General features: G+C 43.3%; 46 protein-coding genes, 1 other RNA gene and 2 pseudogenes (1 of these 49 running past the window's edge). 12 read left to right on the top strand and 37 right to left on the bottom strand.

Translation table 11 applies throughout. The features are described 5' to 3' along the window. The 4 genes from prfB to xerD all read right to left on the bottom strand — a co-directional run. Window positions 1-411, bottom strand: a protein-coding gene (gene prfB / locus CKY02_RS04745) for a peptide chain release factor 2 (RefSeq protein ID WP_112894413.1) whose coding sequence is annotated in 2 segments (ribosomal slippage) — window positions 1-335 and window positions 337-411 — 1,098 coding nt in all; it reaches 688 nt to the left of the window's first position. Because the reading frame shifts where the segments join, the coding sequence is not laid out codon by codon here. A 157-nt stretch (window positions 412-568) separates the two neighbouring features. Further along, the gene (gene recJ, locus CKY02_RS04740; protein ID WP_112894412.1) at window positions 569-2,302 is read right to left on the bottom strand and encodes a single-stranded-DNA-specific exonuclease RecJ; all 1,734 of its coding nucleotides are present in this window, start codon (window positions 2,300-2,302) and stop codon (window positions 569-571) included. A gap of 5 nt (window positions 2,303-2,307) precedes the next feature. Beyond that, window positions 2,308-3,009, bottom strand: a complete 702-nt coding sequence (gene dsbC, locus CKY02_RS04735) for a bifunctional protein-disulfide isomerase/oxidoreductase DsbC (protein WP_112894411.1) — start codon at window positions 3,007-3,009, stop codon at window positions 2,308-2,310. 23 nt (window positions 3,010-3,032) lie between these two features. Then, window positions 3,033-3,944, bottom strand: coding sequence for a site-specific tyrosine recombinase XerD (xerD, locus tag CKY02_RS04730; protein ID WP_240001993.1), 912 nt, complete (start codon window positions 3,942-3,944; stop codon window positions 3,033-3,035). A gap of 107 nt (window positions 3,945-4,051) precedes the next feature. Between xerD and fldB the strand changes: the two genes are divergently transcribed. Beyond that, entirely contained in the window at window positions 4,052-4,570 is a 519-nt protein-coding gene (gene fldB, locus CKY02_RS04725; RefSeq protein ID WP_112894410.1) for a flavodoxin FldB, read from the top strand. Between the two features lie 21 nt (window positions 4,571-4,591). On the opposite strand, the gene CKY02_RS04720 is transcribed toward fldB, so the two are convergent. After that, the gene (locus CKY02_RS04720) at window positions 4,592-5,008 is read right to left on the bottom strand and encodes a protein YgfX (protein ID WP_112894409.1); all 417 of its coding nucleotides are present in this window, start codon (window positions 5,006-5,008) and stop codon (window positions 4,592-4,594) included. Beyond that, a complete protein-coding gene (sdhE, locus tag CKY02_RS04715; protein ID WP_112876720.1) occupies window positions 4,989-5,255 on the bottom strand; it encodes an FAD assembly factor SdhE in 267 nt (88 codons plus the stop codon). Before sdhE ends, CKY02_RS04720 begins: the two co-directional genes overlap by 20 nt. Before the next feature lie 176 nt (window positions 5,256-5,431). Between sdhE and ygfZ the strand changes: the two genes are divergently transcribed. Both ygfZ and CKY02_RS04705 read left to right on the top strand, forming a co-directional pair. Continuing rightward, the gene (gene ygfZ / locus CKY02_RS04710; RefSeq protein WP_112894408.1) at window positions 5,432-6,421 is read left to right on the top strand and encodes a tRNA-modifying protein YgfZ; all 990 of its coding nucleotides are present in this window, start codon (window positions 5,432-5,434) and stop codon (window positions 6,419-6,421) included. 14 nt (window positions 6,422-6,435) lie between these two features. Further along, the gene (locus CKY02_RS04705; RefSeq protein ID WP_112894407.1) at window positions 6,436-7,041 is read left to right on the top strand and encodes an HD domain-containing protein; all 606 of its coding nucleotides are present in this window, start codon (window positions 6,436-6,438) and stop codon (window positions 7,039-7,041) included. A 132-nt stretch (window positions 7,042-7,173) separates the two neighbouring features. On the opposite strand, the gene CKY02_RS04700 is transcribed toward CKY02_RS04705, so the two are convergent. Together CKY02_RS04700 and CKY02_RS04695 are read right to left on the bottom strand one after the other, a co-directional pair. Beyond that, window positions 7,174-7,425 (bottom strand): hypothetical protein, encoded by a 252-nt coding sequence (locus CKY02_RS04700; RefSeq protein WP_112894406.1) that lies wholly within the window; start codon window positions 7,423-7,425, stop codon window positions 7,174-7,176. A gap of 53 nt (window positions 7,426-7,478) precedes the next feature. Continuing rightward, window positions 7,479-7,715, bottom strand: a complete 237-nt coding sequence (locus tag CKY02_RS04695) for a hypothetical protein (protein WP_112894405.1) — start codon at window positions 7,713-7,715, stop codon at window positions 7,479-7,481. Window positions 7,716-7,828: 113 nt separating this feature from the next. Here CKY02_RS04695 and CKY02_RS24310 point away from each other — a divergent pair, with 113 nt between their 5' ends. Further along, window positions 7,829-7,972, top strand: coding sequence for a hypothetical protein (locus tag CKY02_RS24310; RefSeq protein ID WP_162120783.1), 144 nt, complete (start codon window positions 7,829-7,831; stop codon window positions 7,970-7,972). 702 nt (window positions 7,973-8,674) lie between these two features. Here the strand turns inward: CKY02_RS24310 and CKY02_RS04690 are convergent. From CKY02_RS04690 to CKY02_RS04650, 9 genes are all read right to left on the bottom strand, one after another. Next, window positions 8,675-9,988 (bottom strand): hypothetical protein, encoded by a 1,314-nt coding sequence (locus tag CKY02_RS04690; RefSeq protein WP_112894404.1) that lies wholly within the window; start codon window positions 9,986-9,988, stop codon window positions 8,675-8,677. 691 nt (window positions 9,989-10,679) lie between these two features. Then, a complete protein-coding gene (locus tag CKY02_RS04685; protein ID WP_112894403.1) occupies window positions 10,680-11,975 on the bottom strand; it encodes a hypothetical protein in 1,296 nt (431 codons plus the stop codon). A gap of 1,227 nt (window positions 11,976-13,202) precedes the next feature. Beyond that, the gene (locus tag CKY02_RS04680) at window positions 13,203-14,735 is read right to left on the bottom strand and encodes an MFS transporter (RefSeq protein WP_112894402.1); all 1,533 of its coding nucleotides are present in this window, start codon (window positions 14,733-14,735) and stop codon (window positions 13,203-13,205) included. Between the two features lie 20 nt (window positions 14,736-14,755). Continuing rightward, window positions 14,756-15,628 (bottom strand): prephenate dehydrogenase dimerization domain-containing protein, encoded by an 873-nt coding sequence (locus tag CKY02_RS04675; protein WP_112894401.1) that lies wholly within the window; start codon window positions 15,626-15,628, stop codon window positions 14,756-14,758. Continuing rightward, entirely contained in the window at window positions 15,621-17,696 is a 2,076-nt protein-coding gene (gene pabB / locus CKY02_RS04670) for an aminodeoxychorismate synthase component I (RefSeq protein ID WP_112894400.1), read from the bottom strand. The genes CKY02_RS04675 and pabB overlap by 8 nt, the downstream gene beginning before the upstream one ends. Next, window positions 17,677-18,018 (bottom strand): chorismate mutase, encoded by a 342-nt coding sequence (locus tag CKY02_RS04665; protein ID WP_202924706.1) that lies wholly within the window; start codon window positions 18,016-18,018, stop codon window positions 17,677-17,679. The genes pabB and CKY02_RS04665 overlap by 20 nt, the downstream gene beginning before the upstream one ends. Window positions 18,019-18,079: 61 nt before the next feature. Beyond that, a complete protein-coding gene (locus tag CKY02_RS04660) occupies window positions 18,080-19,354 on the bottom strand; it encodes an 8-amino-7-oxononanoate synthase family protein (RefSeq protein ID WP_112894398.1) in 1,275 nt (424 codons plus the stop codon). A 24-nt stretch (window positions 19,355-19,378) separates the two neighbouring features. Further along, the gene (locus CKY02_RS04655; protein WP_112894397.1) at window positions 19,379-20,230 is read right to left on the bottom strand and encodes a HemK/PrmC family methyltransferase; all 852 of its coding nucleotides are present in this window, start codon (window positions 20,228-20,230) and stop codon (window positions 19,379-19,381) included. Beyond that, entirely contained in the window at window positions 20,227-21,660 is a 1,434-nt protein-coding gene (locus CKY02_RS04650) for an NAD(P)/FAD-dependent oxidoreductase (RefSeq protein ID WP_112894396.1), read from the bottom strand. Before CKY02_RS04650 ends, CKY02_RS04655 begins: the two co-directional genes overlap by 4 nt. 806 nt (window positions 21,661-22,466) lie before the next feature. On the opposite strand from CKY02_RS04650, the gene CKY02_RS04645 reads away from it, so the two are divergent. Together CKY02_RS04645 and CKY02_RS26190 are read left to right on the top strand one after the other, a co-directional pair. Continuing rightward, a complete protein-coding gene (locus CKY02_RS04645; RefSeq protein ID WP_112894395.1) occupies window positions 22,467-22,835 on the top strand; it encodes a hypothetical protein in 369 nt (122 codons plus the stop codon). 42 nt (window positions 22,836-22,877) lie between these two features. Continuing rightward, on the top strand, window positions 22,878-23,009 hold the full coding sequence (locus CKY02_RS26190; RefSeq protein WP_275658202.1) for a hypothetical protein: 132 nt from the start codon (window positions 22,878-22,880) through the stop codon (window positions 23,007-23,009). Window positions 23,010-23,879: 870 nt separating this feature from the next. On the opposite strand, the gene CKY02_RS04635 is transcribed toward CKY02_RS26190, so the two are convergent. From CKY02_RS04635 to CKY02_RS04590, 11 genes and pseudogenes are all read right to left on the bottom strand, one after another. Continuing rightward, window positions 23,880-24,278, bottom strand: a complete 399-nt coding sequence (locus CKY02_RS04635) for a DUF6960 family protein (RefSeq protein ID WP_112894394.1) — start codon at window positions 24,276-24,278, stop codon at window positions 23,880-23,882. Further along, window positions 24,268-25,624: pseudogene (locus tag CKY02_RS26515) on the bottom strand (DUF637 domain-containing protein); the annotation flags it as partial. The gene CKY02_RS04635 and the pseudogene CKY02_RS26515, both read right to left, overlap by 11 nt. Continuing rightward, window positions 25,625-26,062 (bottom strand): hypothetical protein, encoded by a 438-nt coding sequence (locus CKY02_RS26505; RefSeq protein ID WP_238399300.1) that lies wholly within the window; start codon window positions 26,060-26,062, stop codon window positions 25,625-25,627. It lies immediately after the preceding pseudogene. An 8-nt stretch (window positions 26,063-26,070) separates the two neighbouring features. After that, complete coding sequence (locus tag CKY02_RS04625) at window positions 26,071-34,998, bottom strand: two-partner secretion domain-containing protein (RefSeq protein WP_240001991.1); 8,928 nt, start codon at window positions 34,996-34,998, stop codon at window positions 26,071-26,073. Between the two features lie 787 nt (window positions 34,999-35,785). After that, complete coding sequence (gene gcvP, locus CKY02_RS04620; RefSeq protein WP_112894393.1) at window positions 35,786-38,662, bottom strand: aminomethyl-transferring glycine dehydrogenase; 2,877 nt, start codon at window positions 38,660-38,662, stop codon at window positions 35,786-35,788. Between the two features lie 87 nt (window positions 38,663-38,749). After that, window positions 38,750-39,142: a glycine cleavage system protein GcvH gene (gene gcvH, locus CKY02_RS04615; RefSeq protein ID WP_112894392.1), complete on the bottom strand. Its 393-nt coding sequence runs from the start codon at window positions 39,140-39,142 to the stop codon at window positions 38,750-38,752. Between the two features lie 121 nt (window positions 39,143-39,263). Further along, window positions 39,264-40,358, bottom strand: coding sequence for a glycine cleavage system aminomethyltransferase GcvT (gene gcvT / locus CKY02_RS04610; RefSeq protein WP_112894391.1), 1,095 nt, complete (start codon window positions 40,356-40,358; stop codon window positions 39,264-39,266). 358 nt (window positions 40,359-40,716) lie between these two features. Continuing rightward, window positions 40,717-41,949 carry an FAD-dependent 2-octaprenylphenol hydroxylase gene (ubiI, locus tag CKY02_RS04605; RefSeq protein WP_112894390.1) on the bottom strand — a complete coding sequence of 411 codons (1,233 nt, stop codon included), beginning with the start codon at window positions 41,947-41,949 and terminating at the stop codon, window positions 40,717-40,719. 38 nt (window positions 41,950-41,987) lie between these two features. Next, complete coding sequence (gene ubiH, locus CKY02_RS04600) at window positions 41,988-43,166, bottom strand: 2-octaprenyl-6-methoxyphenyl hydroxylase (RefSeq protein ID WP_112894389.1); 1,179 nt, start codon at window positions 43,164-43,166, stop codon at window positions 41,988-41,990. 7 nt (window positions 43,167-43,173) lie between these two features. After that, a complete protein-coding gene (pepP, locus tag CKY02_RS04595; RefSeq protein WP_112894388.1) occupies window positions 43,174-44,490 on the bottom strand; it encodes a Xaa-Pro aminopeptidase in 1,317 nt (438 codons plus the stop codon). A 173-nt stretch (window positions 44,491-44,663) separates the two neighbouring features. Continuing rightward, on the bottom strand, window positions 44,664-45,239 hold the full coding sequence (locus tag CKY02_RS04590) for a YecA/YgfB family protein (RefSeq protein ID WP_112894387.1): 576 nt from the start codon (window positions 45,237-45,239) through the stop codon (window positions 44,664-44,666). 186 nt (window positions 45,240-45,425) lie between these two features. Here CKY02_RS04590 and zapA point away from each other — a divergent pair, with 186 nt between their 5' ends. From zapA to CKY02_RS04575, 3 genes are all read left to right on the top strand, one after another. After that, entirely contained in the window at window positions 45,426-45,755 is a 330-nt protein-coding gene (gene zapA / locus CKY02_RS04585; RefSeq protein WP_112876745.1) for a cell division protein ZapA, read from the top strand. Window positions 45,756-45,866: 111 nt separating this feature from the next. Further along, window positions 45,867-46,053: non-coding RNA, 6S RNA (gene ssrS / locus CKY02_RS04580), on the top strand. Between the two features lie 37 nt (window positions 46,054-46,090). Then, window positions 46,091-46,687: a 5-formyltetrahydrofolate cyclo-ligase gene (locus CKY02_RS04575; protein ID WP_112894386.1), complete on the top strand. Its 597-nt coding sequence runs from the start codon at window positions 46,091-46,093 to the stop codon at window positions 46,685-46,687. 48 nt (window positions 46,688-46,735) lie between these two features. On the opposite strand, the gene serA is transcribed toward CKY02_RS04575, so the two are convergent. The 4 genes from serA to CKY02_RS04560 form a co-directional block, all read right to left on the bottom strand. Next, window positions 46,736-47,977, bottom strand: coding sequence for a phosphoglycerate dehydrogenase (gene serA / locus CKY02_RS04570; protein ID WP_112876747.1), 1,242 nt, complete (start codon window positions 47,975-47,977; stop codon window positions 46,736-46,738). Window positions 47,978-48,249: 272 nt separating this feature from the next. After that, on the bottom strand, window positions 48,250-48,909 hold the full coding sequence (gene rpiA, locus CKY02_RS04565; RefSeq protein ID WP_109791769.1) for a ribose-5-phosphate isomerase RpiA: 660 nt from the start codon (window positions 48,907-48,909) through the stop codon (window positions 48,250-48,252). Window positions 48,910-49,074: 165 nt separating this feature from the next. Next, window positions 49,075-49,236, bottom strand: a complete 162-nt coding sequence (locus tag CKY02_RS24300; RefSeq protein WP_011147774.1) for a hypothetical protein — start codon at window positions 49,234-49,236, stop codon at window positions 49,075-49,077. Between the two features lie 196 nt (window positions 49,237-49,432). Then, window positions 49,433-49,987: a hypothetical protein gene (locus tag CKY02_RS04560; protein WP_112894385.1), complete on the bottom strand. Its 555-nt coding sequence runs from the start codon at window positions 49,985-49,987 to the stop codon at window positions 49,433-49,435. A gap of 379 nt (window positions 49,988-50,366) precedes the next feature. Between CKY02_RS04560 and CKY02_RS04555 the strand changes: the two genes are divergently transcribed. After that, on the top strand, window positions 50,367-51,269 hold the full coding sequence (locus CKY02_RS04555; RefSeq protein ID WP_112876750.1) for a LysR family transcriptional regulator ArgP: 903 nt from the start codon (window positions 50,367-50,369) through the stop codon (window positions 51,267-51,269). Here CKY02_RS04555 and CKY02_RS04550 read toward each other — a convergent pair. Both CKY02_RS04550 and argO read right to left on the bottom strand, forming a co-directional pair. Beyond that, window positions 51,266-51,988, bottom strand: a complete 723-nt coding sequence (locus tag CKY02_RS04550; protein ID WP_112876751.1) for an oxidative stress defense protein — start codon at window positions 51,986-51,988, stop codon at window positions 51,266-51,268. The genes CKY02_RS04555 and CKY02_RS04550 overlap by 4 nt on opposite strands. A gap of 113 nt (window positions 51,989-52,101) precedes the next feature. Next, complete coding sequence (gene argO / locus CKY02_RS04545; RefSeq protein WP_112876752.1) at window positions 52,102-52,725, bottom strand: arginine exporter ArgO; 624 nt, start codon at window positions 52,723-52,725, stop codon at window positions 52,102-52,104. Between the two features lie 236 nt (window positions 52,726-52,961). Between argO and CKY02_RS04540 the strand changes: the two genes are divergently transcribed. Then, the gene (locus CKY02_RS04540) at window positions 52,962-53,342 is read left to right on the top strand and encodes a hypothetical protein (RefSeq protein ID WP_112876753.1); all 381 of its coding nucleotides are present in this window, start codon (window positions 52,962-52,964) and stop codon (window positions 53,340-53,342) included. Between the two features lie 110 nt (window positions 53,343-53,452). On the opposite strand, the gene mscS is transcribed toward CKY02_RS04540, so the two are convergent. Together mscS and CKY02_RS04530 are read right to left on the bottom strand one after the other, a co-directional pair. Beyond that, the gene (mscS, locus tag CKY02_RS04535) at window positions 53,453-54,325 is read right to left on the bottom strand and encodes a small-conductance mechanosensitive channel MscS (protein WP_112894384.1); all 873 of its coding nucleotides are present in this window, start codon (window positions 54,323-54,325) and stop codon (window positions 53,453-53,455) included. 135 nt (window positions 54,326-54,460) lie between these two features. Next, the gene (locus CKY02_RS04530) at window positions 54,461-54,832 is read right to left on the bottom strand and encodes a YacL family protein (protein ID WP_112876755.1); all 372 of its coding nucleotides are present in this window, start codon (window positions 54,830-54,832) and stop codon (window positions 54,461-54,463) included. 434 nt (window positions 54,833-55,266) lie between these two features. On the opposite strand from CKY02_RS04530, the pseudogene CKY02_RS26610 reads away from it, so the two are divergent. After that, window positions 55,267-55,401 (top strand): annotated as a pseudogene (locus CKY02_RS26610) (Dabb family protein); the annotation flags it as partial. 521 nt (window positions 55,402-55,922) lie between these two features. Here the strand turns inward: CKY02_RS26610 and CKY02_RS04520 are convergent. Continuing rightward, the gene (locus CKY02_RS04520) at window positions 55,923-57,539 is read right to left on the bottom strand and encodes an IS1634 family transposase (RefSeq protein WP_023046791.1); all 1,617 of its coding nucleotides are present in this window, start codon (window positions 57,537-57,539) and stop codon (window positions 55,923-55,925) included. Between the last annotated feature and the right edge of the window lie 132 nt (window positions 57,540-57,671).

The raw sequence follows: 57,671 nt of genomic DNA, 5'->3' as shown, positions 1-57,671 counted from the left end.
CCAGAGCCTGCCTGCAAGTCAAGATAACAGTCAGCACTGTCGTACTCACCAGAAAACATGCGGCGAAATTCTAACTGACCTAGCTTTTCTTCGAGCTGTTCCAGCTCTACCACGGCTTCATTAAAAGTCTCTTCATCGTCTGCTTCTATTGCCAGTTCCAGTAAACCTTGTACATCTTCCAGACCCTGCTCAAGCTGATCGATAGTTTCGACAATCTCTTCTAATGAGGAACGCTCTTTACCCAAAGCCTGTGCCCGCTCCGGTTCATTCCAAACATCAGGCTGTTCCAATTCAGCATTAACTTCTTCTAAACGCTCTTTTTTGACATCGTAGTCAAAGATACCCCCTCAGAACCATTGTCCGTTCAGACAAGTCCTGAATGTGGTTTTTTACCGGATTAATTTCAAACATATTTTAGTGTCTTACGTTGTGTAGTCGGAGATAAATGGATAATTTTCGAACCGCGTATTGTAGCGGATTCGGCACAGGGTTTATAGCACTTCAACAGATTTGTCACGTATTCATACGAGAGTACGTGACAATGACTGACTACCTGCTGATCAAACGGTTAATAAGGCCAGAGATGTTGGATCAAAAGCTGTACATTACGGTTGCCACGAAATTCATTAACATCTAGTTTATAGGCAAGTTCTACTTCGCGAACACTGTTATCTGGCCAGCGGGTAGGATCGATATTGAACGCAATACCATCCAGCATCGGCCCACCGTTTAATGGCTCCACTATCACTTTTAAATGACGCTCTCCAACAATGCGCTGTTGCAGTAGTTTGAATTTACCGTCAAAAATAGGCTCCGGAAATGCCTGCCCCCAAGGGCCGCCATCACGCAACATTTCTGCAATGTCCAATGACAGTTCATTAATTGCTAATTCACCATCACTCCAGATAACACCTTCAAGTTGCGAAATATCTAACCAATCCGCCATTAGCGTAGAAAAGTGATACTGAAATTGTTCGAATTTATCCTGTTCAAGTGACAAACCGGCCGCCATTGCATGACCACCAAATTTAAGTATCAACCCCGGATGCAAAGTATCAAGCCGCTCAAGCGCATCACGCATATGCAATCCCTGCACTGAACGACCAGAACCTTTCAAAATACCGTCACCGGCCGGTGCAAAAGCGATAACAGGCCGATGAAAACGCTCTTTAATCCGGGAAGCCAAAATTCCAACTACCCCTTGATGCCATTCTGGATGATAGAGCGCTAGCCCATAAGGCAGTTCAGTGCTGGTACGTTCAAGTTTGTCACAAATTTGCAGTGCTTCCTGCTGCATTCCCTGCTCTATTTCACGCCGAGTCTGGTTAAGACCGTCCAGTTCACAAGCTATCTGACGCGCCTTTGCCATGTCGTCAGTTAGCAATAAAGTGACACCAATGGACATATCATCAAGGCGACCAGCGGCATTCAGTCTTGGCCCCAGAAAAAAACCCAAATCGCTGGCTGTCAGCTTATAAGCATCACGGCTGGAAATTTCCAATAATGCACGTATCCCCACACAACAACGTCCCGCACGAATCCGGTTCAAGCCCTGATAAACCAGAATCCGGTTATTGGTATCTAAAGGTACAACATCGGCAACAGTTCCTAGCGCAACCAAATCCAACATCTCGGCCAGATTCGGCAGCGCAATTCCTTGCTTTTCAAACCACTGATCTTTCCTCAGCGCCGCCCTTAAGGCAGACATCAGATAAAATGTGACACCCACTCCGGCCAATGATTTAGACGGGAACGAACAATCGGCAAGATTAGGATTAATAATGGCATCAGCCGCTGGCAAAACGTCACCCGGCAAGTGATGATCCGTGACAATCACTTTCATACGGTGCTGATGGGCAGCCGCAACCCCTTCATGGGAAGAGATACCATTATCCACGGTAATAATCAGGTCAGCGCCTTTTTTGACGACCTCTTCTACCACCCGCGAGCTTAAACCATAACCATCGTCAAAACGATTTGGTACCAGATAATCCAGATGGCGATATCCCATCGAGCGTAATGATCGGATCGCCAATGCCGTGCTAGTTGCCCCATCAGCATCAAAATCACCGACAATAACGATACGCCAGTGTTCATGAAGTGCAGTCAACAAGAGTGCCACCGCCTGTTCCACACCACTCAGATGCTGATAATTCAATAACCCTTGAACACCACGCTCCAATTCATTAGCTTGCTGGATACCACGAATGGCATATAAGCGACGCAGTAATGGATGAATCTGTTGTGGAAGGTGACTGTCATTCACCGCCGGACGGCGGCGAAGCTGTGTTTCAATATTCACTAAACTTATTTACCACGTTGCGCCAGTGCCGCTGCCAAAGCCTCTGGTGGCATATATCCACCTAACAGACTGCCATCCTTAAGGACAATCGCCGGCGTTCCTTGGACGCCAAACTGGAGACCCAATTTGTAATGGTTAGCAATATCCACTTTACAGCTCTTAATTGGCGAAACATCTTCATTTTTAAACGCCGCATCTAATGATTTCTGCGGTGTTGCGCTACACCAGATAGATTGCATATCTTTAGCAGATTGGTGCTGCATACCCTGACGGGGAAACGCCAGATAGCGCACAGTAATACCCAGTTTATTGTACTCTTGCATGTTTTCATGCAATTTATGGCAGTAACCACAGGTAATATCCGTGAAAACGGTAACGACATGCTTCTCTTTTGGCGCTTTGTAGATAATCATTTGATCTGTCATTGCTTCCAGCTTTTTCATCAACAATTGATTACTGACATTCACAGGAGCGCTACCACTGACATCATAAATTGGCCCTTGCAATAAATATTTCCCGTCATCAGATAGATAAATGATCCCTTGCTCGGTCACTACCGTATTTAAACCAACAATAGGTGATGGCTGGATGTTTTCTGCTTTTATCCCTAGTTTCTGCATTGTTCTATGGACAGCACCATCATCAGCAAGCGCATTTCCATTAAACCAGGCCAGCAAAAGAGGGAAACATAACACGCTTTTTTTCATTTTCGGTTCCTTTAAATCCGTGCTCACCCACGCGGATGATGTTGTTGATGTAGCAATTTGAGCCGTTCTGTTGCTACATGAGTATATATTTGTGTTGTGGATAGATCACTATGCCCCAATAACATCTGCACAACTCGCAAATCAGCGCCATGATTAAGCAAATGCGTGGCAAATGCATGACGTAAAACATGGGGAGATAACCGTTCAGTATCGATTCCAGCCAGCAGCGCATAATGTTTAATACGATACCAGAATGTCTGTCGGGTCATTTGTCGCCCTCGGTTGCTAGGAAAAAGGACATCCAACGTTGCACCATTTAGCAGCCCAACTCTCCCATATTCCAGATAATTCTCTAGCCAATAAATTGCTTCTTCCCCTAAAGGCACTAACCGTTCTTTATTCCCTTTACCAATCACTCTCACCACGCCTTGACGCAAACTGACATCGGAAAGTGTCAATCCCACTAACTCAGATACCCGCAAACCACAGGCATAAAGCACTTCAAGCATGGCTTTATCCCTTAACTCTACCGGCTGATCTGTACAGGGCGCATTAAGTAGATCTTCTACCTGCTTTTCACTTAAATCTTTAGGCAATCGCTTTGGTAATTTCGGTGCAGACAAAAGTGCTGTCGGATCATCTTCCCGCATTTTTTCCCGATAAAAATAGAGAAACAATTGGCGCATGGCACTGAGTAAACGCGCCGAACTACTGGCTTTATATCCTCCATCCACGCGTTCTGCCAGAAAAGAGTGCAAATCTATCGTCTGGACAGATAATAAATTATGACCATGATGTATCAACCAGTTATCCAATGCCTGCAAATCCAACCGGTAAGAAACAAGCGTATTTTCCGCAAGATCATGTTCTAACCAGATAGCATCAAGAAATTGTTCTATCAGTGGATTAGTCAACTGAATTGGTTGTTTTGACACGAAATACTTTCCTTAAATCTGTACATCTCTGCTGGCTATTATGCCTGAAAAAGCAATTATTCTGTTACAATGCCAATCCAGATATTCAAAAACCATAATGATTAATGATGAAGATTGGTCTTTTTTACGGCTCCAGCACCTGCTACACCGAGATGGTAGCAGAGAAAATCCGCGATATCCTCGGTGAAGATTTAGTTGATCTCCACAATATCAAAGAGACAGCACCTGAATTAATGGAAGAGTACTCTGTGCTGATTCTCGGTATCCCAACATGGGATTTTGGTGAATTACAGGAAGATTGGCTGGTTATTTGGGATCAAATTCCTTCCCTCGATTTACAGGGGAAAATTGTCGCCATGTATGGTATGGGGGATCAAATTGATTATAGCGATTGGTTTCTTGACGCTCTCGGTATGCTATATCACCATTTACGCCCTTCAGGTGTACATTTCATTGGCTTCTGGCCGACCGAAGGTTATGAATTTACCAGCCCGAAACCATTAACGGATAATGGCTCACAATTTGTCGGGCTGGCATTAGATGACGTAAGCCAGTATGAACAAACTGATGATCGTTTATCGCAATGGTGTATGCAAATCCTGCAAGAAATGGAGCCTCTGCTTTAAGTCAGGAAAATTTCAGCTCAATCAGATATCAGGATATTGCAACAATAGTTGATTAATATGCCTCCATTCATCCTGTGACATACCATCGGATGCGACCCATAAACGGATTTTTTTCTGGTTATAAAAAGATTGAGCCGTAATTAATACGCCATAACGACACAGCCATGGTCGTCGGATAATTCGCCACTCATGCTTCTTCCATTGCAACTTATTATCACTGAGCAGAACTAAAAGCCCTTGTGATTTACGGATATTTTTCTGGCTACGCCCCCAACTGGCAATAATCAACAGTACTAAAGGGAGCCAGAAAATCCAGAAAATAGCGTCATCCGCAGGCCACGGGGCAAGTAGTACGATAAGCGCTATTGCACCATGAACACAGGTAGAAATTAGCTGGGTATGCCAAGATACCCTGAGATCACATTTCCACAGGACCACGATCTTTATTTCTATTCTGAATAAGTTTAATCATGCGAAATAACTCTTCATCTTCTGGACGCCCATGATTCATTAGCCAGTTGAACAGATCAGGATCAGCACATTCAAGTAAGTGAATAAAAAGTCGTTTATCATCATCGCTGAGCGAGTCATATTCATACTTAAAAAACGGCATAATTGAAATATCCAGCTCACGCATTCCACGCCGGCATGCCCAATGAATACGTGCTTTATTATCAATATCCATGTTCAAAAGATCCCCTTTTAATTCTCATTGTTTGTTTTAACACCATTAGCCATATAAGTCGCCCGGCAAACTGATGCATCATGCCAGCTAATAGCAATAATAACTACTTGCATTGTGCTTCAACTCTTTTACCATTATGCATCATTAGCTCAAATATCTGACTGGCAGGATGTGTCATGGCTTATAAAACTCCATTTTCTTCACAATCTCCATTGTCTTCATCAATCCTTCCCCTGACGTTAATATCTCTAGATGACTGGGGACTGGTAGCAGCAACTGGACCGGATGCAGAAAAATATCTACAAGGTCAGGTTACAGCAGATATTTCCACACTTGCAACGAATCAGCATGTGCTTAGTGCGCATTGTGACGCAAAGGGTAAAATGTGGAGTAATCTGCGCCTCTTCCATCGTGGTGAAAGCCTTGCTTATATTGAGCGTCGCAGTGTGCTGGAAAATCAGCTTACAGAACTGAAAAAATATGCCGTATTCTCTAAAATTACACTAGTTCAGGATGAAAACGCGGTACTGCTCGGTGTTGCGGGTAAAAACTGCCGGGAAGCATTAAGCAGCTTCTTCCCAACTCTGCCGGATGCTGATAACGCTGTCGTTGCACATGAAACTACGACTTTGCTCCACTTTACCTTGCCGTCTGAACGTTTCCTCTTGGTAACAAACACCGCAACCGCTGAGCAGTTAACAGAAAAACTTCAAGCTCAACTTAATAACAGCGAACAGTGGTTAGCTCTGGATATTGAAGCAGGCTTCCCTGTCATTGATGCCGCAAATAGTGCACAGTTTATTCCCCAAGCAACTAACCTTCAGGCATTGGCAGGAGGGATATGCTTTAAAAAAGGGTGTTATACCGGTCAGGAAATGGTAGCCCGTGCTAAATACCGCGGAGCAAATAAACGTGCCATGTACTGGCTGGCTGGCAATGCCGCCAAAACTCCTATGGCTGGAGATGATTTGGAATGGCAATTAGGAGATAAGTGGCGGAGAACGGGCACCGTTTTGGCTGCCGTTAAGCTGAATGATAATAGTGTCTGGGTACAAGTCGTCATGAATAATGATATGGAAAGTCATAATGTATTCCGTGTCCGTGACGATGAAGGGCATTCACTCACCATTCAGCCTCTGCCTTATTCTCTCGATGAAGAAAAATAATTAATGAGGTTTATATGTCGTTAGCAGTACCTACCGTTGATTTTGGCCCTTTTACGAATGTCATCGGTTTTTTGATGGAGTTGGATAAGCTGAAAAAAGTTCAGCGGAGAACTAAGTTATTGGATAACCATCGCCAGGAAAATTCAGCCGAACATAGTTGGCATTTTGCTATCGCCGCAATGAGTTTTGCTCCCTATGTAAAAGGGGTGGATATCCAGAGGGTTATTCAAATGGCATTAATTCACGATATTGTAGAAATTGATGCGGGTGATGTAATGGTTTACGATTTAGCAGCCCGTGAAGCCATTCATGAACAGGAAATCAAAGCCGCCGACCGTCTTTTTGGTTTACTCCCTGAACCACAGAAAAAGCATTTTATGTCACTTTGGCAAGAGTATGAAGCAGAAGAAAGTCAAGACGCCCGCTTTGCTCTTACACTGGATAGACTAATGCCGATGCTGATGAATCTGTATAATAAAGGGCAGAGTTGGGTAGAAGATGGTATTCGTTTCGAGCAAGTAATTAACCGCAATAAATTTATTGCCGATGTCTATCCTGAATTATGGCAATATCTGCTGCCGCAATTGGAAACCGCACAGAAGAAAGGTTGGTTGAAATAACTCTTCTCGAAAATTTTACACTATAAGTTCAGTGCACATATTAACCATACGGTGCACTGAGTTAACTACAGACTACAGTTGTTTTGATGAAAAACCTTAGATTTCACCTCGATGATCTCACTATCCCTAATCTTACTTGTTTCCAAACAGTTCTTTCTCAGAAAGCGGCAATGCATTTGGATTCATCTCTCTCAATTTGCCGTTGACATATACCCGCCCATCCTTTCCTTCCCCACCTAACAATCCATTCTTACCCTTTTTACCCGCCTTTCTGGAACAAGCTACATTTTGACTGATGTCTCCACCCTTACTCTGTCTGATATTACCGATACCACCATCACCGCCTTTCCCTGCATATCCTCCCTTACCGCCAGGTGCTCCCACGCCTGATACTGACCAACTAATAATGTGTGGTTTACCAGTAGAATAGCTAAAATCTATGTCACCCCCATCTCCACTACAACCACCATTACCGCCACGACCACCATCCCCCCCATGCCACCATCACTACCCGCCGACCACAACTCTACCTGCCCATCCACATTATCACATACGACAGTTATTCTCGGCCCCTCTCCACCTGGTGCGCCACCCGATCCCTGCGCTCCCGAAAACGGATGATGATTCTGATGTAATATTGCCAAAGTTTCAGCAACTGTTCTTATTTTATCCATGAAAATTCTCCTAAGTTTAAATTTATACATTTAGAATAACTTCATATACCTTATGGATTTCAAGATGCATCGCGGCGGCAAGGGAGCGAATCCCCGGGAGCATAGATAACGATGTGACCGGGGTGAGTGAGTGCAGCCAACAAAGAGGCAACTTGAAGGATGACAGGTATATATCAATTATCCATCTGACCAAGTTCCAGAATCTCTGTTGCTATCATTACTGGTATGTCACCAAATTGAATTTTACCCCTGGCTAATCACCAGATTAGCCATAGCAAAAACATCGACTTTTTCTGGCAAGAAAATATAGGTTCTTCAACAATAGGCAGGCCAGAAAAATAATTCCGATGAGAATTAAGTAAGTATTTATTCACTTTACAGAAAAAAATTAGATGCAACATTTAAATTACGCAATTTAAATTGCTAATGTAAATTCTCACTTTTTCCATTAATTATGGAGAGTTTTTCTGTGATACATCACTACTTTTTCATATGTGATAGTTAAAAATTTCAATTTTATATTTATCGCACCGGGTATTATCAGGAAATAAAAATAATAAATAGGATTGTATTTTTCAAAAATTACCACAAGATAGAAACCTATAGATAATATTGAATAATAAAATTATGAATATAATTTAAATCAAAAGTAGAAAATAATTCTCTTTACAAGAAGAGGATTTTTCCACGAATAAACTCAACCTTTAAATACACTACATTCTTGACCATCACGAGTTGTGTCGTGAAGACATTCGAGTTTGATTTTTTGTTCTGATGTAATAAATATTTTCATGGCGAGAATAATTATCTCCATTTCGGATAAAATCAAGCATCTTCAATGATTACGGGTATACAATTAAATATTGCTGGTACAGAAAAATAAGACCGCCAATTATGCAGGCTGGATTCAACTAATAAGTGAATTTTTCAGGAGAGGCGGTCAGTTGCTATATTTCAGCTTATTTATAGTCTTCAAGCCAGTCTAAAGTCTGATTATCACTATGCTGCCGTGCATTACCGTTAACATATATCTTGCCAGAAGTCCCAGCGTTGCCGGATATCCCATCAGTACCTGCTTCACCAGATACTCCGGGATGACCATTAGTATTTAATCCTCTACTACCAACGCCACCTACCCCACCTGCTCCGCCTATTCCTCCCTTACCACCTACCCCTCCATTACCGCCATCTCCTCTATATGACAGAGCATTAATTACTGGCTGACCCTGAGTGAAATTAATATATATGTTACCACTGTCCCCACCGTTACCCCCATTACCGCCATCCCCTCCATTACCGCCATCTCCTCCCCTTCCTCCATATCCAGCACTACATTTGGTTGTTGCAGCTCCTCCATTTCCACCATTCCCACCATTCCCTCCATTACCGCCATATCCACCCTTTCCACCCTTACCACCTATCGATGCCGCATTGACTACTCCAGTAAAAATGTCAACATTAATAATTACGTCATTTGCACCGCCAGCTCTTTTGCCATCCATCCCTTGTACTCCCGAAGAACCGCCAGTTGCATCAGTACCTGGTGTGGATTTAACAGAGCAACCATGTTTATCCTCTGAACCAATATTACCATTGCTGCCATTAACCCCATTACTTCCCTGTTCACCCTCAAAACCATCGTCTCCATCAGAGCCTTTACTGATAATGCTCTGCTTTTTATCATTATTGCCGTTCCCTACAACAGTATTAGCTTCGATCTTACCATTAGTGCGGTAAATAATTTGACCTCCCGGTTCAATGATTATCTGGTCATATACCAAGACAACGGGTTCGCCATAATCATCTTTATCTTCAACAAGCAATGGTGCATCTGCGGTAACAGTGATTCTTTCGCCAACGTATAACGCAACCTTTATCGGGAAACGCTTAGCATTAAGCATTTCCTCATAATCTTTGACTAAAGCAGAATTACTATACATATAGGCCCTAAAAGCTTTACACAAATCAATATGATAACCCGTGACATTTGCCAGTCGTTCAGCAGAAAACGGTTCAGGTAACGGATGATGGGGTTCCATTTTGCCAGGGCCATACTCACTGTCAGGTACACCGCCGAGTGCCTTCAACTCTTGTATGGTTTGTACCGTAAAAAACGCAGGTGGCACAGTCGCGGTCTTCGGATCGTTAGAAAATATGACCTTGCCGTCAAAATCCGAGGTCTTAAGTTGCTTTGGCTGCCGTTCCAGACCAATCAGATGATAATTCTGATGTAATATTGCCAAAGTTTCAGCAACCGTTCTTATTTTATCCATAGATATTCTCCAAAGTTCAAATTTATACCCGTTATCTTTCAAGTTGCCTCTTTGTTGGCTGCACTCACTCACCCCGGTCACATAGTTACCTATGCTCCCGGGGATTCGCTCCCTTGCCGTCGCGATGCATCTTGAAATCCATAGGGTATATACGCATTTCAACAACGGGTATGCCAGAAAAATAATTTCTATAAGAATCAATTAGGCAAGTATTTATCCACGTTACAGAAAGCGATTGAATGCGATATTTAAATGACACAATTTAAAATATTAATGTAATTTCCCACTTTTTTCATTAATTAAAGAGAATATTTCCGTGATACATCACGACCTTTTAATACGTGCTGACTAAATGATTCAATTTTATATTTTTCTCATTAGGTATTATTAGGAAATACAAATAAAAGATAATAATCATGATTATATTCTTCAAAAATCACATTGAGCAACAGGCACTATTGCCATGCCGATAACAATCGCCATTAATTTACCCAGGAACCAATGCAAAATCGGCTTCATACTCAGCACACTTGTAAAACCTGAGTGGCGAAAAACGAAGCCAACCAGCAAGGCCAGCTCCAATAAGTATTCAGTAATTCATAATGTAAACCACTTGAACATAAGCAAAACCAAGATCTGACCCTATTTCCCCTTATTTATCGCCGTTCAAACCCGTCTGATTGCGGCACCACTAGCGATTAAGTTTCCGATCAGATTCCCGTTCATGACCGTTGACGTATATCTTGCCGGTGTTACCGTCATCTCCAAATTCTCCGTTAAGACCATCTTTACCATAGGCTCCCTGCAAACCATGCACACCGAGTACTCTGGTACTATTTCCAGGTTCACCCCCTATTCCTCCCCAACCGCCCTTCCCACCTTCCCCACCAAGACCATTAATTGACACAACCTGAAGTACTGGACTACCGTCAGAGTAATTAATATATATGTTACCACTGTCCCCACCTTTACCCCCCCTGCCTCCATTCCCTCCATTTCCTCCAGTGCCCCCATTTCCTGCCTCCCCAGCAGGACACCACTTGATTGTTCCATTGCCCCAATTACCCCCATTACCCCCATTACCCCCACGCCCCCCAAGACCGCCTCTTCCACCGTTACCACCATTACCACCTATCGTTGCCGCATTTACTGTTCCAGTAAGAGATTGACTAGTAGTAATAGTCAGGTCATTCGCATTTCCAGCCGCTGCACCATCCCCCCCTAATCCTCCGACAGAACCGCTGGCTCCATCAGTACCTGATGTGGCGCTAATTAAGCAGCCATTTTTACTATCTGTACCATCTTTACCATCACTGCCATTAGCCCCTTGATTTCCTGGCGCGCCATCAAGACCATCGGTGCCATTATTGCCTCTATTGACAACATTCTCCTTTCCAGTATTTTCATTCCCTACAATAGTGTTAGCTTCGATTCGACCATTAGTGCGGTAAATAATTTGACCTCCCGGTTCAATGATTATCTGCTCATACACCAAGACAACCGGTTCACCATAATCATCTTTATCTTCAACAACCAATGGATTATCGGAGGAGATAGTCATTTTCTCGCCACTGTATAACGCAACCTTCATCGGGAAGCGCTTAGCATTAAGCATTTCTTCATAATCTTTGACTAAAGCAGAATCACTATAGATATAGGCCCTAAAAGCTTTGCACAGATCAATATGATTACCAGAAACATTTGCCAGTCGTTCAGCAGAAAACGGCTCCGGTAACGGATGATGGGGTTTCATTTTGCCAGGACCGTACTCACTGTCAGGTACACCGCCGAGCGCCTTCAACTCTTGTATGGTTTGTACCGTAAAAAATGCCGGTGGCACAGTCGCTGTTTCTGGATCGTTGGAGAATATTACCTTGCCGTCAAAATCCAAGGTCTTAAGTTGTTTTGGCTGTCGTTCTACACCAATCAGATGATGATTCTGATGTAATATTGCCAAAGTTTCAGCAACCGTTCTTATTTTATCCATGAGAATTCTCCTGAGTTTAAATTTATACATTTAGAATAACTTCATATATCAATTATCCATCTAACCAAGTTCCAAAGTCTCTATTACTATCCCTACCGGTTATGTCACTATACCTGTTATCCTTCAAGTTGCCTCTTTGTTGGCTGCACTCGCTCACCCCGGTCATATAGTTACCTATGCTCCCGGGGATTCACTCCCTTGCCGTCGCGATCCATCTTGAAATCCATAGGGTATAAATTGCTAATAGTCAAAATTTTGCCTCTGGCTAATCACCAAATTAGCCATAACGAAAGCACCGATTTTTTCTGGCAAAATATACAGCTACTTCAACAACAGGTAGGCCAGAAAGATAATTCCAACGAGAATTAATTAGGTAAATATTTATTCACTTTACAGAAATCAATTAAATACAACATTGAAATTACACAATTTAAAATATTAATGTAAATTCTTATTTTCTCCATTAATTATGGAGAATATTTCTGTTATATATCACTACCTTTTAATAGATACTAATTAAAATTTCAATTTTATACCCGTCATCTTTCAAGTTGCCTCTTTGTTGGCTGCACTCACTCACCCCGGTCACATAGTTATCTATGCTCCCGGGGATTCGCTCCCTTGCCGTCGCGATGCATCTTGAAATCCATAGGGTATATACTTATCTCATGAGGTATTATTAGAAAATACAAATAAAAACAACAAGTATAATTGTATTTTCAAAAATCACCATAAGATATAAATCCATAGATATTATTGAATAATGAAATTATGAAATTATGAAATTATGAAATTATGAAATTATGAAATTATGAAATTATGAAATTATGAAATTATGAAATTATGAAATTATGAAATTATGAAATTATGAAATTATGAAATTATGAAATTATGAATATAATTTAAATTAAAAGTAGAAAATAACTCTCTTTACAATAAGAAGATTTCTTACAAATAAACGCTTAAATGACCGATAAAAAAGTAAATAAAAAACCCCTAATGAAATAGGCAATAAATCAAAATAACTGAATTAAACAATATACCCGTCATCTTTCAAGTTGCTTCTTTGTTGGCTGCACTCACTCACCCCGGTCACATAGTTATCTATGCTCCCGGGGATTCGCTCCCTTGCCGCCGCGATTCATCTTGAAATCCATAGGGTATAGAACTAGATCAATAATTATCACGATGCAGTGCAGCCATTTCCAATGGCTGCACATTAACCTATCAATACTCAAGCACCTGTTCTTTCCGCGGAGCTTTCAGCAAACGCCAAGCGAGCAATACCACTCCCGCGGTCAATACCACTGTCATCCAGCTCATCATATGAATAGCGCTGGTGAATGATTCCGCCGCCGCTGTCATCAGCTTCTGCCCCTCTGATTCAGCTAATGAATTCGCTACAACGTAAGCTCCCGCTAAAGTCTCTAAAGCTAATCCCGTCTGTTCCTGAGAGATCTCATTTGGTAATTGCAATGTTATACGATAGAAAGCCGTGACCAATCCCCCCAGAATAGTCGTGCCAAGTACAACACCCACTTCATAAGCCGTTTCGCTTATTGATGATGCCGCTCCTGCTTTAGAGGAGGGTACTGACGAAAGCACCAAATCGTTAGACACCGAAGCAATTGCCCCCACACTAATATCTAATAATGCGAAAGCAACAATCAGAGTGACTAAATCACTACCGATACTCGCTACCAGAAGAAATGCAATACCTGCGACACTCAGCAAAATTGGCACCAGATAATGAGCAGGCACCCGTTGAGCAATAGGCACTATCGCCATACCCATAGCAATTGCCATTATTTGTCCAGGAACCAATGCCAGGCTAGCCAAAATCGGCTTCATACCGAGTACAATTTGCAAGACCTGTGTGGCAAAAAAGACAAAACCAACCAGCAATGCCAAACTCAGTAAGTTAACAATAATCGAACCAGTGAACATACCATTGCGGAACAGGGAAAGATCCATCAACGGCACAGGCAGATGCTGTTGTCGGCGAACAAATAGCACGCCAGCAATAAGGCCAACCGACAGTTCGAGTATTACACTTATTTCAAACCCATCACTAGCAAGGTGTTTAATCGCGTAAACAATACCAACCATGGCAACGATCGATAACAGAACGCTATACACATCGATAATGCCCGTCTGTTTTTTATCGGACTCTGGCAATAACATCGGTCCGAAGATCAACAATGGCACTAATACCGGTACTGCCAATAGAAAAATTGAACTCCAATCGAAGAATTGTAATAGAACACCACCCACTACGGGACCTACGGCCGAACCAATAGTTAATGTTGTCGCCCAGATAGCAACAGCCAATCGACGCTGTTCACGATCTTCAAAAAGAACGCTGATCAAAGCCAAAGTTGAAGGCATCAGCATCGCACCAAAAAATCCAAGTACGGCTCGCCCTAAAATCAATTGTTCAGGTGAAGTTGACAGTGCCGTGAACACCGAAATAACCGTGAATCCCAAAGATCCAAATAACAGTAATGAACGATGACCAACACGATCACCAATACTTCCCATTGATACCAACAAACCTGCCAACGCCAATGAATAAGCATCAATTATCCACAATTGCTGGCTTGCACTAGGTCCCAGAGCTTCAGCTATTTTTGGTAAAGCGAAACTTAAGATCGTATTATCCACAGTCACTAGCAATACTGGTAACATCAATATCAGTAATCCCAGCCAATTTCTGAGTCCTGCCCGCCCGTTAGCCTCAGCAACTCTATTTAACGACATCCCCTCAACTCCTTTCTATATCATTCAAGCGTTGAAAAAATATGCTGGCAATCAGCAGCACTGATATCAAGCTGTTCCCCCAGTTGTTGCGCAATATCTCTGAGGTTATCGCCAAATTCAGTTTGATCGCCAGCCTGTACTATCGAATCTAACTGTTGTATGGCATGCAGCAACTCCTGACGCGGTTCGGCAGCCATCGGATTTTCATATTGAACGTCCCAGTACACTTCCATTGGATTGCGTAAGATCCTTGATAATAACGCCAGCATTGTACGCATGGGCGGTGGCGCAATAGTTGCCAAGGTACGAATATCTAACGGGCTTTTCGCCAACACCAAGCCAAAAATCAGTATCGCGGCATGGGGCAAAGCCTGACAAAGCGCCATAACCCGATCGTGTTCCTCCGACATCATCCTACTGATACGCATATCAGCCTGCATCAATACCCGCTCAATCCAATGTTCACTAACATGACAGTTATCGAGAATGACTGCAACTGGCCTTTTTTGTTCCGGCAAAGATGGCGAGAACATCGGGTTAACACCAATGAAGGGCTGCCCGGGGGCGGCAGCTCTTAATGCAGAATAGAAAGGGGCCTGAACTGAACAGGTTGACACGATCTGTACATCATCACCAATAGCAGATAACACCCAAGACAACGCTTGTATGGCAACCGCTTCCGGTAAGGCAAAGACTACCGCCTTCGCCCCACTAAAAACCGCTCCAGCATCAGCAACCGGATTTAAGATATCAATCTGATAGTGATGAGAACGCACTCCCTGCGTTCGTTTGTCAACACTGTATACAATGTGACCACAGCGAGTAAAAAGGCGCTCTAATAAAGAACCAATAGCACCTTGCCCACCAAGAACGACCACTTTATGGTTACTCACTCACGTCCCCCGCCATATGACTAAAACTGAAATATGGCACACTAGCTTTGACCAATGTCTCTTCAAATTCGCCATAAGGATCAGAGTGAGCAACAATTGCACCCCCAATGCCAAATTCAGCACACTCTTGATGTAACACAGCTGTACGTATCACAATGCTCAATTCCACTTCACCACTGAAAGACAACCATCCAAGCGCGCCAGAATAAACACCACGCGCCGATGACTCCAACGTGTCAATAATCTCCATCGTGCGCTTCTTCGGCGCTCCGGTCATTGATCCTCCAGGAAAACATGCCCGGATAGCCTCCATCGATGACGTTTCTTCACATAACTCACCGCGTATGGTCGAAACCAATTGATGTACAGAAGAGAAACTCTCAACTTTAAATAATTCAGGTACATGCACACTGCCTGGACGACATACCTGATTAAGATCATGACGCACCAAGTCCACTATCATCAGATTTTCCGCTCTGTCCTTAGTGGACTGACTCAATTCCAGCCGCAAACACTGATCATCTGCTGCCGTTTTTCCTCGTGGCCGGGTCCCCTTAATCGGCCTGGATTCAATATTTCTGGCCTCATCAATACGTAAAAACGTTTCTGGTGATGCGCTGAGTACAGAAAAATCCCCACAGGCTAAATAAGCGCCATAAGGTACAGGGCTGGCATGACGCATACGCCGATAAGCATCCAATGGATGCCCTGAATAAGTCATCTTTGCCCTATTCGTCAGACAGATTTCATAGGACTCACCATCTGTGATGTATTGGAGTGATTTACGGATTCCATCCATATACTTCTCAGCTCCATATTCCAGACAAATTTTATTCTGATCGATAGCACCGGGAATAAAATCAGGTATCACTTCACCGGTATTTTTTGCAATGGTAACTAAAAGTTCCGGTGACCAATTATGTGGCTGCCCTATCGGTGTGATAAAACATTCATAAAGTTTATTTTGCTGATGATCGAATACAAAAAAATGCGGAGTAAATATTAAGCTGGCATCAGGATGTTTTGAACGGTATTTGTTGCTGCCAATTGTCAGCGCCTTTAATTCATATCCTAAATAACCGACAAATCCGCCTTTAAATACAAATGGCATCGATTTTGGTGTCAAAATTTCCACCATATCAAGCAACTCAGACATCAGTGAGAAAAAATCTCCCTGAACAATCCTCTCGCCATCAGGACCGGTTAAACGCAAACTCTCCGTCTGTACACAGTATTCAAGCCTGATAGCGCCCTGTTCATTACCGCTTCCAATAATTGAGAAGCGGGCATTGGGTCTATCAGAATTTTCACTATCAAGCCAGAAAGCATGTGTATCATTGCCATAGCGTTGAATGAACAAGGATTCAGGATCGACTATCTCCTTACACTCACGATAATTCAGGTTGAGATATTGTCTCCCACCTACTGCAAGATAGGCCTCATTGACATCAGTACATATATTCTGAACGGTAACTTCCTGTTCGTTATTCTCTTTATACGTCTCCGCCATCCGCACGAAATTACTAAGTAGCTCACGCCCATATTCAGAATCAATCGATTCAGGATGAAATTGAACCCCCCAGATCGGCCTTTCGGTGTGCTCAATTGCCATGATTAAGCCATCATCAGTCCAGGCAGTACATTTTAGACTGTCAGGCAATCGGGTACATACCAACGAGTGATATCTGACCACTTCAAACTGTTCAGGCAAACCGAGGAATAATCCTTCTCCGGTGTTCCTGATGCGACTGCGATAGCCATGTACCGGATTGGGGGCATGTTCTACAAAGCCGCCAAATGCCAGGCTAATACCCTGATGACCGAGACAAATACCCAACAGTGGCACTTTGGCGCGTGCAATAACTTCAGCACAGACCCCAAAATCACTGCTTTCAGCCGGATGTCCTGGCCCTGGAGAAAGGACTACCGCATCATATTCGTCTATCGTTAACTCTTCATAAGTCAAAGAATTGGTGACTATGGACGGCACACTGCCCGTCACTTCATACAGATATTGAGCAATGTTTTGCGTAAAGGAATCATAATTATCAATGAGCAGTATTTTCATTATTTTTTACTTTCTCGTGTAACAACTGGTCAATCAGCTCTTCTTCTCGACGGCAAGCCTCTTCGATAACTAGTTGAAATATTGATTCAGTATATTCAGGCCGTAACCCAAAATCTGTTGATTTATCCCGCAACATATTTAATAACGAGGTAATACGTTGTGGCTGTATCATCGGAATATCCTGTTCCGCTTTTACCTCAGCGATTTTCATGCAAACTTTCATACGTTCAGAAAGCAGTGCCAAAATCCGCATATTAATAACATCCAGAGATTCCCTGTAAGGTTGTAATATATCCTGTTTATTTATTATTGCTTGAGTCATATATTTGATCTTCGTCACTGATTTATTTCAATTATCTTCTTTATCGGTAAGCTGGTGTCATTTATACCTGTGGAACTACAGCCTGTGGCTCAACCCAATTCAGCCCTTTTTCCCTTATTTCAAATAAGGTATTTGCTAGCTGCTTGATTTCACCTGCCTTATGCTCACTAGAGAAAGCAAAGCGCAACATTGCATTGCCATCCGGGACCAGTGGATAAAATACCGGGAATAATAAGATACCATTGTCACGCAGCAAACGAGCAGCTTCAAGCCCTTCCGCTTCATTTTCGAATAAAGCGCCGCGAACGGGAGATTGCACACCCGCATTCATCAAACTGTTCTCCATCAGAGAATCAAACAGATTGATGTTTTTCCATAACTGCTCCTGCCGGATTTCTATCTCAAGGCTGAGATGAAGTCTTGCAGAGGCAACGTTAGCTGCCAACATCGGCACCATAATCGAATGACCAAAAACCAGAGGATTCGCTAAAGTACTAATCACTTCGACATCATCGGCACCTGCAACCACCACAAAACCCCCGGCGCCACCAAATGCTTTGGATAATGAACCTGCAAGTATGAGGTTGGATGGCAAAATATGGTCAAGTGCAGCAAAGGCATAACCCGCACCATGACGCCCCATAATGGAAATACCATGAGCATCATCTACATAGACATAGCCTCCAGCAGCAGCCAATTGTCGCGTTAATTCCGCAACCGGAATTAAACCATTCATTGAACCAATACCATCAATCAACAGAATAGGTGTACGCTGATTCTCCTTACAGTTCTGCAAAGCTTGCTGTACTGACTGTGCATCAGCACTATCAACCCGCGATACTGGTCCGAACTGTTCAAGAATACCGCGTAAGACCTGCATGGAAGCATGAGCAGTTTTATCCATCAACCAATGTACAGGCCGGGAAAGAGGATAGTTAGGTAAAGAGCCACTCCCCAATAACGGCAATACACCAAGATGAACATTACTGGTGGAAGTAAACACCGCAACGGCACCACCCTGATAAATCTCTTCCAGCAGTTTCTCCAATTGCCCCAAATATTGTGGGCGCATCGCACCACGGGACGATGACAAATGTATCCCTGTGCGGGACATTGCCTGATTTGCCGCTTCAATTAAGGCAGGATGATGTTCTAATCCCAAATAAGAGCAGGAAACAAATTCAGTAAAGACTTTTCCTTCCTCTGTAGTAATTTGCTTACCTTGACGTTCAACTACAGTGAAACTGGTCAAACCTTCGTCGATAGCTTGCGCTAAGGCGCCGGTTGTCCGTGACCGGCGAATTGTCATCCAGTCCTGCTTGTGTTTTACATCCATTATCTAGACTCCAACTGTCTAAGTTCAAATGAGCTTACAACCAACAGTGATTACCGAACTGCCTGTTGTATCAGAAATATCTTCATCGATAATGGTTCGTACCAAAGAGAAGCCAGACTCTAAAAATAATGTTCTGACACTCTCTCCCTGGCTTTCACCATGTTCAATAACTAACCAACCCTCTGATTGCAGTAGCTGTTTAGCTTGTTTGATAATCAACCGCGTTAAGTCAAGCCCATCATCTCCCGAATACACCGACGCATAAGGATGATGCTCCTCCCATTCCGGCAATATTTCCTGCCGTTCCGGCACATAAGGTGGATTAGCCACAATCAACGCCACCGATCCGTTAAATTGAGAAAATGCTTGCCAATCCCGTAAATCTGCTTTTAATGCATCGGCTTTAATCGCCCAATTCGCCAACCGATAGATATTTCGCGTCAGGTATTGAAAAGCCACATCATCATATTCGACACAAGTGACCTTTAAATCCGGGCGACGTTTAGCAATAGCTAAACCGATGGCACCACTACCGGAGCATAAGTCCAGAACCACTGCCCCCGGAGGTGTTTGATATTCATTCTCCAGCCATTTATGAATAACTTGACTATGAGGGCGCGGGATAAATACCCCGGTCCCCACCGTCAGAGGCAATCCATCAAAATCCACAGTACCGACAATATGCCCAAGAGGGATCCGGTTACAGCGTTCATGAACCGCAAGCATGAATTCATCACGGGCGCGATCTTTACAACGCCTTTCCAAATAACAGTCAATCAAGCTCGTGAGATCAGTTTCCACATCCCAAACGCCGGCCTCTGACAGTAACTCTCTGGCTTTATCAATGACAACTTGATCTTTCAGCGAAAAACTCATGACCATGCCTCATAATAACTACGTAACCGTTCACGCATGGATTCATAAATATGAGAGAAGGCGACCAGCTCTGGCGGTGGAGTGAATTGAGGGTGAAGAGACTCAATTAAATTCTGATAATTGCGCATCATCCCTTCATTCAGCAGTGGCAGCCAGTAAGGTTTGATATCCCAACGATATTCATAGCCGGTAGCAAACATTTGTTGGGTCGTTTCTTTAGCCATCACTTCACGGGAGAAACCGACCAACGGAGGACGAACGGGATTGAAATCATCAAGATTAATGAGTCTATTTTCTACTCCCGTCAAAGCATTAGCCACATAATCCGCTAATAACGGTGATTGATGTAAGCCATCACGGTAAGTCCCGGTAGCCAACCAAAGACCATTCACGCCACATTCGCCAATCAGCGGGAACCCATCAGCAGGAATTGGCCGGTTACCAACTTGAATTGAGAGGATCTCAGCATCATGTAAGTTAATATCCAACTGATCTAACGCACAATCCAACAAGAACTGCACATCAGAAATCAGTGCCTGACTGCGTGGTTTTTCAGACAGAATATTGGTCGCGCCAAGATACAACACACCATCACCACGTGGCACACAATGCAGCCCACAGGCAAATGCCCGGTTAGGGGTACGGATGACCGAGGTCGGCAGTTCTCTGCCTTTTGGCATCTTGACCAGAATGGATACCCCATAACCGGCAAAGATTGGCGGAATTTGGCGAACAACTGAAGGTATATTTGATAACAGATCCAACGAGTGTGCACCGGCAGCCACGACGACCTTATCTGCCATTAAACGTTCGCCACTGAGCAATTCGACACCGGTAGCCAAACCCTCTTCAATCAGCACACACTTAACATTCTCTTCTTTAAGACATCCACCTTCAGCAACAAATGCCGCATCCAGCTTTTCCAGCAATAAATGCGAGTTCAGCGCATGTTCATCAGGGATGTACAAAGCACGCAGCGGACGCACTAAATCGTTGGGCTTTAACCACTCAATTTCACGCGGATCAACGGTTTCATAAGGTGCCGCATAATCGTTCAGGGTTTGTTCGATAGCGTCATAATTGATAGTGTCAATCTCTTCCATCCCGGCAGTGTTCAGTATCACGTGAGTGCCTTTAGCAGTGAACAGCGATCGGGTATCACCGGAAGCATCAGCTAACCGTTGCGCCCAGGCCGGCCAAAGTTCTTTGGAAATACAATCCATATTCAATTTCAACTTACCGTGTTCACTCGCTAATAAGCCACTGGTAATTTCGCCAAAACACCCATTCATTGCACCCGCCGCTTTGGAAGCAGCATTGGTTCGATCAGTCTCTCCAACCCTACAAACCGAAAGATTTCTGCTTGCCAGCTCATAGGCGATTGAACCTGCAATTGCCCCTGAACCAACGACAATAAAGTCGTATTTCACTTATTTACTCCTATATGGCCTGCGGCCAATTTATTTTAAATATGTTGTCAACAATGACGGACAAATAATTACCGCCCTCTTATAATGAGGATATTTTTACTGCTTTACATCAATTGTAAAAAAAATAACCATGTATTCATCAGTAATTAAAATGACAAATCACTCTCAGATTTACACTAGATTTAAAAATAAATATGCAATAACAAATTATTACATCATAAATAGTTTCTGTTTATTATCAATTAAATATAATCACCCAGATTAATTAATTTATGAAAATTAAAATTCACAATAAAAACAACAACTTGAACAACATCACAAAATGTTATTTATATTAAATACATATAATAACTAAAGATATTATTATATTTGAAATAACATCCGAAAATCAAGGAAGAACAATAGTCATCAAATACAAAACTGTCAAATAAATTTAACCCTATATTATAAACAAAAAAATCATATAAATATTTTCAGTACAAAATAAAAACAATTTATATTTAAATTGTTACGGGGAACAATATTCTAAATGCCTTTTATTCTTCAATAAAAAAACAAAAATTCTCAAGAAAGGTGTTTTTTTAAATTTATATTTTCCATCAACTTTCACTAATATAGATGAATAAATACATAAGTTATTATTTCTTTATTAATTATAATATTGGTGATTATTTATGATCAACGTGTACGTGCTGAACATGCACATTTCAGATTATTGACTTTTAGCGTCTCGACTATCACTGCTGGGTTTTCTTTAATAATAAAACGAGAAAGTTTTTACTGGTAATCTGCATGGGAATAGCATTTTGCTACCACCAGAAGGATTTAACACTGTTTTTAATGCCTTTAATCTTTCGGTGTCGCATTTTTTATTGACTCCACCGATCCAATTTTCTCAGGTTAAACCATATGGATTGCTATTTTTCATTCCATTTGAAAACAAAGGATTACAGCAATTTTCACTCATTGAAATAAGATTAACCACACTTTATTCCAATGTGATAAAACCGCTGTTAAAAAAATCCATTTTTATCTTTCAGTGTAGTTTTAAAATCAGGAAAAAAGAGCAAGCACATTATGTTTTTAACATTATTCACTTTCTCTTTTTACTTGCATTTCCCTTTTTTGGCGATCGTAAACGCCTTTTTATCGGTAATGATTCAATTAAGGGTTAAAAAAATCAGCGCGTTATTAATGCCCACTTTAAAAGGTACAGCGTGATTTTAAAAAGCTTATTTATACCTGTCATCCTTCAAGTTGCCTCTTTGTTGGCTGCACTCACTCACCCCGGTCACATAGTTACCTATGCTCCCGGGGATTCGCTCCCTTGCCGCCGCGATCCATCTTGAAATCCATAGGGTATATTGTCATATTTAATATATCTATCGGTGATATTATTCTCTTGTTTTACATTTAATTAATTTACCATGATTATTTAAAGATGAGAATAAAGAGGAATTAAAGCTTTTATATAAAAGGCAGATTTAATTCAAAAAGTAAATTTTTTTAGCGTAACAGTTAATCGAAATACATTAATCATTAACAAAGAGTGAAAAAGAAATCAGCAAGTAAAAGAATATTATCCATACAGTCTGATATTCAAGTGATTTATCCCCATCATTTTACGAAGCAAGCCACTAAAATAATGTCATAAAAATAGGTTAAACAGGTTAAACAGGTTAAACAGGTTAAACAGGTTAAACAGGTTAAACAGGTTAAACAGGTTAAACAGGTTAAACAGGTTAAACAGGTTAAACAGGTTAAACAGGTTAAACAGGTTAAACAGGTTAAACAGGTTAAAACTATCGTTAAAACTATCGTTAAAACTATCGTTAAAACTATCGTTAAAACTTCATACCGATTAACCCAAGAGTTAAGACAATGTTTTTTAACAATGGTCTAAAACCTACCTATTATAAAGCCATCAGTAAAAAATGAAAAACAAAATTTGATTTTATTAATGCTTATGTCTCCTGGGAAAACAGATAAATAAAAATATGAATAAGTTAATCAGATAATCTATTTTTTTCAAAAAGAATCGTCTTTAATAACGCCTTAAACCAAGGAATAAACTTTTTCATAAACCAATTAAATCATCAATCATGAAAAATCTGAATAACAACCCCCTCAAATAAAAGCCCTGTTGATGTCTCAACAAGGCTTTAAGTTCTATTTAGCTGACAATGGCGTTTGGCTGACGAAGGAAGTTCCTGCTGAGTTTATTCTTGAACTGGAATAAGTTCATCTTCCGCATAGCGTCTGGATGATTTTTTACCATTAAAAGATAAATAGTAGATTGGCTCATCATTTTTATGATGCCACCCTATATTTAATATAGTACCTCTTTTATCTGGCGAAGAGACAACTTTTACGTTGTCTCCCACCATAAAATAAACCTCTCTGACTGGTTTAAACAAATCAGGTTTAACTCTAAAAGAGTAATCCCCATAATTTAATCGAATAAACTCCCCACATTGTTCTGAACAATAGAAAACTTTTCCATGCAAAATAAGTTTTCTTACACATTCTAAATCATCTGGGTAGATCAAATTAACATCATCCTCATCAAACCAAGGATATAGTCCCCACGTGCCTTTTAAATCTGAACTATTTATCATATAGTTTATACCCCTGAAAATCTTTACTAAAATATTTATCTGGTAATTTACCAAAAGCATCTTTAACAGCATCTAAAGAACCTGAACCTGGTTTATAGTGACCCGAAGCATTATCTATAGAGTAAATTTTACCCGCCCTAATTTCGACTATTCCAGCCCCTAAAACCAATGGATCTTTACCACCAATTAAAGTTGGATGTGGCATTCTCTCACCACTACGAGTACCAATAATTACATTCCCTTTTTGGTCAACAACATACATAAATTGACCATTCATATTTTTGCTACCAATTCTTCCTGAATCGGTTAAAAGCCCTGTTATATTCTGAGCTGTAGGATTATTTTTATAAATACCATCAACTAAAACACCACCTGCTTCATCCGCTGCTTTAGTCGCTGGATCTACTGACCATTTCTGAACCGATTGAGCCGTCGTCCCCTTTCCAGCATACAACTTCTCATTTTCGATCAAACTAGCTACGGCATCAGTATCAGGCTTAGCATTTCTTAACAGCGGTTTTGAGGTATTACTCAATCCTTCCGCCAAATCCTTAGCACCTTCTTTAGTGTTACCTAATACCTTTACCGTTCCCGCAGCCAAAACACCAGTCCCAACAGCCGCTTCTGGCGCAACCGTATCAGCGACAAAAATACCCACGTTATTCAGGCATAGCGCCGGATTGGTTTTACAACCTTCAAGCGCAACGCGCCCCGCGGTTGCTATTTCAGCCGAACCCGCAATCAGTATCTGACCGCCATAAACCAGCGCGTAACCGCCTGCCGCCACTGCGGTAACGGCAATCGCGGCATTCCGCCGCGCAATGACGCGCTCTTCCGCAGCTTTATCCCCTTTTCCTGCCGCTAAGATGTCTTTTTGATTATCTACCGATAACTGGTACAACATGTGCTCAGTCATGTTATTTCGATAGACAAGCTCTGCGCTGTTCGCCGCACTGTAAGCGCCTTCCGGGGTATGGCTAATCAGTGCGCCTGACAACGCCCCGACAAATTTAGCGGTCTGGGCCTTAACTTCATTACCCGTCAGCGCTTCCTGAAGCTTATGGATTTGTCGCTCTGTTTCATTCTTATACGCCGGTTCAAATAGCCTGCTTTCCATTGTGATTGCCGCTAATTCAGCCGCCAGCGCACCTACAGCCGCCCCTTTGGCATCCCCACCAGCAATTTCAGCACTAATGCCTGCCACAACCGAATGGCTCAATATCTTGCCTGAGTGGCCTAAAACCTCCCCATTATCACCAATCAGTTTGGCGGCCTTCCGCATTAATCTGATTACCAATATTACTCAACAATGCGGTTTGCAGATTATCCGTAAAACTGCCGCCGTTTCAGTCAATTGAAGAAGCAAACTCGCCATCGATTTTTTGCTTTTCGAGAAAAAAAGTTCCTAGATCCTCTGATTCCCTTTCAATAATACCTATGTAATGAGAGATGGATGTGACTAACTCAGAATAACCTATAATCGATTGTATCTTAAAATTATCATATAAGACTTTATAGTCATCATTTAAATGAGTTATACAAATTGACCAATTAGAAGACAATTTACCGTCTTTAATCTCGCATAAATTAGCAGGAATCCATACAGGGTTACCTTTATTAGGACAGATTAAATAATCGATTCGACATGAAAGCAACATCAAACCATAAACTACATATTCAGTTCCAATCTCCAAAAAAGAATAATCTGTTTCATCTGTTTCGCCCAAACAACGGCTATCATCAGGTAAATTTTTTCCCAAATTAAAAATACATTTAATTAACATAAAAATACTCACTTAAATTTAAAATCATCAATAGCCCCTGTCTTTGTATTCTTTACATAATGGACTTCTATTCCGTTAATATTTTGAGACATTTTTACCCAACCATCTGACGCAGGCCACCGTTTATCAGTCATAGGAACAGGGAGCTGCCGCCCCGAATTAGGATTGGATATAGCTTGCTCAAGTGCTAATTTTTCATTCAAATTTGCAGGAGTATTGCGTCCAGTAGAGCCTAAACCAAGGGGTTTATTTGCGCTCGTCCCCTTTCCAGCATACAACTTCTCATTTTCGATCAAACTAGCTACGGCATCAGTATCAGGCTTAGCATTTCTTAACAGCGGTTTTGAGGTATTACTCAATCCTTCTGCCAGATTCTTCGCACCTTCTTTGGTATTACCTAATACCTTTACCGTTCCCGCAGCCAAAACGCCGGTCCCAACCGCCGCTTCTGGCGCAACCGCATCAGCGACAAAAATGCCCACGTTATTCAGGCACAGCGCCGGATTGGTTTTACAGCCTTCAAGCGCAACACGCCCTGCCGTTGCTATTTCAGCCGAACCCGCAATCAGTATCTGACCGCCATAAACCAGCGCGTAACCGCCTGCCGCCACTGCGGTAACGGCAATCGCGGCATTCCGCCGCGCAATGACGCGCTCTTCCGCAGCTTTATCCCCTTTTCCTGCCGCTAAGATGTCTTTTTGATTATCTACCGATAACTGATACAACATATGCTCAGTCATGTTATTTCGAAAGACAAGCTCCGCGCTGTTTGCCGCACTGTAAGCGCCTTCCGGGGTATGGCTAATCAGTGCGCCTGACAACGCCCCGACAAATTTAGCGGTCTGGGCCTTAACTTCATTACCCGTCAGCGCTTCCTGAAGCTTATGAATTTGCCGCTCTGTTTCATTCTTATACGCCGGTTCAAATAACCTGCTTTCCATTGTGATTGCAGCTAATTCAGCCGCCAGCGCACCTACAGCCGCCCCTTTGGCATCCCCTCCGGCGATTTCAGCACTGATGCCTGCCACAACCGCATGGCTCAATACCTTGCCTGAATGGCCTAAAACCTCCCCATTATCACCAATCAGTTTGGCGCCTTCCGCATTAATCTGATTACCTATATTGCTCAACAACGCGGTTTGCAGATTATCCGTAAAACTGCCGCCGTTAATCGCCGTCCCTATTGTTGAACTCACGATGGATTGCGCCGCCACACGCTGGGCCACCTGACTCCAATTATTATCACTCAATAAAGGAAGCTGCGCTTTTATCGGATCGACAACGCCTTTTCCCTCCACTAATTTTCCCCAACCCATCGTGTGGTCTAAGCCCCCTAATGCGCCACCCACGGCGATTTGGGTCACGAGGGATTTGACGGCTTCGCGCTTCGCTAAGGCAGCCAGTGTCTTGGTGAGATCCCCTTTATTTTCAACTAAGGCCACCGCCGCCTGCGAGGTCAACCCTATCATTCCGCCATAAGCCGCCCCATAAACCGCGCTCGCCGTGGCTCCCGTAGCGCCTGTCGCCCCCACGGCACCACTTCCCGCCCAAGCCGCCAAGCCCGAACCCGCCGTGACCGCCGCGACCGCAATCGCAATCACCGCACCCACTACGGGGTTTAAGCTTTCGCTTTTTTTGTCCCAGCTACTGTAAGCGTCCTTAACCCGATCCCACTGGACATCATTGCGGCCTTGAAGATTTTTTAACCATTCGGTACCGGGGGTGTTACCCAGTACCCCTAACGCGTCTTCCAGTAGCTGCCCCTCTTTCACTTTTACATCCGCATTGATGCCTTTCGCCGCCTCCACCGTCAGCGTACCGCCAACATGCACTGACGGGATTATCCAGCTCTCCTCACGGTGACCTTTATCGCGCTGTGTAATAAAAAAGCCTTTTGATGTCGTGATGCTCTGCTCAAAATCAATATTGGGCATCGCCTTGAAGTTCACTTTCCCTGTCTGGCTGGTGATTTTCGCGTTTTTACCGGTTTCTATCCGACTCGCTTCCAATGTCACCTCATCTTTTGCCATCAGGTTAATATCACCCCCGGCCGTAAATTCCGTGACTTTGTTGGTCTTCTTGATTTGTATTCTATGTTCGGTTTTAGACCCAAACACTTTACACGACTTTATGGGCCCCAAACCTTTACAGCTTTTCTCTGTTTCTTCCCGCCTGTAGACTTCTTCCATCGCTTGCGCATAGAGAAAACCGCCCGTAGCCGCGATATCCATCACCCCTTTGGCGATTAACGCCGTCGCCTGGAATAAAATACTGCCCTGAGAGCGAATAGTTAATGCGCCACCACTATTCAGCCGACTGGCGTGTTGCGTAAAGCGCTCAATATTCCCCTCGCGGATAAATTCTTGTCGCGATTCAAAGCGAACATTCCCACCCGCGGACAGCAGCATATCACTGCCGGATGTCAAGCTGGCCCCGGACGTCAGCAGGTTGCCTGCTGCAACTAGTGTGAGATTCTTGGCAGCATTGATGGCGCTGGTGGCATAAAGGTATTGTTTATCGCCATCATTAATCGGCGAATATTTCCGGGCAGAGAACAGTAAATCCCGACCAGCGTTAACCGAGACATTTCCTTTAGTCGATATTAATCTCGCGATACCCGCAATATCGCCCCCTGCACTGAGTTGCAGGTGATCACCCGCGGTAATTTGCGTACCTAATTCAGAGAATTTGTCTAATCCATCTAATTCGGATAAATAAAACAGGCTCTCTGGCGTATTGGGCCGAGAGATATCAATATCGCGACCCGCACTGAGCATGACTTGTTGTCCCGCCCGGATACCAGCTTGCCGCAACATTAAATCATTTCCCGCAAACAGATTAATATTGCCAGCCGCCTTCAATTGGCTTCGACTGGCATTCAGGTTACGACCCGCACTTAATGTCAGATTGTGTGATTTATCTAACTGAGTACCGGAAAGGTCCAGATCGTTGCCCGCGGAAATCCGCAAATGATTATCGGCCGAAATTGAGGCTAATAACTCATGAGGCCGATTCCGTCCCATTTGGATGTCGCCTTCACGCACCAGAAGCTCAACATTTTCCCCTTTTAACTCTGCCTGACGAGCGGTGATATCCTTGCCCGCAATTAAGGTCAGATTTTTATTTGCCACTAATTTAACCCGGTCGGCATTAATTTCATGACCCGCATTTAACGTCATAGTGTTGGCTTTATCGAACAAAGCCCCCTGGAGATCCAGTTTGTTGCTCGCGAACATCTGCACATTATTGTTGGCCGAAATATGAGAAGAATCCTCCACTCCCATCGGCAGCCTAATGTCACCCTCACGCGCGAGAAGCTCAATATTTTCCCCTTTCAGCCCGGTTTCACGGGCAGTGATACCTTTGCCCGCAATCAGTGTCAGATTTTTCTGTGCGGCCAATTTAATCTGACTGACATCAATTTCATGACCCGCGTTTAACGTTATCGTGTTTGATTTATCGAACAAAAGATCATAGAGATCCAGTTTGTGATCCGCGAATATCCGCAAATTGTCGCTGGCCGAAATACGCGAACCGTCCCCCCACATCTGGATGTCGCCTTCACGCGTAAGCAGTTCAACATTTTCTCCCTTCAACTCGACTTGAAAGGCATCAATATCTTTACCCGCAATCAAGGTCAGATTTCTCTTTGCCTCCAGTGTACTCTGGCCGGCATACATTCGACGCTCGGCGATGACGGACAGATCATTGCCCGCGTTGAGGTGCCCTATGTTAATAATTTCACCGGCATGCAGCAGAATATTTTTCGCCGAGATGAACGCAGTCCCTTTGAATTCATTAATAAAATCAGCCACCACATTCAGATCGGCGGAGAGTTTACCGTCCATCCCGCGGTTAAAATCGTGACCGGTTAAGATGAGATTTTTCTTCGCATGAAACTGACTTTCATCATTATCCAGCTTCGTTGCATGGATATAAGCGTTCATTCCCGCCGCGACGCTGGCATCCCAGGCATTATTTAACGCTTTTGCGCGAATAATAATATCGCCGTTATTGGTTTTCAGTGTCGCTGAAGTGTTGTTAATTTCAGTGCTTAAATTACCGCTCGCGTCTTTTTGCAGCCAGAGATGATTATTTGCCTGAATCAGCCCCTTATACTGATTGTATAAATGGTCGATAAATAACCGCATGTCACCTTCTGCGATAATCTTACCGGTGTTGTTCAGCGTGTTCGCGGCAAGCGTGATCTCTTTCCCTGCCTGCACATGACTCTGTTCCGCCGTTTTAATGCTTTTACTGCTAACGGTGATATCCGTTTTGGCCTGTATATTACCCAGAGTCACCTTACCATCCGCCGTCAGACTAATGTCGCCTTGCGTTGCCGTCAGGTTGGTCAGGTTAACTTCCTTACCCGCCTCAGTACTCACCAGACGGATTTTATTGGCATACATTCCCCCCAATGACTGGGTATCAATCGCTTTCCAGGGGGTATCACCCTCGCCTGCAATAGGGACAAGAGTCCCGCGTTTGAAATCAATCCGGTTGGCCCCTTGTGTCAATGTCAGGTTTTTCGCCTGCACTTTGCCGTTAAGTATCGTCGCACGGCTGATAATGTCGACAGCATCCTGCGCCGTTGCGTCCAGCCCCTTTTCATCAAAGGTTATGACACCTTTTTTCACCTCTAAAGCCGCTAACGCGCCCTCTTTATCAAATACCGGTTTCCCGGTCGATAAGGTGACAGCCGGGGTATTGATAAAACCACAACCATGACAGGTTATGCCGTTCGGGTTAGCGATGAAGACCGGGGCTTTTTGCCCCACCACTTCCAACAGACCCTGTAGATTTGAGGCTAAAGTCCCCACCACTTCATTAATAATCAACTCAGCCGATTGACCGTTGAAGTGAGGGTTCGCCCCCATTTGTCCCGCCAGTACGGATTGGGTAGCTTCGGTAGCATTATTGAGCACCAGCCCGGAAGCCCCAACATTAAACTCCCGATAACGGTTATGTGAAACACCCCGGGAATTCGGTGCCGCAATATGGATAATAGGCAGGTTATCTCTCACAGCAATCCGCGCTCGCTTATCCGCCAGTTGAATCCCGGGTATTCCACCAGCTATTTCTGGGATATTGATGGTCAGTTGGGCGGCATTGCCTAATGCGAGGTCAATCAACGCAGAAGTCACCGGGGTATATTTCCCGTAGGCTAAGTGCAACGCGGTACTATATTGGGCGACTGCGGCCGTCCCTTCTGCCGATAATGCTGTCTCCGTTATATTGCGGCGGGCAATCAGGGTTAAATTGTTGCCGGCAGTGACGTTACCAACATAAAGCGAGTCACCACTGGTCAGGGTAATATCTTTCCCGGCGGTCAGGGAAGTCCCATCCAAATTTATTCCCCCTCCAGCGTGAAGATCAATATTCTCATCCGCAGCCAAATGCTGATTAATACCAATCCTCTCGTTACTCGCCAAAAAGATATTTTTCGCCCGGTTAATTAGCGTATCTGAAAGAGATATTCCCCGTTCAGACAGAATACGCAGCGTATTAACCGCAGAAATAATAGGTAATACCCGCGTGCCTGCCGCAATGGAATTATCTCCTCCAGATGAAACATAAATACCACCGCTGGAGATTAAGCTAATGTCATGACCTGAAATATCCGTGTCACGTACCGTAAGACTTTTCTCTGCCTGTAGCAGAACCTGGTTCCCGGCATTGATATTTCCCCCATCTAAAGACAAGTCTTTCGCTTTAATGGTGACATCACCGTCGGCACGCATTCGTCCCCAACTCTGCAATGTATCGGTTGTCAATATCAGATGTTGACCGGCTTGCATATGACTTTTTTTCGCCATGTCAATGTCTTTACCGTTAACGGTGATATCCGTTTTGGCCTGTACATCCCCCAGAGTCACCTTGCCATCCGCCGTCAGACTGATGTCGCCTTGGGTTGCCGTCAGGTTGGTCAGATTGACAACCTTACCCGGCTCGGTACTCACCAGACGGATTTTATTGGCATACATTCCCCCTAATAACCCGGTATCAATCGCTTCCCAAGGGCCATAATCTTCCCCTGTCATGGGAACAAGGGTCCCGCGTTTGAAATCAATCTGGTTGGGGCCTTGTGTCAATGTCAGGCTTTTCGCCTGGAGTTTACCGTTAAGCTTAGTGGTCCGGCTGATGATAGAGATCGAATCTTGCGCTGTTGCATCCAGTCCCTTTTCACCCAAGGTGATAGCGCCTTTTTTCACTTCCAAGGCCGCTAATGCGCCATCTTTATCAAATACCGGTTTACCGGTCGATAAGGTGACAGCCGGAGTATTAACAAAGCGACAACCATTACAGGTCATACCGTTCGGGTTAACAATGAAGACATTAGCTTTCTGCCCTGCAACTTCCAACAGCCCTTGCAGATTTGAGGCTAAGGTACCCACCACTTCATTAATAATCAGTTCAGCCGATTGACCGTTGAAGTGAGGGTTCGCCCCAATTTGTCCCGCCAGTACGGATTGGGTAGCTTCGGTAGCATTATTGAGCACCAGCCCGGAAGCCCCAACATTAAACTCCTGATAACGGTTATGTGAAACACCACGGGCGTTAGGTGCTGCAATATGAATAATAGGGCGATTGTTTTTCGAGGTGATCCGGGTTTGTTTATCCGCCAGTTTAATCCCCGGGACTTCTCCTTCTACTTCTGAGGCGTTTATGGTCAGTTGAGGAGCATGGCTTAACGCACGTGCAATCAGCGCAGAAGTGACTGGCGTATATTTCCCTTCAACTGAGTTATACCTCCCTGACGGTGAATGCAACTCTGCGTTGTTTTTGACAATGGCAGTCACCCCTTTTGCCGACAAAGTTGCCTCAGTATCAATAATGTCACCACCAGCATTAAGGGTTAAATTATTGCCGGCAGTGATGATACTGCTCGCTATGGGTAATTGAAATTGTGGGTAAGATTGTTCGTCTTCCTCGTCATCAGCATTTTCATATTCATAATGCTTTTCATAACCCGTTCCGTGTTCATCTTCATATTCATAGGGGTCCTCTGCTGTGATTTTACTCACATCAAGCATGCCGCCACTGGTCAGAGTAATATCCTTCCCCGCCGCCAAGGAAATGCTTCTCAGGTCGACTATCTTTCCTGCATGGATCTCAATATTTTCATCCGCTTGCAATTGGCTAAGCTGGCGCAGACGCTGATTAATGAATGCTTGTTTAGCGCCGTCATTGAGTGAACTCTGCTCATCAATTAAATCACCCGAGGCATAAATCTCAAGCTTATCATTGGTTGCCAAAAAGATATTTTTCGCCCGGTTAATCAGGGTATCTGCAATATTAATAGGACCATCGGCGATAATGCGTAATAGGTTATCAGCAGAAAGCGTGGTTAATACCCTTATTCCTTCCGGGGTATAGTCATCTCCAGAGACAACAGACAGCAGCCCCCGGCTGGCAAGCAAGGTCACATCACGACCGGAGATATCATAGCCATTCACATCAAGATGTGACTTTCCATCCAGCATGACATGGTTCCCGGCTTTTAAATTCCCCTGACCTAAATAGATTGTTTCAGCGTTAACGGTTAAGTTCTGTTCTGCCCTCATTGACGCACGACTCACTAAATCTCGGGCAGCGAGAGAAATGTTTTTCCCGGTGATTAACGCCAGATCAGTGGGTTTCTTTCCCTCGTTAAAATGTTCTTTATCAAAATTAAAACTAAATCCCTCTTTAAATACAGCCGTCAAATCCCCACCAGCACTCAGTTTACCGATGATATTCTCCTGACTGTCTTTTATTGCTTTCGCTGAAAAATTTTTGCCTGTCAGGGTGAGGTTTTGCACCGCGCTTAACTCGCCAACATTATTTATCTCATTAGCAGTAATGCTGTTGTTTTTACCCGCGGTAATAATAGGGTGACTTTTCTTAGTCGGGTTTACGTTATCCAGTTTAGTCGCTTTAATGGTGACATCACCACCCGCACGGATTTGTCCCTGATTTTGCAGTGTTTCGGTGGTCAATATCAGATGTTGGCCCGCCTGCACATGGCTTTGTGCTGTCGTTTCCATAGCTCTGCTGTTGATGTTAATGTCTGTCTTGGCGTGTACCTCCCCCAAGATAATTTTACCCTCAGCAGTTAAACTGATAGCGTCCTGCGCTGTGGTCAGGTTGGTGAGATTAACCCCAACCCCCTCTTCAGTGGCAACCAGTCGGATTTTATTGGCATACATGCCGCCTAACGCTTTGGTATCAACCGCTAATTGCGGCTTTTCCCCTTCTCCGGCGATAGGTTTAACCGTGCCGTCTTTCAAGCTAATACGGTTGGCTCCCTGAGTCAGCGACAGGGTGTTAGCCTGAATTTTTCCATTCAACTCCGTTGCCCGGCTGATGATATCGACATAATCCGTCGTCTTGCCGTCCAGCCCTTTGCCGCCAATGGTAATCTGGCCTTTTTTTACTTCCAGTGCTTCCAGTGCACCCTGTTTATCAAATTGGGGTTTACCGGTGGTCAGGGTTGCGCCGGCGGTATTAATAAAACCACAACCATCACAGGTAATACCGTTAGGGTTGGCAATCATCACGTTGGCTTTATTGCCAACAATTTCCAACTGGCCTTGCAGGTCGGAGCGGCCACTGCCGGTGACTTCGTTAATAATCAGTTCCGCCGCTTTGCCTTTCAGGTTAGGGTTCGCGTTAAGTTGCCCTGCCAGTTGTGATTGAGCCGCCTGTGTCGCGTTATTGAGTACGACCCCCTGAGTGGCAACATTGAACTCTTGATAGGTGTTGTGGGATATCCCTGCATCATTCGGCGTGGCGATATTCACCACCGGTACATTGTCCTGATTTTGTACCTGTGTACGGTTGTTATCCGGTGTTATGCCGACAGCCATGGCCGGGTGCAATGGCTGGATTGCCGTCAGGTAAATTAAAAGATAACTCGTAACCCTGGCCATCGAGTTGTAGCGTTTATCCATCGTACTGTCCCTTTTCCTAATTTAAATGTGACAAAGTCAGTAATGCTGACTAATAAGTGACCGCGTTATCCTCAGTCTGGCTTTGGTGATAAAATGGTCATCTTCCCACAGAGAATATTGATGATTTAATAGTGACAATATTAAACTATTCTAATGCTTAATTAATTGACTGTCTGAATAGGTAGTTCAAAATGTGATCATCATTCGTTTTTTTAATCCTGATAATGGGGAATCTGTCATATTAAATGCTAGGAAATCGCGATAAGGCTGGAGATATTAAATGGCGCGGGGTATGAATCAATCTCGTACTACTCGCCGTGTTTACCTTCTTCAACAGAAGAGACACTTATACCTGTCATCCTTCAAGTTGCCTCTTTGTTGGCTGCACTCACTCACCCCGGTCACATAGTTATCTATGCTCCCGGGGATTCGCTCCCTTGCCGCCGCGATGCATCTTGAAATCCATAAGGTATATAGGAAAACTTAATTCATGAAATTTTTAAATATACAATAATAATAAAGTATTATATTAATAATAGTTTCAATTTTTTATTAATGAAATATTATTACCCATAAAAACTTATTTAAATAAAATATCAATAAAAACATTTTATTAAATAATAATAGCAATAATGAAAGGTACTGTTAGATTAGAAATAGAATGTAAAATTTGGAAGGAAAAGGCATTAAATACATAAAATAATTTTATATTTAAACCAACTTCGCCAATAAATATAAATAATAGCAACACCAGTTATTATACTGGTGTTGACTATTGCATTAGTGATTATTGATAATCACTGACAGGTGCACAGGAACAATGCAGATTACGATCACCGTAAACATCATCGAGGCGTTTAACCGCAGGCCAATATTTATTGGCTTTGGTTTCTAGTGTTGGGAAAACCGCGATTTCACGGCTGTAACTATGGCTCCAGTCAGAAACCAGTTCAGCTTGTACGTGAGGCGCATTGACCAATGGGTTATCTTCCAATGACCACTCACCTTTCGCCACTTTGCTAATTTCAGCACGAATTGCCAGCATAGCATCCACAAAGCGATCAATTTCCACTTTGCTTTCTGATTCTGTAGGTTCCACCATTAGCGTACCAGCAACCGGGAATGACATGGTTGGCGCATGGAAACCATAGTCAATCAAGCGCTTGGCAATATCCATCTCGCTGATACCAAACTCTTCTTTCAACGGTCTAATATCCAGAATACACTCATGTGCCACATAACCATTATGACCGGTATATAACACGTCATAAGCATTCTTTAAGCGAGCAGCAATATAGTTAGCATTCAAAATCGCCGTCTGGCTTGCCTGCTTCAACCCTTGCGAACCCATCATACGGATATACATCCAGCTAATCGGCAGAATAGAAGCACTACCAAATGGCGCCGCTGAGACAGCTCTCTGTTCGGTAATGCCATCCATTTGAACTACCGAGTGCCCCGGTAAGAACGGCGCTAAATGGGCTTTTACGCCAATCGGCCCCATTCCTGGACCACCGCCGCCGTGTGGGATACAGAATGTTTTATGAAGGTTGAGGTGTGAAACATCAGCACCGATAAAACCTGGCGCGGTGATGCCAACCTGCGCGTTCATATTCGCACCATCAAGGTAAACCTGACCACCATACTGATGAATGATTTCACACACCTGACGGATCGTTTCTTCATATACACCGTGGGTTGACGGGTAAGTCACCATGATGCAAGAAAGCTCACTACCGGATTTGTCCGCTTTTTCACGCAGGTCCGCCAGATCAATGTTGCCCTCTTTATCGCAACTCACCACCACAACGGTCATGCCTGCCATATGAGCAGAAGCCGGGTTGGTGCCATGAGCAGAACTGGGGATTAAACAGATATGACGATGCCCTTCTCCACGACTTTCGTGGTAACGACGAATAGCAAGCAGACCCGCATATTCACCCTGCGCACCGGAGTTTGGTTGCATACAAACGGCATCATAACCTGTCAGTTGCACCAGCCAGTGAGATAATTGGCTGATCATTTGCTGATAACCCTGTGCTTGCTCTGGCGGACAGAATGGGTGTAGTTCATTAAATTCAGGCCAAGAGATCGGTAACATTTCTGCCGCAGCATTAAGTTTCATGGTACAAGAACCCAATGGGATCATTGCCTGATTCAGTGCCAAATCTCGGCGCTCAAGACGATGCATATAGCGCATCATATCCGTTTCACTGTGATAACGGTTGAAATTTGGATGCAGAAGGATTTCATCACTGCGCAACATTGATGCAGGAATGGAGAGACTTTCCGTCATCAGCTCTTTATCCAGTGCTTCAACATCTAGCTTGTCATCCGTGCCTGTCAGCACAGAGAACAATTTGACCAGATCATCACGACCAGTAGCCTCACTCAATGTGATACCCACCGCGCCGTAAATATCGGTACGCAAATTGATTTCAGCTTTCTCTGCCCGGGCTAATACCGCTGCTTTATCAGCAACTTCAACAGTCAGCGTATCAAACCAAGTTTTGTAACGTAGAGTAAATCCAGCTTTCTGTAACCCGACCGCCAGAATGTCAGTCAGACGATGAATACGGCTCGCAATGCGTTTCAGCCCCTTCGAACCATGATATACCGCATACATCGCCGCGATATTTGCCAACAGCACCTGAGCAGTACAGATGTTGGAATTCGCTTTCTCACGACGGATATGCTGCTCACGGGTCTGCATTGCCATGCGCAGTGCCGTATTACCTGCCGCATCAAGGGAAACGCCGATAATACGTCCCGGCATAGAACGTTTGAATTCATCACGGCTGGCAAAAAATGCAGCGTGGGGACCGCCATAACCCATCGGTACCCCAAAGCGCTGGGCAGAACCAAACACAATGTCAGCTCCTTGTTTACCCGGCGCAGTTAGCAGCACCAACGCCATCAAGTCAGCGGCGACACTGACAATGATTTTGCGCTGTTTCAGTTGTGTAATCAGATCAGCATAATCATGAACTTCACCTGTCGTGCCAACCTGTTGTAACAACACGCCAAATACACCGCCCAGCTCCAAGACTTTTTCTGCTTTATCCACAATCACATCAAAGCCAAAGGTTTCCGCACGGGTACGAACAACGTCTAATGTTTGAGGATGGATATCATCAGCAACAAAGAAACGGTCAGCATTTTTCAGTTTGCTAGTACGTTTTGCCATTGCCATTGCTTCAGCCGCCGCGGTAGCTTCATCCAGCAAAGAAGCAGAAGCAATATCCAAACCCGTCAAATCGATCGTCACTTGTTGGAAATTCAACAGTGATTCAAGGCGACCTTGAGAAACTTCCGGTTGATAAGGTGTATAAGCGGTATACCAGCCAGGATTTTCTAATAAATTACGCAAAATAACCGGCGGAAGTACAGCAGGCACATATCCCATACCAATATAGGATTGGTAACGTTTATTTTGGCTGGCAATCGCTTTCAGTTCAGCTAGTGCTTGCTGTTCAGTTGCACCACCGCCAACATCGGGTGGCTCTGGTAACGCGATATCACGGGGAACAATTTTCTGTGTTAAATCATTAAGGGAATTTGCCCCCACGGTCGCCAGCATCTCTTTTTGCTGTTCGGCGGAAGAGCCTATATGACGGCGGATAAACTCACCCTGGTTCTCAAGTTGGCTTAATGTCTGGGTCATTTGTTACTAATTCCTGAAGCTGGCCAGAAATGGCATACAAATAAAAACGCCCTGTTCATCATGTGAGACAGGGCGGCGGTAAGCATATTATTCTTCTTCGTCCAGAAGTGCCTGATATCCTTCGGCATTCAGCAAACTCGAAAGTTCACTTTCATCAGAGGCTTTAATACGGAACAGCCAGCCTTCATTATAAGGCTCACTGTTAACCAATTCAGGCGCGTCATTTAGCGCTTCATTAACGGCGATAATTTCACCACTCAGTGGCGCATAGATATCAGAAGCCGCTTTTACTGATTCAACAACCGCACAATCATCACCAAGATTGATTTCATCACCTACTTCTGGCAAATCAACAAAGACCATATCGCCGAGCAGCTCTTGTGCATGCTCGGTAATACCTACAGTGTATTCACCATTACCTTCTGCACGAACCCACTCATGTGATTCAGCATATCTTAACTCTGCGGGTACATTACTCATTACTATCATCTCCTTCAATCCTAGAATCTACCCCTATTAGGCTATTTTGTGCTCCTGCACCAATCATGCTTACCGGGATAAATTACTATTTACTCATCAAGTTATTATTCGATAAAAATGACTATACGAGAGGTTTGCCCGCCCGTACAAAGCTAGGTTTGACTACCTGAACCGGCATTTCACGATTGCGGATTTGGACAACCGCTTGTTCACCAATCCCCTGCGGCACACGGGCAAGGGCAATGCTGAATCCTAATGTTGGAGAGAACGTACCACTGGTAATAACGCCAGAATGTAAGGCACCCATCTCATCAGTAAAACTAACCGCTAAACCACCGCGTAACACACCCTTTTCTCTCATCACCAAGCCAACCAATTGCTCAGTGCCCTTTTCACGCTGTTTTTCTAGCGCTTCACGGCCGATAAACTGGCGATCTTCGGGTTTCCAAGCGATTGTCCAGCCCATGTTAGCCGCAAGAGGAGAAATGGTTTCATCCATTTCCTGTCCATAGAGGTTCATACCGGCTTCAAGTCGCAACGTATCACGCGCACCTAATCCCGCGGGCTTAACGCCGACACTCAGTAATTTTTGCCAGAAATCCGCTGCTTGCGCTTTTGGTAATGCCACTTCATAACCCGCCTCACCGGTATAACCCGTTGTTGCGATAAACAGATCCCCCGCCTGGACACCAAAGAAAGGTTTCATTCCAGCAATAGTCTGTTTCTGTTCATCATTCAATAGAGACTGTACTTTTGCCTGAGCTTCAGGCCCCTGAACCGCAATTAACGCCAGATCATCACGAACCTGAATATCAACCGGGTAACTGGCTACATGTTCATTAATCCAAGCCAGATCTTTCTCACGAGTCGCAGAATTGACCACCAACCGATAAAAATCATTGCTAAGGTAATAAACAATCAGGTCATCAATTACACCACCAGAAGCATTAAGCATCCCGGTGTATAAGGCTTTACCCTTTTCTGTCAGTTTAGCAATGTCATTCGCCAACAAATAACGCAGGAAATCACGGCAACCAGTACCATGCAGATCCACAATCGTCATGTGGGAAACATCAAACATACCGGCATGAGTGCGGACAATATGATGTTCATCCATTTGTGAACCATAATGCAAAGGCATCATCCAGCCATGAAAATCTACCATACGTGCACCACAAGCCAGATGCTGGTCATACAATGGAGTTTGTTTTGCCATTATTTCCCTCTTTTCATTTCCTACATGAAAACATACCGCGTATTAACCGACAGATACTGTGAATCATGAACAAAAAGCGGCTAAAAAACGCGACGCAAACGATATCTTAAAATGAAAGTTATCACTGAAAACCCAAATGAACCATAAGTAAAAATAGGGTTCAATCCAGTGACCATCAAAAAACGGGTTATAAGTATGCAGAATTTTCAACTATTAAAATGAGTCATAATACTCAAAATTAACAATTAACTTTAGAAAACACTCATTTTCTGTTACAAACCAACTGAAATATGAATAAAATCACCTATTCATATTTCAGCAAGGTATGAGAAAAAGTTATCGATAAGCAGAGGCTAAATTAGATTTTTTCAGCCGAATAGGATTTAGAAGAGAGCCAGTCCGGTAAGTCATTCAATCCCATTGCCTGACGAAGTAATTTAGGTTTAATTCCCGGTAAATTATCTGCCAGAGACAACCCGATATCCCGCAAAAGTTTTTTCGCCGGATTATTGCCATCAAATAATTGACGAAAACCTTGCATCCCGGCCAGCATCACAGCAGCACCATGTTTACGTCGGCGCTCATAGCGACGTAAATAAAAGTGCTGACCAATATCTTTTCCCTGACCATGCAAACGACGCAATTCACCGATCAGCTCAGCGACATCCATAAAGCCCAAATTCACTCCCTGGCCTGCCAATGGGTGAATGGTATGAGCGGCATCTCCCAACAGGGCCAGACGATGAGCCGCAAAATTACGGGCATAACGACCGGTCAGTGGAATTGTCAGACGTTCACTCATCAGTTCACATTGACCAAGGCGCAGATCAAAATCTACCGCCAATTGCTGGTTGAAACGCTTATGATCAAATTGTTTATACTGTTCAGCAACTTCACCCGGTAGTGACCAGACGATAGAACACAAATGGGGATCGGCAAGGGGTAAAAACGCCAAAATACCATCACCATAAAAGACCTGACGGGCAACCCGGCCGTGCGGCTCTTCGGTGCGAATAGTGGCTACCAACGCATGATGTTCATAATCCCAGAATGTGAGAGGGATATCAGCATGCTGACGCAACCATGAGTGAGCGCCATCAGCACCAACAACTAAACGAGCCGTTAACATGCGACCATCGGATAAAGTCATAAAAGCTTCATTTTCACCCCAGGCAACCTGTTGCAAAGCCGCAGGCACCAAAATGGTCACTTCAGATAAGCTGTCTGCTTTTTTCCATAATGTTTCACGGATAACCCAGTTTTCAATGATATGACCAAGATATTCCAGCCCATATTCAGCCGCGCTGAACTGAATACGGCCAAAGCTATCCCGCTCCCAAACCTCCATTTCTTGATAAGGACTAGTGCGCATATCCAGAATCTGTTGCCACACACCAAGATGCTGTAACAGGCGCTCACTGGCCGCATTAATCGCAGAAACCCGCAAAGCATACTCTTCTCCAGCAATAACGGGGTGAGTAGGCGGATAGCTCTCCACCACAGCCACCCGCAAACCACTGCCTTGTAAACCACAGGCAAGCGCCAAACCAACCATACCGCCACCAGCGATAACCACATCAAATGATTGCATAATATAACGTCCTCTTATTTTGTCTGCTTTATCCGCGGTTATCTTTGGGCGACCCAACCCAGAGTCTGACGGGCCAGCATATCCCGCACAGGAGAGAATTTTTCCATTATCATCAAGCCCAAGTTACGCCCGATTTGTAATGGGAAATAACGATTGGCGAATATCCGTATCAATCCATCGGTAATATCGATGGTGTTTTCCCGATCTAAAACCCGTTGCTGTTGATAGTTAGCCAAAACCTGATAAGTACCAATATCCTGACCAGCAGCAAAAGCCTCAGAAACAATCTGCGCCAGTGTCATAACATCTCGCATTCCAAGATTAAAACCCTGACCGGCAATTGGATGCAATGTTTGCGCGGCATTTCCCACCAGCGCCAATCGGTGACTAATTTGTTGATTTGCAGTAGATAGTGTTAATGGATAGCTGTGACGCTGGCCGGTTTCCAATATTTTCCCCAATCTCCAGCCAAATGCTCGCTGTAACCACCTAAGAAATTGCTCATCACTCCAACCCGCTATCTCCTTTCTCCGCGCCAACTGATGGCACCATACCAGCGAGCTCCGCCCCCCAGACATTGGTAGCAAAGCCAATGGACCATATTCCGTGAAACGCTCAAATGCACTGCCTCGCGGATGCTCCGAAGTCAGTACATTTGTAATCACGGCAACCTGTTCATAAGCGTGCCGTTGCCACTGAATATTACAGGCGTGACCAATGGCAGAATGGCTGCCATCAGCCGCTACCAGCAATTCACTTTGCAGTCGTTCGCCGCTGTCCAGAGTAACAGTTACCGATGACAGGGTTCTTTCAACAGCCATAACCCTGGATGGACAATACAACGTTACACCAGGCGCATTTTTCAGTAATCCGAACAAACCCTGCCCTGCATCATACAATTCGACAACATGACCTAGAGCGGAAATGTTATATTCTTTTGCATAAAGGTTCACAAACCCTGCATGACCACGATCACTAACATGAACGTGAGTTATCGGTATCACATAATCTTCCAGAGCAGACCAAACGCCAATCTGTTGTAAACGCTGACAAGTACCGTAAGCCAGCGCTATCGCTCTGGCATCAAAGCCGGGATGTTTCTGCTCCGGCTCTGCCGCTTCAATCAGGGACACATGAATCCGCCCCTTACTCAGGGAAGATATCGCCAGCGCAAGCGTCGCGCCGGTCATGCCTCCACCAACGATAATCACGTTCATTCTTAACTTAACCCTGTTTTGCTTTCGCCATCAGAGCTTCAATCTCATCAGCTTCTTTAACGACACTGGCTGTCAGGTTTTCATTACCTGTTTCAGTGATCAAAATGTCATCTTCAATACGGATACCGATACCCCGATATTCCAACGGCACATCTGCATCCGGCGCAATATAAATCCCCGGTTCAACCGTCAATACCATTCCCGGTTGCAGAATACGATCGCGTTCTACACCATAATCACCGACATCGTGTACATCCAATCCTAACCAGTGACCGAGGCCATGCATAAAGAACTGACGATAGGCTTTGGTTTCGATTAAATGTTCAATTTCGCCGTGCATAATGCCCAGTTTCACCAACTCTTCCACCATAATCCGCACGACATGTTCTGTAACTTTGTTGATGCTGGTGCCTGGCTTGTACAATTCCAATGAAACATTTAATGTTTTCAGTACGATATTGTAAATTTCACGCTGAGCACGAGTAAACTTGCCATTGACAGGGAAAGTCCGGGTGATATCTCCGGCATACCCCAGATATTCACAACCTGCGTCAACCAACACCAAGTCACCCTCTTTCATCCTGCTTTCATTCTCGGTGTAGTGCAGAATACAGCTATTTTCACCGCTCCCTACAATCGTGTTGTAAGCAGGATGGCGAGCCCCTTGATGAGTAAATTCGTGATGAATTTCAGCTTCCAGTTGATATTCAAACATTCCTGGGCGGCAAATTTTCATCGCTCGCATATGGGCCTGAGCACTGATTCTACCCGCCCGGCGCATAGCCTCAATTTCTGCCTTAGATTTGAATAACCGCATTTCATGTACCCAAGGGCGCCAATCAATTATCGATAAAGGCGCTGAAAGATTACGGCGACCGCCTTTTCTTAATATATCCAATGCATGGAAGACAATTTCATCTGCGTAGGCAAATTCACCTTGCGCGTGATAAACCACGTTCAAACCATTCAGCAACAGGTAAAGCTCTTCTTTGATATCATCAAAAGGCAAAGCACGATCAATACCCAGTTTTTCCGGTGCTGCTTCTTGCCCAAGACGACGACCAAACCAAATTTCCGCAGTCAAGTCACTCGCTCGATTAAAAAGAACACTATGATTATGCGTATCATCACTCTTAATTAATATCAGCACCGCTTCCGGTTCATTAAACCCCGTCAAATAAAGAAAATCGCTATGCTGACGATAGGGATATTCATTATCTGAATTTCGTGGCGCAGGCGGGGCAGAAAAAATAATCGCTGCGCTGGCCGGAGCCATTTTTGCCAGTAAAGCCTGACGGCGGGATAAATATTCTTGTTTGATCATACCCTCTCCTGCGACTTAGTTAATTATACCCGTTATCTTTCAAGTTGCCTCTTTGTTGGCGGCACTCGCTCACCCCGGTCACATAGTTACCTATGCTCCCGGGGATTCACTCCCTTGCCGCCGCGATCCATCTTGAAATCCATAGGGTATATTTTGCGCTCAATAAACACCAATTAATGCAATGTTGGTTTATCATTTTTTGCGATTAAAACGGTTTTAGGTTCAGTAAAGGCGATATAGCAAAGCTGTGCAGCCACCCGCACATATTCAAGGACCTCTTCCAGTGCCTGAGCCAACTCTTCTTGATCATCACCTTCTTCATAACCAAGCAGACCGATATTGCGCAAATCACCAATAATCTCATTGATCTCTTTTTTATCCGCGAATTTCGGTTGAGCAACACCTAATCCCAGCAAAAAATGGTTAACCCATCCAGCTAATGCATCTGCTCGTTCATATACATTATCTTCCTCATCTGGCAGCAATAAACCAAATGCAAAATTACTGTCATCCAATGATTCGAATGTGATTTCACGTAATTCACGCAATTGTTGGGCTAATGGATGGGAAAAAGCTAGCCCATCATTAGCTAAGTCATGAACTAAGACCTGCCAACTACTGTCGCGATTACCACCGCACAGCAGGCCGCTAATCAACCCATGCATCTCCGCTGCCGTCAGTGCCACTGACTGTTGATGCAATATTTCGTCAAAAGATTGATAATCTGGTAATGAATTCTGTATAGACATGTGTATTGGTCATCGTTGACGGTGTAAGTTCATGCTATGCTACCACCAAGGGGAGTCGCTATACCAGACAACAACCTTCGCTAATCGTGAGTTGTCTGTTGGTATGGCGTTATAATGATTGGCGCCGGTTTCAATTCTATAATTCAGAATTAAAACCAGGGCGCAGCAATAAGTCAGGAAGGGGTCATGTCTGCACAACCGGTAGATATCCAGATTTTTGGGCGGTCACTACGTGTCAATTGTCCATCAGAGCAAAAAGAAGCATTGCTGGCTGCGGCTGTGGAACTTGAGCAACGTTTAGACGATTTAAAAGAGCGCACCAGAGTAACCAATACTGAACAACTGATTTTTATTGTGGCACTGAATATCTGTCACGAATTGGCACAAGAAAAAGTGAAAACCCGTGATTATGCCTATAATATGGAACAGAAAATAAAGATGCTTCAGCAGACTATAGAACAAGCATTAGTGGAACAAGGTCGCATCACTGAGAGCACAATTGCACCAACTAAATGAATTCTATTGATAAATCATGCATTAGTGAGTGAATCATTCGAGAATTAGTTGCTTTCTGTGTTTAGTTTCATACAATAGGGTTCATAAAGTTGCTTAACAAGCGCTGAATAAATTTCTCTGAGATGTTCGTGAACGGGGAAAGTCCCCTGAGCCGATATTTCATACATTATAGAATGTGGTGCTCCGTAGTCTGGTGTGCATGCTCGGTCCGGCCGAGAAGCCTTAAAGCTGCGACACTATGTTCACCTTGAACCAAGGGTTCAAGGGTTACTACCTGTAACGACATCTTGGAGAATCTCAACTTTAATCGCTGCTGCTATCCACTGGCAGGTTCCATGCAATCAGAGCCCCTATTACCACTCAGACAAAGCATTAGAAAGAAAATACGCCAACAACGCCGTGAACTCACCCCTGAACAACAATCTCTTTTTGCAAGACGGGCTGCTAAGCGAGCAATCAACCACCCCAAAATTCACCAAGCCAACAAAATCGCACTATTCCTTTCGTTTGATGGTGAACTCAATACCCGTCCACTGATTAACCAACTCTGGCAACAAAATAAACAGATCTATCTGCCGGTATTGCATCCTTTCCGTCATCACCATCTGCTATTTTTAAACTATCAACCCGATACCCCACTCATCAGAAATCGCTTCAATATAGAAGAACCACCGCTGAATGTTGAGCAGGTTTTACCATTATCAGAACTGGATATCATGATGATCCCGCTGGTTGCTTTTGACCGCACAGGGCAACGGCTTGGCATGGGTGGTGGCTTTTACGATCGTACATTGAGGCAATGGCGACAAAAAAATTTCTATCCGATAGGTCTGGCGCATAACTGTCAGTTAGTCGATACACTGCCCATAGCCGAATGGGATATCCCATTACCTGAAATCATCACACCTGAAAAAATCTGGCAATGGCAGTAAAAAATGGGTGCCTTACACAAAGCACCCATTTTTGATATATCAAAATAATCAGTAAAGCAGGCGAGAACGGATAGTACCCGGCAATGCTTTCAGTTTCTGAAATACCATTTCAGCTTGAGCAGGATTTTCAGTCACGATATCAATAACCACATAACCCATATCCCCACTGGTACGCAGATACTGAGCAGCAATATTGATATCCTGTTCAGCAAACACTTGGTTAATACTGTTCAATATACCGGGGCGATTTTCATGGATATGTAGAAACCGGTTGGTATCATCAGCATGAACAGGAAGAGACACTTCTGGGAAGTTTACTGCGGATAAGGTAGAACCATTATCAGAGTATTTCGCTAACTTTCCTGCAACTTCATAACCAATGTTTTCCTGCGCTTCTTGGGTAGAACCACCAATATGTGGGGTCAGCAACACGTTATCAAATTTACGTAACGGTGACTCAAATGGATCATTATTGGTTGCCGGTTCAACAGGGAACACATCCACAGCCGCCCCTGACAGATGTTCACTTTCCAATGCATCACATAATGCCGGGATATCCACCACCGTCCCGCGTGAAGCATTAATCAGGATAGAACCCGGTTTCATCAGAGTCAGTTCAGTTGCACCAATCATATTTTTAGTTGATGGTGTTTCTGGTACATGCAAACTAACTACATCACTCATATTGAGTAATTCTGACAAATGACGTACCTGATGAGCGTTACCTAACGGCAATTTGTTTTCAATATCGTAAAAGTAGACATCCATACCAATATTTTCAGCCAGAATACCAAGCTGAGTGCCAATATGGCCGTAACCGATAATGCCCAGTTTTTTACCACGGACTTCATAGCAGCCTTTAGCCTGCTTATCCCACACTCCACGATGAGCTTTCGCATTCGCCAAAGGGATACGACGCAGCAATAACAACAACTCACCAAGGACCATTTCAGCAACAGAACGGGTATTAGAAAATGGCGCATTAAAGACAGGGATACCACGTTTTGCAGCCGCTTTCAGATCAACCTGATTGGTACCAATACAAAAACAGCCTACAGCAACCAATTTTTCAGCTGCCTGAAAAATGTCTTCGGTCAGTTGTGTGCGGGAACGGATACCAACAAAATGGGTATCACGAATTGCCTCTTTTAACTCTTTGGAATCTAATGCTCCCTTATGATATTCGATATTGCTATAACCGGCTGCTCGTAGATTTTCCACCGTGCTCTGATGCACACCTTCTAATAGCAAAAATTTAATCTTATCTTTTTCCAGAGATACCTTAACCATTTATCCTGCCTATTGTTACGCTTCGTTACATTTAAGATTCATTCTCTCAACATAACAAAAAAAACGAACACAGCAATATAAACGATTGCTATTCCCGTCACATAAGTCTTAATAAAGTAGTTATTATGTGGAATAAAATGATCTGAAAAAGAACAAAATTAGGATTTAGATTAAATAACAATCAGAGATATGAAATATATCACTAAATTCTCCACCTATTTTAAAAGTGAAAAAATTTTTAAGGGCGAAAAACTCCGCCCCTGTAAATAATATTATTGAGTGATGGTTTCCACTCCATCAAGTGTTCCCATCAATACAATATCCGCACCACGGTTAGCGAATAGGCCCACAGTCACCACACCTGAGATACGATTAATTTTATTCTCTAACTCAACAGGATCGAGTATGGCTAGATTATGCACATCAAGAATCACATTGCCGTTATCAGTCACAACATTCTGACGATATTTTGGTACTCCTCCCAATTTAACCAACTCACGAGCAACATAAGCCCGAGCCATTGGAATCACTTCAACCGGCAGAGGGAATTTACCCAATACATCAACTTTTTTAGAGGCATCAACAATACAAACGAATTTTTTTGCTATTGCAGCAATGATTTTTTCACGCGTCAATGCAGCACCACCGCCTTTAATCATCTGCATATTGCCATTGATTTCATCCGCACCATCAACGTAGATATCAAGGGAATCCACTTCATTACAATCGAATACAGGAATTCCCAAACTTTTTAACTTCTCAGTAGAAGCCTCAGAGCTGGATACTGCCCCTTCAATCTGATCTTTAATGGAACCAAGGGCATCAATAAAGTGTGAAGCCGTTGAACCTGTCCCCACACCCACAACTGTTCCTGGTGTAACAAATTCGAGTGCTGCCCAACCTACTGCTTTTTTTAGTTCGTCCTGAGTCATATCAATTCATTGCCTATATCAGTTACAAGGAAAGCCTGTCGACTAGTATAAACCTTGATAGCAACAAAGAAACCGCAATTAAGTTAAGTGAAATGAATCATGAAAAATTAAGAGTGAATGATGTGAAAAACCCGCCATACTAGCGGGCTACAAAAAGAGTGATGTCTATGCAGCCTCTTTGTTACGACGACGACCTTGCTTTTCTTGGCTTGGTGCCTGTGCATGATCTTCCAAAACCGGACCTACTTTCATGAGAAAATCTAAGGTCTCTCCAGCTTTTTTATAAGTTTGAATGGTATCGAACATCGGTTCTTTTTGTGTTCTCATAGCAACACCTCTAAAACGACTTCACATTACTGAACTGATTTAGTCATACAGGACAAAAAATTCCCGACAAAATCTCTCTGTTATGGCCATAGCAACAAATTTAGTAAGATTTCACCTTCAACAAATCTAAATGAACAAAATAACTATCCCACCTGGTCTACCAGGATACTATAACATGCATATAAATGCCGAGAGGTCAAAGAACTAACTCCTTAGACCAACTCTTCAACTTTGCCGTTAATGTCTTAATATCACATGACATTACATATCCACAACGTTCTAGCTCAAAACCAAACGAACGATAGTAAGCTATTTTATCCTTAACGGGTTCATGAATCCTGACGTCTTCACCATCAGCCACATTCATGAAAATCAATGTTGCATACAGAGTATACAAAAGCATCTTTCTATGCAACGGATGATTTTCTGTATCCTTCACAAAATTTTCCAATACATGGATGTTAAAACTCTTATCGTTCAAATCATATGTGGATAAAGCGACTCCAGCCGGAGCAGATTCAATTTGGAGATTTTCCCTTGATATGACAAATTTTATACATAAGCTGAAGCAATCATGTCGATTACCGACCTCTGTAATATAATATTCCCAGTTAAGCTCACCATACGCTTTCGTTAGCGTGTTTGCATCGCTGTCAGAGATAGGACCGACCGCCAAATCTATTCCTCTCTGATCCATGTATAACTGCAAAGTATTATATGTTAATTGTGCAACATGTTTCAGTGACAGCATAAAAAGCAACCTTACTTACATTGTTATTAAATAGCCAAAATGACAATTTTTTAACAATTTTATTGAAAGACTACACTTAAGTGAAACATGCAAACAATCTTTAGCCAGATCAAAAATTCATCATTAAGCTATCAAAAACAGCTTCACCCAGTGCTTTCTCCTGAGCATATCGCCTATTCAACCACGTCAACAAACTCAACCTTCAAAAATGGAATCCCCTTCCCAAAGGTGACCAACCAACAAAAATTTATCCAAATTGGGTATAACATGCGTAATTTCTGAAAGGTAGGATTTTACGGCCCACCAGACAAATTGCCTCATACATCAGAAAAATATGGCATAGTGATATTCAGAAAAATAAATGGAGAATCTTTCTATAATGAAACGCCCTGACTACCGAACACTACAAGCTCTAGATGCGGTGATCCGAGAACGCGGCTTCGAGCGTGCTGCCCAGAAACTCTGTATCACTCAATCCGCGGTTTCTCAACGTATCAAACAGTTGGAAAATCTGTTTGGTCAGCCTCTATTAGTGCGCACCGTTCCTCCGCGCCCCACCGAACAAGGACAAAAACTACTGGCACTATTACATCAGGTAGAGTTGTTGGAAGAACAATGGCTAGGCGATGAACAGGGGACCGATACTCCATTGCTGCTTTCATTAGCAGTCAACGCTGACAGCTTAGCAACCTGGCTATTACCGGCTCTACACCCGGTACTCGCTGATTTACCTATCCGACTCAATATTCAAGTTGAAGATGAAACTCGGACTCAAGAGCAGTTAAGAAGAGGTGAAGTCGTTGGCGCAGTCAGTATTCAACCACAACCTTTACCCAGTTGTCTGATTGATAAACTAGGCGCACTGGATTATCTGTTTGTCGCCTCACCAGAATTTGCTACCCGCTATTTCCCAAATGGGGTTACCCGTTCAGCGTTACTAAAAGCCCCGGCGGTTGCATTCGACCATCTGGATGATATGCATCAGGTATTTTTACAACAGAACTTCGAGTTGTCACCGGGCAGCGTTCCATGTCATATCGTCAATTCATCCGAAGCCTTTGTACAACTGGCAAAACAGGGTTCCACTTGTTGTATGATCCCACATTTACAGATTGATCAAGAATTGAAAAATGGCGAACTGATCGACCTGACACCGGGTTTATGTCAGCGCCGGATGCTCTATTGGCATCGTTTTGCACCGGAAAGCAGGACCATGAAAAAAGTGACTGACGCCCTGTTGAAACTTGGGCGTCAGATGTTAAGACAAGATGACATTAATTAAGGTCTTAGCTCAAAAACCACATCAACCTGATCACTGAAATTGATACTATCCTGCTGGTAAGTTTCACCCACTCCAGCAGCAGCACCTCCCGACATCATCACATCAGTATTGCGATATTTCATGTGATCAATCGCCTCTGGTGCTCGGTAATTGATACTGTATATCGAACCCACTTTGCTGCTAAAGCCTTTCGCCAGTGCATCAGCTTGTTCAATTGCATTCTCAATCGCTTTCTGGCGGGCTTCATCACGATATTTTTGCGGATTGTCCACACCAAACTGAACAGATACGATTTCGTTCAAACCCGCTTTTAATGCACCATCTAGCAGATCATTAAGTTGATCTAACTTACGGACCTTCACCTCCACTGAACGGATCGCACGATAGCCTTTCAGCACCGATTTGCCAGACACATTATCGTACTCATAATCAGGCTGAGTACGCAAATTCGCTGCATCAATATCTTTCTTTTCAATACCGTGATTTTTCAGAAAATCAAAATATTTAGCAACCAGCTCATCAACCTGCTTTTTAGCCCCAGAAGCATCTTTAGCAGAAATATTGACGTTAATCATCAATGTTGCTATATCCGGTTCTGCTTTCACTACCGCATTACCAGAAGTAATAACATGAGGGACTCCGGGTAAATCAGCAGCCTGTGCAGCAAGTGGCACCCCGGCACTTAACATGGCGGCCAACCCTAATGATTTCAATTTCACACAACCTCCGAAGAAAACCTGTTACAGAAAATGTTCATCCCACGGAAAAACCGAAATATACATGGGATAAATAAAACACTAACACAGAGACTGTATGCAAAGAAGTGTTCAGCTTAATCAGAAATTAGCAATCCCTGCTTAGCAAGTTGCCATGCGATATACCACATTATGATACAAATAAACCCATTAATAATCCGTTGAGAAAGCGGCTTACTTAGCACGGGGGAAAACCATGCAGCTAGTAATGACAGAGAAAAAAACCAACTAACAGAAGCAGTTGCCGCCCCAAAAGTAAACCAAGGTCTGAGTTCTGAAGATAACTGACCACCAATACTACCCAGAACAACAATGGTATCTAAATAAACATGCGGATTTAACCAAGTGACCGCAAAGATGATCGCAATTACCCGCCAACGGTTTTTTACTGAATTATTTACCTGCGCCAGTTCAACATTGGCAAACAAAACCACACGTAAGGCCCCCCATCCATACCAGAATAAAAAAGCAACACCTCCCCAGGTGACAAATTGCAAGAGTAAAGTTGACTGACTAAGTAATGCACTACCACCAAATACACCGACACCAATCAAAAAACCATCACTGATCGCGCACAAAGTTGCACTCATTAGATGAAATTGTCTCCTACTGCCTTGCTGCATAACAAAGGCATTTTGTGGGCCAAGAGGCAAAATCATTGCGGCGCTAAGAAAAAACCCCTGCACAAATGTCGATAACATAAAAAAATTCCTCAATAATTATTCACTTTGCTATTTCAATGTTCAGAATATTAAGAAGAATAGCTCATTAGAGGAAATAAATGCTTCTAATCGATCATAAGAAATTTTAATAACCAACCAAAAAGCAGATTTTTACAGGAAAATTATTTGATTAATTCAAAGAAAATCAAGCTAATACACACTAAAAGTATTAATGAATCTATCAATTCTATGAAAAATAAGAGGAAGGGATTATTTTGAAAAAAATTATGGGTTTCATGCTACTAGTCATCATTATTATTGCTGCTCTTACTGTCAGAAACTACTATTTGCTTCGAAATGATGTTGAAGAGACATTAAACCACTATGAAATAATTGAATACTATATTGGTACAGCCAATATTACAGATGTAGATCTCAGTAATTATCAGCCTTTCTTATGTAAAAAAGGCTGTGAACGTTTCATTCTTAAAATACAGGGTGAAAAAGGTGATGGGATAGTCACTGCTGATATTAATTTCCATACTTCAGATGTTTCATCCGCTGTCCTTTGCTTATCTGATAACAAGAAAATAGCACTGACAGAAGATATAAACGATGATTTTATCAAAAACAACTTTAATACCTTATGTCAATAAAATAAACTTGGGGAATAGAGCGCCCGCGCTATTGACAGCGCGGCGCTGATTTACTGGTAAAAATTTACGGTTTATTCACATAATCAGAAGGTTATTATCCAATCCCCTGATTAATCACTCATTTTATTCCGCGCCATAGCTTGATTCTGATGCAAATAAACATCCATTTGTGGATAAGGAATACTGATATTGTGTTTATCCAATGTGCGTTTAAAGTTCTCCATCAAATCCCAATAAACCTCCCAAGCATCACCATTGGTGGTCCATACACGCACAATAAAATTCAGTGAAGAAGGTGCCATTTCATGCAAACGAATCGTCATGCCTTTATCATGCTGAATACGATTGTCTGCGGCAATAACATCACCTAATACTTTTTTAACTTCGTCAATATCCGCATTATACGCAACACCGACCATGATCTGGGTTCGACGATTCGGTTCACGACTGGTATTAATAACATTATCTGCAATAATTTTCCCATTCGGGATCACGATAATTCTGTCATCTGCCGTACGCAATGTAGTAGAAAAAATCTGCACCTGAACAACGGTGCCTTCAACCGCGCCGAGAATAACATATTCACCCGCACGGATTGGACGAAAAGCCACCAGCAATACCCCTGCGGCAAAGTTGGACAAAGAACCCTGTAAAGCTAAACCAACAGCTAAACCAGCAGCACCGATAACCGCAATGACGGAAGCTGTCTGAACACCTAATTTGCCCAAAACTGCAATAATAGTGAACGCAATAATCAAATAACGAACAACAGCAGCCAGGAAATCCGATACCGTTACATCAATGCCACGCAATGACATAACTCTTTTCACGCCCTTACTAATGAGTTTCGCCGCCATTAATCCCAGAACAAGAATGAGAATAGCAGCAACAGTATTGACCAGATATTGAATGATTAAATCCTGATGATTAATGAGCCAGCTTGTAGCTTCATTAATGCCACCAGACAGATTGATATCTTCCATTAAAACCACCTTGATTCTTTAGCTACTTAACTATCATTGAGTAAAATTACTCGATGATTATCCTTCATAGCAACCATTAACAGTAAGAAAAAAGCCTATCGTGCCAGAGAATTATTTCTATCTATATACAGCTTCTTACCAATCGTACTTTTGCAAAATAAAATCCCGATAATCGGCCAACATATCAATAAAATCCTTGGTACCGCAAAAAGCCAGGCTCTCATTATCGTAATAACTCATACCCTCCTCCATCGAATCAGTTTCAAACTCAAGCTGATTGGCACGAACCATAACTTCTTCGTCATCCATTAACAGCGTATATTCATGACCTACAAGTTGCCATTGACGTTCACTACCTTTAATTTCGGCCAACGCTGAGGCAATCTTATCTATCACCGCCAAATCACCTTTGACTTCTTCATTCAGCCACTGACCAATAGCTTCGTGATCCATTGAGAACCGGCTAGTCACCAGTCCAGTGACATCTAGCAAAAATTCGTATTCCATCATTACCTCCGGTGCGTTCTTTCCATTTTAATATTTCCTAGCAATTCCGCCCCAGAATCAGCCCACAAACTGCAAGAAGTGTGAGACTAACGCCTCTATGCTGACACAACGATATGGTTTGCACCTGAATAACCGAAATGTCCACCCCAAGCTATCCTTGAAGTTTGTGTCCGCTATGGCTTTCATCGGAGAAGAGTTCAGCCTTAGTGCAAATATAGACAAATACCCTATAATTAATAATATCTCAGAGAAACAAAAACAGCAAAATCGAACACACATCCACTAATTGATGAGATATATTCAAGGATCTTGCAATAGAACAATTTATTTTCTATTTTGTCAGCAAAAACAAAGACACCTTTCAGGAGCCATTATGATACGCCATATTCTTTTGTTAAAATTCACATCCGAGATAAAACAACAACAAAGGTTTTACACATGCTATCACCATGACATTTGATGATCATAAAGCCATTTCAAACTATTTACCGCATCCAGCGCATGACAAATTAAAAGTTCTCCTTATAGATTCTGTCGACGACATTATCGTCTTTGATTATGAAGTATAATTTCCCTTTATGGGAAATAACCATCTGCTAATCAATATTCAATATAATGAATATTGCCGGCGTACCTAAGAATAATTAAATGTGCCGATTATTGGTAGAAATATGTTTATACCCGTCATCTTTCAAGTTGCCTCTTTGTTGGCTGCACTCACTCACCCCGGTCACATAGTTATCTATGCTCCCGGGGATTCGTTCCCTTGCCGTCGCGATGCATCTTGAAATCCATTGGGTATATATGGATTATAATGGAAAATTTAAATATTTAATCAATAATTAAATACTATATAAAAAGCTTTTAACCTTGCTTATTTACTGATAACTTACTGTAAAATCATTATCATTTATAAAAGATAATGAGATAATAAAATGGCCGATTTTACCTCCCATTTTAGGTCGCTAACAAACCTATTTAAAAAAGGAGGGGGGTTTTCTCATTATTTAAAACAAGGTCGAAAGATTATAATGATTGGACGAATTAAAACAGTGTAAAACCAATTTAAACCCTTCATTCCGCACCTAATTCAGGAATAAACCGCTTTATATTGTACGCCTAATAAACTCAAAAGCTCATGGTGGTAAGATTGCATTCCTGTCACCATTTTATGTTCTTGAAATTCAAAGGTGCTGATCCCTTCAAAGGCCAGAAACACCCAACGCGCGGTGGGGGATTGTGTCGGTTTGTTCTTCATATCGGGGAAAAACGGCACACTTTGTTTCAATTCATGGCGAATTTTATGTTCCAGCGCCGCATAAACCATGAGACAACATGTCATCACCATTAACAGCGCTTCTATCCGCTCTGGTTTTTTCAGAAAAATGGCAGACGTCAGGAATTCCGGACTTTTCAGGAAGCGAAAACCCCGCTCCACCTTTTGTTGTGCCTTATAATTAGCCAGTAACGCCGCCATATCAAGCCGTCCTTCATCCCGTTCATTGGTCGCTAAAATAAACCTCCCAACCCGCGATCTGGCCTGCTTCACATTGTCTAACCGGGTATAAACCTGACCGGCTAATTGATAATGAACCGATTTGGGGTGTTGATGCTTGCCGGGTTTCCCGCGCCCCGCATACGCGGTAATCACCTGAATTTCCGGCGAGGCGATGCCGATAAACTGGCATTGAGACTCAAAATCATGCAGTGCCTGTAAGGCATCTTCCCGGCAGGCAAAGGATTTTTTGCCCAGTTTATCGAACTGTTTAGACTCGTTTTCTGTTTCCCTGAGTGTGTTTTTCCGGAAAGTCTGGTTTTCACGTTTTTCTGCCGCCGTACTGTTCACCAGTAACCAACGCTGAGGAACGCCGCCATACGATGACGTCACCCAGCAGCCTGAATAGCCCTCACTGATGGGGCTGAATTGCTCCGCTGTCACGTTCAGGAGAGACTGTTTAGCTTCCTTGATCGTCAAGGGAACACGCGTAATAAATCGTTGTTTTTGCTGATGAAGCGAAGTGATCGCGGCTTCAGTATAAAGTGCGGCATCGGCCACAAAGTAGCGGCTGTTTTGTGCCGCTTTCAGACATTGAATATGGGTTTTGATCGTCTGGGCAAAGGCTTTGGCATCATTCGTATTCCCGCTCATGGCCTGCATGTAGACAGGGATACCTGCCTGATTTTCGCAAATCAGTTCAAGGACAACCTGGTTCAGTTCGGGCCGGTGATCCCGGCTATAACCCGGCACCAACGCAATGCGTTTTGTGTCATCTCCCAACGCGCTGTCATAGTCACCATCGACATGAAAACTCGTGATATCCAAATGAACGGAATCGGGATTCAGCCCCAATTTATCAACCACTTGCTCAGCAAGCACCTGATAAACTTCCGACACCCCCGCTTCATATAAGGCATCCAGTGTACGGCCGAGCACATCATCATTAAGGTGTTCAGCTTCAATGTCAGTGCCAATTAAACGCGCAATCGGCTTATGTTGAAAAAAGCCAGAAAACATGTGCAATGTCCGGCTGTGAAACCCCAGCCCGTTAAGGATCATCGCCAGAAAAGCGTCGCCGTGAGAGACGGTATGCGATGAATATTTTGGGATAATGGCATCAATCATGCGGGGTAAACCGGCTTCATGACAAAAAGCGGCGATAAGGCCAAGATGATCGAGACGTTTAATGGCAGGTACGGGTGTGGGCATATTCGCTTTCCGGTAAATAAAAGTAATAGATCAAAATTGGCGATTACCGTCAACCCCACTGATATCATCAATACAAAAAACCTGTGTAAGATCACACTATTTTTAAATCAGAAATACGGTGCGGAATGACGG

The sequence above is a fragment of the Photorhabdus bodei genome (assembly GCF_003287735.1).
In the GTDB taxonomy this organism is placed as follows: Bacteria; Pseudomonadota; Gammaproteobacteria; order Enterobacterales; family Enterobacteriaceae; genus Photorhabdus; species Photorhabdus kayaii.
Note: the sequence above shows the minus strand (reverse complement) of the source record. Positions and strands in the feature narration are given on the sequence as shown.

Excerpts from the sequence above, each read along its gene's own strand:
- CKY02_RS26505 (WP_238399300.1), bottom strand. The coding sequence starts at position 26,062 with ATGTTAATTAAATGTATTTTTAATTTGGGAAAAAATTTACCTGATGAT.
- rpiA (WP_109791769.1), bottom strand. The coding sequence starts at position 48,909 with ATGACTCAGGACGAACTAAAAAAAGCAGTAGGTTGGGCAGCACTCGAA.
- gcvH (WP_112894392.1), bottom strand. The coding sequence starts at position 39,142 with ATGAGTAATGTACCCGCAGAGTTAAGATATGCTGAATCACATGAGTGG.
- CKY02_RS04520 (WP_023046791.1), bottom strand. The coding sequence starts at position 57,539 with ATGCCCACACCCGTACCTGCCATTAAACGTCTCGATCATCTTGGCCTT.
- CKY02_RS04690 (WP_112894404.1), bottom strand. The coding sequence starts at position 9,988 with ATGGATAAAATAAGAACGGTTGCTGAAACTTTGGCAATATTACATCAG.
- ubiH (WP_112894389.1), bottom strand. The coding sequence starts at position 43,166 with ATGAACGTGATTATCGTTGGTGGAGGCATGACCGGCGCGACGCTTGCG.
- sdhE (WP_112876720.1), bottom strand. The coding sequence starts at position 5,255 with ATGGATATTGATAATAAAGCACGTATTCATTGGGCATGCCGGCGTGGA.
- CKY02_RS04635 (WP_112894394.1), bottom strand. The coding sequence starts at position 24,278 with ATGATAAATAGTTCAGATTTAAAAGGCACGTGGGGACTATATCCTTGG.
- CKY02_RS04625 (WP_240001991.1), bottom strand. The coding sequence starts at position 34,998 with ATGGATAAACGCTACAACTCGATGGCCAGGGTTACGAGTTATCTTTTA.
- CKY02_RS24300 (WP_011147774.1), bottom strand. The coding sequence starts at position 49,236 with ATGAGAACACAAAAAGAACCGATGTTCGATACCATTCAAACTTATAAA.
- CKY02_RS04660 (WP_112894398.1), bottom strand. The coding sequence starts at position 19,354 with ATGGATGTAAAACACAAGCAGGACTGGATGACAATTCGCCGGTCACGG.
- CKY02_RS04685 (WP_112894403.1), bottom strand. The coding sequence starts at position 11,975 with ATGGATAAAATAAGAACGGTTGCTGAAACTTTGGCAATATTACATCAG.
- pepP (WP_112894388.1), bottom strand. The coding sequence starts at position 44,490 with ATGATCAAACAAGAATATTTATCCCGCCGTCAGGCTTTACTGGCAAAA.
- CKY02_RS04655 (WP_112894397.1), bottom strand. The coding sequence starts at position 20,230 with ATGAGTTTTTCGCTGAAAGATCAAGTTGTCATTGATAAAGCCAGAGAG.
- gcvT (WP_112894391.1), bottom strand. The coding sequence starts at position 40,358 with ATGGCAAAACAAACTCCATTGTATGACCAGCATCTGGCTTGTGGTGCA.
- CKY02_RS04575 (WP_112894386.1), top strand. The coding sequence starts at position 46,091 with ATGCAATCAGAGCCCCTATTACCACTCAGACAAAGCATTAGAAAGAAA.
- dsbC (WP_112894411.1), bottom strand. The coding sequence starts at position 3,009 with ATGAAAAAAAGCGTGTTATGTTTCCCTCTTTTGCTGGCCTGGTTTAAT.
- ubiI (WP_112894390.1), bottom strand. The coding sequence starts at position 41,949 with ATGCAATCATTTGATGTGGTTATCGCTGGTGGCGGTATGGTTGGTTTG.
- CKY02_RS04705 (WP_112894407.1), top strand. The coding sequence starts at position 6,436 with ATGTCGTTAGCAGTACCTACCGTTGATTTTGGCCCTTTTACGAATGTC.
- CKY02_RS04695 (WP_112894405.1), bottom strand. The coding sequence starts at position 7,715 with ATGGATAAAATAAGAACAGTTGCTGAAACTTTGGCAATATTACATCAG.
- argO (WP_112876752.1), bottom strand. The coding sequence starts at position 52,725 with ATGTTATCGACATTTGTGCAGGGGTTTTTTCTTAGCGCCGCAATGATT.
- CKY02_RS04530 (WP_112876755.1), bottom strand. The coding sequence starts at position 54,832 with ATGGAATACGAATTTTTGCTAGATGTCACTGGACTGGTGACTAGCCGG.
- gcvP (WP_112894393.1), bottom strand. The coding sequence starts at position 38,662 with ATGACCCAGACATTAAGCCAACTTGAGAACCAGGGTGAGTTTATCCGC.
- CKY02_RS04665 (WP_202924706.1), bottom strand. The coding sequence starts at position 18,018 with ATGACTCAAGCAATAATAAATAAACAGGATATATTACAACCTTACAGG.
- CKY02_RS04560 (WP_112894385.1), bottom strand. The coding sequence starts at position 49,987 with ATGCTGTCACTGAAACATGTTGCACAATTAACATATAATACTTTGCAG.
- CKY02_RS04555 (WP_112876750.1), top strand. The coding sequence starts at position 50,367 with ATGAAACGCCCTGACTACCGAACACTACAAGCTCTAGATGCGGTGATC.
- CKY02_RS04590 (WP_112894387.1), bottom strand. The coding sequence starts at position 45,239 with ATGTCTATACAGAATTCATTACCAGATTATCAATCTTTTGACGAAATA.
- ygfZ (WP_112894408.1), top strand. The coding sequence starts at position 5,432 with ATGGCTTATAAAACTCCATTTTCTTCACAATCTCCATTGTCTTCATCA.
- mscS (WP_112894384.1), bottom strand. The coding sequence starts at position 54,325 with ATGGAAGATATCAATCTGTCTGGTGGCATTAATGAAGCTACAAGCTGG.
- fldB (WP_112894410.1), top strand. The coding sequence starts at position 4,052 with ATGAAGATTGGTCTTTTTTACGGCTCCAGCACCTGCTACACCGAGATG.
- serA (WP_112876747.1), bottom strand. The coding sequence starts at position 47,977 with ATGGTTAAGGTATCTCTGGAAAAAGATAAGATTAAATTTTTGCTATTA.
- zapA (WP_112876745.1), top strand. The coding sequence starts at position 45,426 with ATGTCTGCACAACCGGTAGATATCCAGATTTTTGGGCGGTCACTACGT.
- CKY02_RS04680 (WP_112894402.1), bottom strand. The coding sequence starts at position 14,735 with ATGTCGTTAAATAGAGTTGCTGAGGCTAACGGGCGGGCAGGACTCAGA.
- pabB (WP_112894400.1), bottom strand. The coding sequence starts at position 17,696 with ATGAAAATACTGCTCATTGATAATTATGATTCCTTTACGCAAAACATT.